This window comes from Onishia taeanensis (genome assembly GCF_003268885.1).
GTDB lineage: Bacteria > Pseudomonadota > Gammaproteobacteria > Pseudomonadales > Halomonadaceae > Onishia > Onishia taeanensis_A.
In genome coordinates this window covers 169,437-225,813 of sequence record NZ_QLSX01000007.1, presented here as the reverse complement: position 1 = coordinate 225,813, position 56,377 = coordinate 169,437, and the positions used below count along the sequence as shown (strand labels likewise).

The following is a 56,377-nucleotide window of genomic DNA, read 5'->3' as shown; positions in this document are numbered from 1 at the left end:
CTCCTGAACTTCCTATCCGCTCAGGGAATTCTAGTGTTCTTCTTGATTTGCATGTTTGCATTCTCGTTGACTTCCGAACAGTTTCTTTCTCAGTCAAACATCATGACCGTGGTCCGGCAGGCGTCGATCATCGGTATCATCGCAGTTGGTGTCACCGTGGTGATTATCGGCGGCAACCTCGACCTATCGGTGGGATCGATGCTGTCGTTCTCCACCGTCCTGGTGGTGGATCTTCATGACAAGATCGGTCCGATCGGCGCCATTCTGATGATGTTCGCGCTGACCCTGATGCTCGGGGCCTTGAATGGTTTCCTGGTGGGGTTCATGCGGCTCAATTCGCTCATCGTGACTCTGGCGATGCTATCGGCGATCCAAGGCCTGGTGCTGATCTACAGCGGTGGTCAGAACGTCGACATCGCCAATCAGAGCGAGACATGGTTCGGCGTGTTTGGGCAGGGTTACCTGCTGGGTATTGCCGTACCGATCATCATCTTTTCCGTGCTGGCCATCATCGTCCAAGTCGTTATGTCCTTCACCGGCTTCGGCCGGCGCATCTTCGCCATTGGTGGCAATCCCATGGCAGCCGTCTATTCCGGTATTCGCAAAAACTGGTGTGTGTTCAGCACCTACCTGATCTCGGCCTTTTGTGTTGCCTGCGCCGCCCTGGTGCTCGGGTCGCGTGTAATGGGCTCCCAGAACAACGTGGGGCAGGGCTACGAGTTGCTCGTGCTGGCCGGGATTATCCTCGGCGGCACCAGCCTGCTGGGTGGTGCCGGCAGTATCTGGAAGACGGTAATCGGGGTGCTGATACTTGGCTTCATCCAGAACGGCCTGCTGCTGATGGGCTACCCCTACTACACCCAGTGGCTCGTGACCTGGGTCATCATCATCCTCGCGGTATGGCTGGACCTTGCCAATAAGCGCAAGCGTCTGCTGACCCGCCACTCCTGACAGGGTGAATACCATGATTGATATGAAGCGTTTCATGAGCGGCAGCTCGTTCATCCAGCCGATTTGGGTCTTCGTCGTCGCCATCACCATCTTTTTCAGCGTCATGTCCGACTATTTCCTGTCGGTGGGCAACCTGGCAAACATCCTCGTCCAGACCTCCACCATCGGGCTGATCGCCCTGGGCATGACCTACGTGATGATCAACGGCAACATTGATCTCTCCGTGGGGGCCACCCTGGGGTTGGCGGCGTCACTTTCGGTGGGGCTGCAGGACTACGGTCTGACCGTGGCGGTGCTGGCCGCCATTGCCACAGGCGTGGCGTTGGGGGCCCTCAATGGTCTGCTCGTCTGGAAGACGGGCGTCAACGCCTTCATCGTAACCCTCGGCGCGATGATCGGGGTGCGACGGCTGATCTTTGTCTATACCGAGGAACAGTCCTTCTACGCCAGCAACTTCGCCTTTTCTGACTTCGGGGCCAGCACCATCGGCCCCATCCCCGTGCTGGCCATCATCTTCCTGCTTTGCACCCTGGTGATGCACCTGGTGCTCCGGAAGACTGGCCATGGCCGCAACACCTTCGCCGTGGGGGGCAATCCCGAGGCGGCCCTGGATGCCGGCATCCGGATCGGCCGCAACATGATGATCAACTTTATGATTGTCGGCTTCTTCGCTGCTCTGGCCGGGGTCCTGCTGGCCACTCAGATGGGGGCTTCGACGCCCAACCTTGGCCGGGACTACGAGCTCTGGACCATCACAGCTGTTGTGCTCGGCGGCACCAAGCTGACCGGCGGTTACGGCAGCATTACGGGCACCCTGGGGGGCGTGCTGGCCATCGGCGTCTTGCGCAACTGTGACACACACCTCAGGGGCGCTTGTGCGGGAAGAAGCTCCCATCCTCTCGCTGGTGGACATCACCAAGAAGTTTCCAGGGGTGATCGCGCTCAACAAGGTCAGCTTCGATGTTCGGGCCGGTGAGGTCCATGCATTGCTTGGTGAAAACGGTGCGGGAAAGTCCACGCTGATGAAAGTGCTGGCCGGCAAGCACAAACCCAATGGTGGCCAGATCCTGCTCGAGGGGGAAGAGAAGGTCTTCGATAATCCCAAGCGCGCCAAGAAGAGCGGCATCGTGCTGATTCATCAGGAGCAGTCGCTGGTGCCGGAGATGTCGGTGGCCGAAAACATTTTCCTGGGAAGTCTGCCCAAGAAGTGGGGCAACTTGGTCGATTGGAAGACCCTGCATCGGGAGAGCACGGAAATCCTCAACCGTCTGAAGTGCTCCTTCAGCTCGAAGGACTTGGTGAGTGATCTCTCTATCGCCAAGAAGCAGATGGTCGAAATCGCACGAGCCCTTGTGTTCACACCCAAAGTAGTGGTCTTCGATGAGCCGACGGCGTCGCTTACCGACCACGAAAAGCCCGTGCTCTACGACATCATCAATACCCTGCGAGAGCAGGGAGTAGGCATCGTCTACATCTCCCACCGCATGGACGAGATCTTCCATCTTTCGCAGCGTATCTCGGTGCTTAGGGATGGTGAGTACAACGGCACAGTGAACACTGCTGATACCAACGAGGACGAGGTCACAAAGCTGATGATCGGCCGCAGCCTCGAACTGGATCATGACAGCAAGCCGAAGGAGTTCGGCAAGAACATGCTCGAGTTGCGAGGCCTTACGGTCGACGGAGTGTTCAAGGACGTCAGCTTCAATGTCCGCAAGGGCGAGATTGTCGGCATGTACGGCCTGGTCGGGGCCGGGCGCTCGGAGGTGGCGGAAACCATCTTTGGCCTACGCAAGCCCTCGGGTGGCGAGATCCTGCTCGATGGCCAGGTCGCTCAACTGCGGTCTTCCCATGCTGCAGTCACCCAGGGGATCGCGCTCGTCCCGGAGGATCGCAAAGACCAGGGGTTGATCCTCGGGATGAACTGTCGCGACAACATGACCCTTGCGGGCCTGGAGAGTGTTTCCACGAAAGGGTTCATGAAGGCCGCCGCAGAGAAGCAGGTCTACGACAAGTATCAGCAGGCGATGAAGATCAAGACTCCCAGCTGGCGACAGAAGGTCGGCAACCTCAGCGGCGGCAACCAGCAGAAGATCGTCATCGGCAAGTGGCTCCACACCCACCCCAAATTGCTGATTCTCGATGAGCCGACCCGTGGCATCGATGTCGGTTCCAAGGCGGAGATCCATGCCCTCATCAAGGAACTGGCCAGAACTGGGTATGCGGTCCTGGTGATCTCCTCGGAGATGCCCGAAGTCCTGGGCGTCAGTAATCGCATCATCGCCATGTACGACGGCAAGGTGACCGCCGAATTCGACGGCGATGCGGTTTCCGAAGATTCGCTGGTGCAGGCCATCACCGGGCAGTACGTGACAAGTCCCGGTGCGCCGATCGATCAGCCAGCCGCCTGATGCCCGAGCCGTGGCTCATCCAATCAACAAGGACAAGATCATGATGCCGTTTATCTACAATGGCCTGCCTTCTCGGGTCATCTTCGGTCAGGGCACGCTGGCCCAGGTGGCGGAAGAGGTCCAGGCGCTGGGTTGCCACCGGGTGCTGGTACTTTCCACACCCCAGCAGGAAGGCCAGGCACGCCAGGTGCTGGAACAGCTCGGTGAGCTAGGGGCAGGCGTCTTCGCCGGGGCCCGCATGCACACCCCGGTGGAGACCACCGAGAAAGCAATGCAGGAGTTGGCCTCGTTTGGCGCCGATGGCGTCGTGGCCATCGGCGGCGGTTCCACCATCGGGCTTGGCAAGGCGATTGCCCTGCGCACCGATCTACCCCAGGTCGTCATTCCCACCACTTATGCCGGTTCCGAGATGACGCCGATCCTCGGTGAGACGAAGGACGGCCTCAAGACCACCCAACGGACCTTGAAGGTACTGCCCGAGACGGTCATCTACGACGTCGACCTGACGCTCGGGCTACCCGTGGGTATGTCGGGCACCAGCGGTATCAATGCCATCGCCCATGCCGTGGAAGCCCTCTATGCCAAGGATCGCAACCCGATCGTCTCGATGATGGCGGAGGAGGGCATAGCGGCCTTGGCACGCAGCCTGCCGACGATTGCCGGCACCCCCGACGACGCCACCGCGCGCTCCGATGCCCTCTATGGCGCCTGGCTGTGCGGCGCCTGTCTCGGCTCGGTGGGCATGTCACTGCATCACAAGCTCTGCCACACCCTGGGCGGCTCCTTTAATCTCCCGCATGCCGAGACCCACACCATTGTGCTGCCCCATGCCGTGGCCTACAACGCCGCAGCCGCCCCGGAAGCGATGGTGCGCATCGCCCGGGCGCTGGGCACAACGGATGCCGCTGCGGGGCTCTACGACTTGGCGCGATCCGTGGGGGCCCCCCTCGCCCTGCGGGACATTGGCCTGGAGGGGGGCGACATCGAACGTGCCACGCAGATTGCCACCGCTAACCCCTACTGGAATCCCCGTGAGATCGAGGCCAATGGCATCCATCGGCTGCTGGATGATGCCTATGCCGGTCGTCGCCCCGAAACCCTGGAGGCTACCGACGCATGAAGATATTGCTGACCAATGCCACCGTACTGACCCTTGATCCGGCCATCGGCGATCTGACCCAGGGCCAGGTCCTGGTGGAAAACGACCGCATTTTAGCCGTGGGGCACGATTTGTCCGCCGAGGATGCCGAGGTCGTCGACTGTCGCGGCGGCATCCTGATTCCGGGGCTGGTCAATGCCCATATGCATACCTGGCAGACGGCCCTGCGCGGCGTCGCCGCCAACTGGACGCTGCTCGAGTATTTCGGCCATGTGCACCGTGGCCTGGCGACACTGTTTACCCCAGATGACATCCATGTCGCAACGCGGTTGGGTGCGCTGAATCAGCTCAACTGCGGGGCCACCACCCTAGGAGACTGGTGTCACAACAACCCCACGCCTGAGCATACCGATGCCGCCGTCAGAGGGTTGCAGGAGTCGGGTATCCGCGCCGTCTTCTTTCACGGCTCGCCCAAGCCGGATCCCAAGCCCGGCCAGCCCCACTTCAGCGAGATTCCTCATCCCCGCAGTGAGGTGGAGCGGCTGCTGGCTGGGCCGCTGGGGGATCCGCAGGGGCGGGTGACCCTGGGCCTCGCGATCCTGGGGCCGCACTATTCGACCCTGGATGTCTCGCTGCACGACTTCGAACTCGCCAAGGAGTTCGGGCTGGTGGCCTCCATGCATCAGGGCGGCGGTGAGGCCGTGAGCCCCGGTGGCTGGGATGTTATCGAGGAGCGTGGACTGCTGGGGCCGGACATCAACATCGTGCACGGCCAGAGCCTGGATGATGGCCAACTGGCCCGCTTCTGCGAGCAGGGTGTGACCTTCTCCATTGCCCCTGAGAACGAGATGACCCAGGGACACGGCTTCCCGATCACTGGCCATGTTCGCCGCCATGGCGGCGTCGTGTCGCTGGGGGTGGATCTCGAATCGGTGATCTCTGGCGACATGTTCGCCGTGGCGCGTGCAGCACTGGGGATGCAGCGCTCGCTGGACAACGACGCCTCGCGCCGGGAACAGGGCAGCATCCCCGCCACTTCTACCGTGCGCACCCGCGAGGCATTGGAGTGGATCACCCTCCACGGCGCGCGGGCTCTGGGCCTCGATGACCGCATCGGCAGTCTCACCCCCGGCAAGCAAGCCGACATCGTGCTGCTGGACAGCAACCTGCTCAACATGCAGCCGGTTAGCGACCCGGTGTCCAGCGTCGTCATGCAGGCGAGTCTCGCCAATGTCGACAGCGTCATGGTCGCGGGGGAATTTCACAAGCGACACGGCCGGTTGGTGGCCGATGTCGAGGACGGTCTGCGTGAACTTGAGGCGTCCGGCCATCGCATCTACGCCGAACTGCAGGCACGGCAACAACACGAGGAGACAGCCCAATGACAACCACACACAAGGTGGCCTGGGTGGGCCTGGGCAAGCTCGGTCTGCCCATGGCGGCCCGTATCGCTGCCGCAGGACATGAGGTTCATGGCTTCGACCTCAGCACCGAACGCATGGCGCTGGCCGAGCAGGCCGGCATCACACCTCATCCTGACCTGGCCAGCGCCATCGACGGCTGTTCCCTGGTGCTGGTCTCGATTCCCGATGACCGGGCTTTGCTGGGGCTTTGCCTCGAGGCTGGGGATCTGATCGGCAAGATGGCTCCGGGGGCCACGCTGATCGAGACCAGTACCGTGAGTATCGAGGCCTCCGCTAAGGTGGCGCGCGCTGCAGAAGCCCGCGGTATCGCCTATCTGCGCAGCCCGGTGTCGGGCAATCCGGTGGCGGCCGAAGCCGGCACCCTGTCGGCCATGGTCTCCGGTCCCCGCGAGGCGCTGGATGAGGCCGTTGTGGTGATGCAGAGCTTCACCAAGGCCCAGTACTGGCTGGGTGAGGAGGAGCAGGGTCGCTATGCCAAGTTGGCGATCAATCTGATGATCGCGGTCAGCGCCGGGATGCTGGGTGAGTCCTTGACCCTGGCCCGCAAGGGCAATATCGGCTGGGACGATATGCTCGAGCTGGTCGCCGATAGCGCCGTGGGCTCGCCGATGGTGCAGTACAAGGTGCCGCCTCTGAGTCAGCGAGACTTCACCTCTACCTTTTCGGCCGCCCAGATGGCCAAGGATCTCGACCTGATTCTCGGCTGTGCTCATAGCGCCGGCGTGCCGGTGCCTCTCGCTGCCCAGATGCGCGAGGCTTATACCTCCTTGATCGGCACGGGGTATGGCGAAGACGACTATATCGCCACGGTGCATCATACCGAGCGCCTCGCCGGACTGCCGGCCATCGAGCCCGCCGCTGACACAAGGAGAGGGTAATGCCATGCGCAACCTGAACGCAGATAACATCACAGAGGCGGTGATCGAGGAGTTCTCCGGCTGTCAGGATGAGCGATTGAAGACGATCCTGAATAGCCTGGTAACGCACCTGCACGCCTTTCTGCGTGAGGTGGAGCCCACGGAGAAGGAGTGGACCCAGGCCATCGACTTCCTGACCCGGACCGGCCAGATGTGCGACGACAAGCGCCAGGAGTTCATTCTGCTCTCCGATACCCTTGGAGTGACGATGCTGGTCGATGCCATCAACCACCAGACCTCGGACCCGATGGTCTCGGAAAGCACCGTGCTGGGGCCTTTCTATGTCGCTGACCCGCCCGAGGTCGCCCGAGGCGAATCCATCGACTGGAACGTCGAAGGCGAGCCCTTTTTCGTTGAGGGGCGGGTTCATGATGAGCGCGGCGAGCCACTGGCCAATGTTGTCATCGACGTTTGGCAGTCGGACAGCGAAGGCTTCTATGACGTCCAGAAAGAGCTCGAGAGTGCGTCACTGCGGGCCCGGTTTACCACCGACGATCAGGGGCAATATGCCTTCTGGACGGTAACGCCTTCTCCTTATCCCATCCCTACGGATGGCCCCGTCGGCAAGATGCTGGAGGTCACCGGTCGACATCCCTATCGGCCCGCCCATGTGCACTTCATGCTGATGGCAGGGGGGTTCGAGACCCTGGTCACTCAGGTGTTCGCCGAGAACGACCCCTACCTCAATTCTGATGCCGTTTTCGGCGTCAAGGATTCTCTGGTTACGGAGTATGAGCTGTTTCCGCCAGGCAAGGCACCGGATGGACGCTCGATGGACGTTCCCTTCCGCCATCTGAAATATGATTTCGGCTTGAAGGCAAGCTGAGAGTGCGACACACAATAACCCACTGTTCTACCAGAGGTATGTCATATGACCGCCATTGACCAGAATGCTATCGAGACCCTGTTTACCGCTGCCCGGACACATAACGTCTGGCTGGATAAGGACGTGAGCGACGATAAGCTTCGCGAGCTCTATGAAGTGATGCACTTCGGCCCGACCTCGATGAATTGCCAGCCTCTTCGGATACTGTTCCTGAGAAGCCAGGAAGCCAAGGAAAGGCTCAAGCCGGCCCTGATGCCCGGAAACCAGGAAAAGACCATGAAGGCGCCAGTGGTGGCCTTGCTGGGCTACGACACGAAATTCTACGAGCATCTGCCGCGCATGTTTTCCCACAATAAGGATGCCAAGTCGCTGTTCGAGGGCAAGACCGATTTCATCAACACCACGGCCTTTCGCAACAGCTCCATTCAGGGGGGGTACTTCATCCTGGCCGCTCGCGCGCTGGGGCTGAATGCGGGGCCGATGTCCGGATTCAACAATGCGGCCGTGGATGAAGAGTTCTTCCCCGATGGCCAGGTGAAGAGCAACTTCCTCTGCAACCTGGGGTACGGCGATGCCTCTGCGCTCTTCCCGCGCCAGGATCGGTTTGAGTTCGATGAGGTTTGCCAGGTCCTCTGACAGGGCGGACAGGCTGCCATCTTGAAGCCTTAAGTGGCAGCCGAGCACAGCAAGTTCCTCCGATTTGGGCCGTGTTTGCACGGCCCTTTTTTCATTCCGTTCCGGTAAGCACGAGGCGTTAAATGGTGTATGACTGGCAATTCATTGCCCTGATGGTGGTGGCGGTGCTGATCACCGGCATCTCGAAGTCGGGGTTCGCTGGGGGCGTCGGGGTGGTGGCCGTGCCCCTGATCTCGCTGAAGGCGAGTCCGGCCTATGCCGTGGCCGTCATGCTGCCGCTGTTGATCGTCATGGATGTCTTCAGCCTGCGTGCCTGGTGGCGATACCGTGTCGGTTCGCTACTGTGGCTGATGTTCCCTCCAGCTGTGCTGGGCGTCGCCATCGGCTATCTGACCTATGGGCTCTTCGATGACGACCTGCTCAAGGTGCTGCTGGGAGTCTTCTCGATCCTGTTCGGCCTGTGGGGGTTGTTCAAGCCCTTCCGTGGTCGCGTGATGCCATCCTGGATAGGTGGGCTCTGCGGGGGGATCGCCGGTTTCACCAGCTTCATCGCCCATGCTGGTGGTCCGCCGCTGAACTTCTACCTGCTTCAGTCCAGGCTATCCAAGGAAGCGTTTCTGGGCACGGCCGTGGTCTTTCTGGCCGCTGCCAATCTCGTCAAGCTGGTGCCATACAGCTTGCTCGGTTTTCTCAACGTCGAGAATCTGACGCTGGCCCTGCTGATGATCCCCGTCGCCTGGCTGGGGGTACGACTGGGGCTTGTCATTCAGAAGCGTCTGAGTGGGGAGCTATTCTTCCGGATCATTCTCACGCTGCTTATCCTGCTGGGCATTCGGCTGATCGTCGATGGTGCAGGATGATGATTGCCGGCAGGGGAGGTGAGAGGTACTTTCGATACAGAGTCCATTGATATGCTTGAGGTGAGAATGATCGATGAATCGGTCGCGGGGCATCCGGAGGGGCCCTACGACACACTGCCCCAGATACCCATGTCGAAGCTCTCGAATACGGAGCTTGCGAGGTTCATCGACTTCATCGAACAGCTCGAGGAGGAAACCGAGCAGTCACTCTCCATCAACCATGGCTACCGGGAGATGCGCATGATGACCCATATCATGCGCAACCACCTGGTGGGGCGGCTCACGACGCCCACTTCTCTGGCCGATGCCTCTGGTCTGTCCTACGGCACTGCCAAACGAGGTATCGAGAGTATACTCAAGCGCGGCCTGATCGTGTCGCGTCCCCGGACGAAGTCGGGCAAGACGGTGTCACTCCATCCGTCTGCGGCACTGATCGACGAATGGGAAGCCTATGCCATTCGGATCAAATCCTTACTGGGAACAACCTTTGGCGTGGATGCTGGCTCTGGCCAGGACAGACGTATCTTGCTGGGAAAGGCCGACGAGACCTCCGCCGTCATACCGCCGCCCGCCGTTCTCTCTCAGCGCCTCGAGCTGAAAGGGGGGCTGCGTGTATTGGTTCATGCCGATCCGACGTTCATGGCCATGCACAACCTCAAGCGGCAACTGGAGGCGGTGTTTGGGGTGGGTATCAAGAACAAGGCGAAGTCGATCGATGGTCTACGGTCGGAAATCCTTTCCAACGCGCGCCTGGGAAAGTCCCGGTACGATGTCATCGCCTGTGACCTCCCCTGGTTCGGTGAGTTGGCGTCTCAGGATATGCTGCTGCCCCTAGACCCCTTGCTGGGGCGGGATGGCCATGACCTGTCCGACTTCCACCCCATGGCCATTCAGAGTTCGCAGTATGCCGGCAAGCAGTACGGTATTCCGGTCCAGACGACGCCAGAGCTTCTGTGTTATCGAAAGGATATCTTCGAGCGAGAACATCTGGATCCCCCGACCACCACCGAAGAACTGATCAAGGTCGCCAGGCGCTTGCACGATCCCGGTAAGGGGCGCTACGGCATCGCCTGGAACGCTGCGCGGGGTACGCCGCTGGGCCATACGTTCGCCTTCCTGATGGCGAAATATGGCCAGCCGATCATCAACCTTCGAAGCACCCGGGACGGTTATGACTTCCAGCACGTGTCCGGCGAAGAGTATCGGCCGATGTTCCAGTCGGATGAGGCCTTTCGCGCCTGTGAATACATGCTGGATATCCTGAAATATTCGCCACCGAACATCCTCAACATGACCTGGTACGAGCGTGCCAAGTCCTATGCGTCGGGCGAGTCCTGCATGGCCTACAATTACACGTTGCTTGCTCCCCTTTTCGAGCTCAATCAGGCGTCGCCTGCTTGGGGGAATACCGGATATCTTCCCCACCCGGTCGGTAACCATGGCGCTCCTATCACCCCGATCGGCGGCTATGCACTGGCCATTCCGTCCAACCTGTCCGAGGAGCGCGTGGAAGCGGCCTGGAGCGCCCTGAAAACGTTGACTTCTGCCGGCCTGTCGAAGCTCTACATCATGAACGGTAGCCTTGTCACACCGCGCTTCAGTGTCAGTCGCGACCCTGAGGTTTCATCATTGTCACCGCTCATCGATGTGGTAGATGGGATGGCACGAAAGGACATTCTCCAGGCCTGGCCGCGTCCCCCGGTGCCAGGAATAACCGATCTGATCGGCATTGCCGGGCATGAGCTATTCGAAATGCTCGACGGGCGCCGCTCCATCAAGAAGGCCCTGTCCATGGCACAGGACAGGGCCGATCGATTGATGCGCGACAGGGGGTATTACTGAGCCACCCGCCGGGTTGCCGGTGGCATCACTGCATGATCATGCCACCGTCGATCATCAGCAGTTGGCCGGTCATGTAGTCCGACTCCGGGCTAGCCAGGAAGGAAGCGGTGCCTACTACATCTTCCGGGTAGGAGTAGCGTTTCATCAGAATCATCTTCTCGGCAAGCTCGTCCATGGACTGGCCCTGCTTGTCGAACTTGCCGATGCTGACCAGATCCTTGTCCAGCTGCTCCCACAGTTCAGTACGCACGACCCCGGGGCCATAGCCATTCACGGTGATATTGTGATCCACCAGCGCTTTGGCGCCGCCGTTGATCATCGCCAGCACGGCATGCTTGCTGCAAGCATACGGCACCACATCGTCGAACGCTTGACGGGAGAGAATGGAGCCGACATTGATGATCTTGTAGGGGCCGTTCTCCTTGCCCTGCTCGATCATCTGCTTGCCGGCCTCCTGCATGCCGATCAGGCAACCCAGGGCATTGACGTCCATGATCTGATGCCAGTTTTCTTCTGTGATGTCCAAGAACATCAGCGGCTTGTTGATGCCGGCATTGTTGACCATGACGTTGAGGCTGCCAAAGGCATCGACGGTGGCCTTGACGGCGGCCTGCATCTGGTCACGCTCGGTCACGTTAAGCTTCACGGCGATGGCTTTGCCACCCTTCTCCTTGATGCGTGCCACGACCTCGTTGCATCCGTCGATGTTGAGGTCTGCCACGCACACATTGGCGCCCTGTTCAGCATAATGTTCAGCAACGGCGGCCCCCATGCCACGCGCAGCACCTGTGATCAGGCAATTTTTTCCTTCAAGTCGAGTCTTGTCCATGGTGTCACCTTGGAAGTCTTGTTGTGGGTCTCTCCATATCACCGGTGGCCCTTTTCTCGTGGCGCATGGAGCCTTTGTCTACAAGGAGTTCTGATAACGCGAGCTGTAGCGTGAGCGATACGTTTTGTTTCCTTGCTGACTCGTATTGTCAGCAGGCCAGCCTGGCAATGACAGCTGCCCCCACGGCCAATTTGACCAGATTGGATTTTTCTGAAGGCGACACGAGGTGTGCGGTCGATCTTGTGAACAGAAAGGTGCTGACTTGCAGTGAGAAACGGCCAATGACGGCCAGTAAGCCGCCTTATCACCAAGCAAGCCGTGGTGGCGTCGCCTGGGTTAAATGGCTTACCGAGCAAAAGTCCTGCTAGATACTGATTGATGCGTTGATGGCAGCAAGCGTCAACTGACGCTGGCGCTTATCTGTCGGGCCTTTTCCTGCAGCAGTGGCAGGTACTGGCGGATCAGAGTGTCATAGTCGATGCGGGCTGCATTGGTACTGATGTTGATTGCGCCCAGCAGTCTGTCGTTGGCATCGAAGGCCGGCACGGCCACCGAGCGCAACCCGGAGTCGAGTTCCTGGTCGGCGATCGCGTAACCCTGCTTGCGCACGTCGAGGATGCGGCGCTTGAGTTCGGCCTTATCGGTGATCGACTTGTCGGTGTGCGGTTCGAGAGCCACCTGCATCAGAAAGGCGTCAAGATCGGCATCCGGCAACTGGGCCAGTAGCACCCGTCCCATGGAGGTATGGGCCGCGGGCAGGCGCGTGCCCACCGAGAGCGTGATGGCCATGAGCCGGTGCCTTGACGAGGAGCGGGCCACATAGGTGACATCTTCGCCGTCCAGCACGCCCAGCGATGAGGATTCGCCGCACTCGGTGGTGATGTCCTCGAGAATCTGCTGGATCACGCTGCGATAGTTGTTGGCGGAAAGAAACGCATAGCCGAGGTTCAGTACCTTGGGGGCTAGCTCGAAGTGGCGCTGCTGCTTGCGGACATAGCCCAATGCATGGAGCGTCAAAAGAAAGCGCCGGGCCCGAGCCCGGTTCATTCCCGTCTTGCTGGCCACCTCGCTCAGGGTCATGCGAGGGGTGGTGTCATCGAAGGCCAGGATCACCTCCATTCCGCTAGCCAGTGCCGTGACGAAGTCGCGGTCATCCGGACTTATCATGTCTTCCTGCATTCAGTTTCCCTCTGCCTGATGGTGGTGTCTGCGGATACTGACCTTCGCTCGAATCTAGCACATATGTTCGCCTAGCGAACATTTTTGGCCCCTTCCTTGTCAGGCCGTTCTTCCCGTCGAGCCTATACTTTGGTCGCGTTTCGACAGATCTGTTCAGAGTAAAAAACATTCTGCTGGCAGTGGGTTATCACACGCTATCCCGTCATAAGGGGGATGGGCGATGTCTCCCTGCGTTTGACGCTTGCCGGCGTTGGCGCTAGATTTGTTCGCAAAGCAAACATATGTACGTATAGAGAACTTTAGTTGGCTGCTTCTTAGGAACGGTCTTCGAGTCCACCACCAGAGAGGTGCATCCCCATGGCCGAGTTTCTCAGCCTGCATGACGCGGTCGCGCAATACGTCGAGGACGGCGCTACCGTGGCCATGGAAGGCTTTACCCATCTGATTCCCTTTGCCGCGGGTCACGAGGTGATCCGTCAGAAGAAACGTGACCTGATCCTGATACGGATGACTCCTGACCTGATCTACGATCAGTTGATCGGCGCGGGGTGCGCGCGGAAGGTGATCTTCTCCTGGGGGGGCAATCCCGGCGTGGGTTCACTGCACCGCCTGCGTGATGCAGTGGAGAACGGCTGGCCTCACCGGATAGAGATCCTCGAGCACAGCCATGCGGCCATGGCTTGTGCTTTCGAGGCCGGCGCCGCCGGCCTGCCGCTGGCGGTGCTGCGCGGCTATGTGGGCAGCGAGCTGCCCAACGTCAACGATCAGATCAAGTTCATCGACTGTCCGTTTACCGGCGAGCGCCTGGCGGCGGTGCCGGCGGTGCGTCCGGATGTCTCCATCGTCCACGCTCAGAAGGCCGACCGGAAGGGCAACGTGCTGGTGGAGGGCATCGTCGGTGTGCAGAAGGAGGCCGTGCTGGCAGCGAAGAAGAGCATCGTCACCGTCGAGGAGATCGTCGAGGACCTGACCGCTGAATCGGGCTACCACCCCAACACCTGCATCATCCCGGGCTGGGCCATCGATGCCATTGCCGTAGCCGAGAAGGGCGCGCTGCCTTCCTATGCCCACGGCTACTACCCGCGCCACAACCGCTTCTACAAGGAGTGGGACGCCATCGCCCGCGACCGCGACACCTTCACGAAGTGGCTCGACGAGAACGTCTTCAACGCAGCAGGGGTATCCTCATGAGCATCGAATACACCTCGGCCGAGATGATGAGCGTCACCGCCGCCCGGGCACTCGAAAACGGCATGACCTGCTTCGTCGGCATCGGCCTGCCCTCCGAGGCAGCCAACCTGGCCCGGCTGACCCATGCCCCCGACGTGGTGCTGATCTACGAGTCCGGCACCCTGCAAACCAAGCCCGACGTGCTGCCGCTCTCGATCGGTGACGGCGAACTGTGCGAGTCGGCCCTGACCACCGTCGCGGTGCCGGAGATGTTCCGCTACTGGTTGCAGGGCGGCAAGGTCGACGTGGGCTTCCTGGGTACCGCGCAGATCGACCGCTTCGCCAACCTTAATACCACCCTGATCGGCGACTACCAGGCACCCAAGGTGCGCCTGCCGGGCGGCGGCGGGGCGCCGGAGATCGCCACCAACGCGGGCGAGGTCTTCATCACCCTGAAGCACTCCAAGCGAGCCTTCGTGAAGGACGTGGACTTCGTCACTACCCTGGGCTTCGGTCGCGACGGCAAGGGCCGCGACGGCGTGCCGAACATCGGCAAGGGGCCCACTCGCGTCATTACCGATCTCTGCGTGATGAAACCCGATCCTGAGACTAAGGAGCTCACGGTGGTGTCGCTGCATCCAGGCGTGAGCCGCGAGGATGTGATTGAGGCCACCGGCTGGGAGATTCGCTTCACCGGCGATCTTGAGAGCACCCCAGAGCCCTCCGAGCTTGAGCTTAAGATCCTGCGCGAGCTGAAGGACAGAACCGAACGCCAGCATGCCGGCGACTAACAGGAGCCCCTCCATGAGCGACGTATTCCTTTGTCATCCGCGGCGCAGCGCCGTGGGTCGCTTCGGCGGCACGCTGGCAAGCGTACGCCCCGACGATCTCGCCGCCAGCATCTTCAAGGCGGTACTGGCCGAGGCCCCCGGTCTCGATCCAGCGGCCATCGATGATGTCTTCATGGGCTGCGCCAACCAGGCCGGCGAGGACAATCGCAGCGTGGCGCGTATGTCGCTGTTGCTGGCTGGCCTGCCAACTTCCGTGCCCGGCACCACCCTGAATCGCCTGTGCGGCTCCGGCATGGATGCGGTGGGCACCGCCTTCCGTGCCATCAAGGCCGGCGAGATGGAGCTGGCGCTGGCCGGCGGCGTGGAGTCGATGTCCCGGGCGCCCTACGTAATGGGCAAGGCCGACGGCGCCTTCTCACGCGGCCAGCAGATCGAGGACACCACCATCGGTTGGCGCTTCATCAACCCGCTGATGAAGCAGGCCTATGGCGTTGACTCGATGCCCGAGACCGCCGAGAACGTGGCCGAGCAGTTCGCCATTGCACGCGCGGACCAGGACGCCTTCGCCCTGCGCTCCCAGCAGAAGGCCGCCGCTGCCCAGCAGGCGGGGCGCTTTGCCGAGGAGATCACCGCCATCGAGATCCCGCGCCGCAGGCAGACGCCGCTGATCTTCGACCAGGACGAGCACCTGCGCGAAACCAGCCTCGAGAAGCTGGCGAGCCTGTCCACACCGTTTCGCGACGGCGGCAGCGTGACCGCCGGCAATGCCTCCGGCGTCAATGACGGCGCCGCCGCCATGCTGGTGGCAAGCGCCGCTGCGGTGGAGCAGCACGGCCTCACGCCGATGGCGAAGATCCTTGGCATGGCCACCGCCGGCGTCGAGCCGCGGATCATGGGCTATGGCCCGGTGCCCGCGGTGAAAAAGCTGCTCGAGCGTACCGGCGTGTCGCTCGACGAGATCGACGTGATCGAGTTGAACGAGGCGTTCGCCGCCCAGGCGCTCGCCTGCATGCGCGACCTGGGGCTCAAGGACGACGACCCGCGGGTCAACCCCAACGGCGGCGCCATTGCGCTTGGCCATCCGCTGGGCATGTCCGGTGCGCGCCTGCTGCTGACCGCCGCCCATGAGCTGCAGAAGACCGGCAAGCGCTATGCCCTGTGCACTATGTGCGTGGGCGTGGGGCAGGGTATCGCTACGCTGGTCGAGCGGGCCTAAGAGAGCCCGAAGGGCGATACGGAAGCCGACATCAGGATTTGTCGGTTAGTCCCGTGGCAACGAACGGAGAGATTGATATGGCATTTCTAAACATCCACGGCCGCAGCGTGGCTTATCGGCTGTTAGGTTCTGAGGCCAATCCCCTAGTGATGTTGGCCCATCCTCTGGGCATGAGCCAGGCGGTGTGGGACGACATCCTACCGGTGTTGCTGCCACGCTACCGGGTGCTGACCTGGGACTTGCCTGGCCATGGTGCCAGTCAGGCTTGGGGCGAGGGGCCGATTACTCCGGGCGACCTGGCGGGCGAGGCATTGGCACTGGCTGAGCATGCCGGTGCCGATCGCTTCCACTTCGCCGGGACTTCCATCGGTGGTGTGGTGGGCCAGTCCCTGATAGAGCACCACGCCCAGCGCTTGCTTTCGGCGACGTTGACCAATACTGGTGCGGTGATTGGTAACGCCGAGCTGTGGAATACCCGTGCCAGTCGCGTGCGTCAGGAAGGCTTGGCGGCAATGTCCGAGGAAATCGTACCGCGTTGGTTCGCCCCGGCCTGCTTCGAGTCCGAGCCGGCACTCAAGGACGGCTGGTGCACCCAGATGGGCCGCGGCGACGACGATTCCTACGCCAAGCTTTGCGAGATGCTGGGGCGCGACGTCTTCACCGGCAAGCTATCTGGGAAGGGTGTGAAGGTTCAGCTATTCGGCGGCAGCGAGGACATGGCGACCCCGCCGGCGACCCTCAAGGCCCTGGCCGTCGAGCTCGACGGCGCGCTGTTGGAAATCCTCGAGGGAGTGGGCCATGTGCCTTCCGTAGAGGTGCCGGCGCAGTTTGCCGAGAGGCTGATTGCGGTGATCCAGGCGGCGTAGGTGCTCTGCCGACGCTATATTTCTCTAACCATCACATCATTATCTCGCACCTTAAATGCGTTGCGGGGTAAGTGAGGTCACATGTCCAATCCCTGTATCATCTGCGTTGCCATCACCGGCAGCCTGCCGCGCAAGGAAAACAATCCTGCCGTTCCTGTCACCATCGAGGAGCAGATCGAGAGCACCCAGGCGGCCTTCGAGGCTGGGGCCAGCATCGTCCATTGCCATGTGCGCAATGACGACCAATCGCCGACCTCAGCCCCCGAGAAGTTCGCCAGATTGATGGAAGGCCTCAAGAAGCACTGCCCGGGGATGATCATCCAGCTCTCCACCGGCGGGCGCTCTGGGGCTGGCGAGGAGCGTGGCGCCATGCTGCCACTGAAGCCTGACATGGCAAGCCTCGCAGTGGGTTCCAATAATTTCCCCACCCGGGTCTACGAGAATTCCCCGCAGTTGGTGGAGTGGCTTGCCGGCGAGATGCTGAAGTACGACATCAAACCCGAGATCGAGGCATTCGACCTGTCGCATATCCATCAGGCGGTGAGCCTCTCCAAGCAGGGCAAGCTCAAGGCCCCGCTCTATGTCCAGTTTGTGATGGGGGTCAAGAACGCCATGCCAGTGGACAAGCCGACCTTTGATTTCTATGTGGAAACGTTGCACCGGCTCGCTCCGGACGCTCACTGGTGTGGTGCCGGCATCGGCGCCAACCAGCTGCTGCTCAACGAGTGGTCGATCGCTGCGGGCGGGCACACTCGCACGGGTCTCGAGGACAACATGCGTCTTGATCGTGACTCCCTGGCACCCTCCAATGCAGCGCTGGTCGAGCGTACTGTGGCACTTTGCGAGCAATATGAGCGTCCTGTGGCCACCTGGCAGCAGGCCCGAGAGATCCTCGGTCTTAGAATGGCCTGATGGGGCAAACGTCCGGTGACAGCTAAACGATCCTGACTAGGGGCTGGCATCCATTAGGTGCCGGCCTCTTTCTTTCCGCGGGGCGTCGGTACCCGGCTGACACTAGTTCAGGTAGGCGAGCGCCACGGCCGCTTCGGTGTTGATGGCAAGGTGTCATCCAGATGTGAACGGCAGTTCGGCTCATTCAAGGATAATGCCACGAGCCATCCCCCGCGTTTGGTCCGCTGATGATTATGGGGTATACCGGACAGATGAGCCGCACAGACTGCAATCTCGAGTAGAAAAAGCCAAAGACCTAATCATGGTATGCCGAGCTCGAATTAGGTAGCCGCGGAATGGGTTGCATTAGTAACTCTGGCTTTCCAACTCAAATCGTAGGTAACGTTTTATCTCATGTTGAATCAGCGCGCATTGGCGTATCTATGTGAAGTAGTGCGTAGAGGGTCATTTCGACGAGCAGCAGATCATCTGAATATAGATGTGTCTGTGGTCAGTCGTCAGGTAAAAGCACTTGAAGAATCTCTGGACGTGGCCTTGCTTCATCGCCACTCATCTGGTGTCCAGGTGACAGAATCAGGTCAGTTTCTGGTTGATCATTTTCAAGGCCAAGTGTCTGCCGAGAAGGTAGTGCTATCGAAACTTCAGGAGCTACAGGGTTTAGTCAGTGGGCAGGTCAGCATCGCGGTGGGAGAAGGCTTCATCGCTGACCTGGTTTCCGAGCCGTTGGAGTCCTTCATGACGGCTTATCCAGGTATTGAACTCGACGTCACCATGGCGGGAATGGATGAGGCCATAGACCTGGTCATCCAGGGGCATGTGGATTTTGCCTTGCTTTACGCCCCGCCCGTTGACGCACAACTGATATGCCACGTTGAAACCAGGCATCCCCTTGACCTGATCGTTCCCGCTGGCCATCCGCTGATGGCATTGAAACGGCAAGTATTACTGCAAGACATTGAAAGATATCCGCTGGGGCTGATGAACAACCCGTTTGGTATGCGTCATCTTGTCAATGCGGTTGCTCATCAAGAGCGCATTCCCTTACAGGCGCGGCTTCACACCAATTCGGTGGCGGTACTCAGGAATTTTGTGGTGTCAGGGATCGGTGTCACCTTCATGCCGCAGCTTACCGTCATTGACGCACTCGATAATGCAGAGATCGGCATTCTGGAAATGGCGCACCCGGCTCTTAATGGTGCTACGGCTCAGATTGTCAGCCGCCAGGGCCGCGAGCTAACGGTATCGGCGGAAGCATGTCTTCAGCATTTGCAGCGAGGTATGCGCTTTTTTAACAGCGATGCACCGCGGCTGTTGTCGTAATCGCAACACCTAGTGTATTGCAAAGGCAACAGAGGTGCTCATAGCCTGACATGCAAGGCCACATGGGTGAGCCGATGACATAACTATACAAGATCCTTCACAGAGGAGTCCGACATGGACCTGTCTCGGAAATTTGCGCTTACCACTCTTGCCTCAGCCTGCGTCATGGCATCCCTAGCCACGAGTGCCCAAGCCGCAACCACGGTAAATCTGAGCTATAACGGTGCTCCTGACGCTGATAAGAATGCCGTCCATGCTTTCGCCACCAATCTCAAACAGCTGGTCGCCGAGAAAACCGACGGCGAAATCGAGCTAAAGCTGTACCCCAATAGCATGCTGGGTGAAGAGCAGGAGCGCATGGAGCAGGTGATGAACTCGCCTAGCCTCAACATCGCCTCTTTTGCGGGCATGTCGCCGGTAGTGCCGGAGATTTTCGTCAGCGCCATTCCCTTCTTGTTCGATGACTTTGCCTCAGCGCGTACCTTCTTTGACGAAGGCCAGTATTGGAACAATGTTGAGGCGGCGCTGCGCGAGCGCACTGGTGCAGAGTTATTGGCCGTGGTCGAAGAGGGCGGTTTCCTGGCATTCACCAACGATGAGAAGCCTATCTCTTCGCCCGCTGACTTCGATGGCCTGCGTTTCCGTGCGATGGACCCAAGCCAGGTCGCGCTGTATGAAGCCTTTGGGGCGTCCGGTACCCCGATCCCCTGGACCGAAGTCTACATGGCCCTCAAAACCGGTGTCGCAGACGGTCAGATGAATCCGCCGATGTATATCATCCTCGGCAGCCTGTACGAAGTGCAGGATTACTTGACCCTGGCGAACATCCAATATTCCGACCAGTTTTTGGTAGGCAATGGCGCCATGATCGACGGTTGGGATGAGGAAATGCGAGCGAACTTCATGGAGGCCGTGGCCGAAGCCAACACCATGGCGCGTGAGCAAAATGAAGCTAAAGTCGATGGTCGTATCGCTTATCTCGAAGAGCAGGGAATGGAGGTGATCCGCCCGACAGAGGAAGAACTCAATGCCTTCCGAGAACAGGGTCAGCCAGCGTACCTAGAGTGGCTCTCCGAGCAGGGTATCGAACAGAAGTGGATCGATATGGCGCTTGAAGATGCCGGCATGACCACTCTCGGCAAGTAAGCAGTGTTGCGCCGCTCCTTGGGCGGTGCAGTTTGGCATAGCACTCGCGGGCAGAGAGAGGAATTCTCTGCCCGTTGCAGTTGGGACTCTTACTTCTATGTTATCTCTACGCTCTCGGAGCCTTCTGGTGAGCCAGAAGGCCACTCTGTGGCTTGCCAGTAGCTTGTTGCTCATCGACTTGCTGGCCATTCTCTACGGCGTCTTCATGCGCTACATCGCGGGCGGCGCACCGATATGGACTGATGAGCTTGCACGGTATCTCATTATCGCCAGTGTGTTGCTGGCAGCGGGTGCTGTCTGGGTCGAAGGCGGGCACATGCGTGTGGCGCTTATAGAGCGCCTTCTTCCATCAGGGCTATGCCGGCTTCTGAACGTATACCAATGGCTGCTGACACTCAGTTTGGCCATTGGTGGTGCAGTGGTGAGCTACCACTACGCGATGTCAGTGTCGATGTTTACCAGCTCTGGGCTGGGGATCAGCCGCACCATTCCGATGCTGTCTGTTCCAGTTGGCTTTGCCCTGCTTGCCTGGCAGGCATTGCTCTATGGCCCCGCACCGCTCAAGACACTCGCGGAGGAAGTCGAATGACACTCACCATGTTGGGGGTCTTCCTGGCCCATGTTTTGCTTGGGCTGCCTCTTTTCATTGCCTTGCTGACGACCGCTTTGGTCGGCTTCCTATTCGTTGATTTCAGCATGGTACCTCGCATGATGCCGCAGCAATTCTTTAGCGGTATCAACGTGTTCTCCCTGATGGCGATTCCGTTATTCATCCTTGCGGGTAATCTGATGAATGCCAGTCGCCTGACCGATCGGCTGATGGGGCTGGCGCGGCTACTGGTTGGCCATTTCCGCGGGGGGATGGGGCACGTCAATGTCGTATCGAGTGTGTTTTTCGCCGGTGTGAACGGCTCTGCGGTCGCCGATACCTCTGCACTCGGTTCGTTGCTTGTGCCCGCGATGCGCAAGGACGGCTATTCGACTGCGTTCGCGGCCGGCTTGACGGCCGGTAGCTCGCTGATCGGGCCAATAATTCCGCCCAGTATCTTCATGATTCTCTACGCCTCCCTCACCAACACGTCTGTGGGTGACCTGTTTCTGGCGGGGGTGATACCCGGACTGATTCTGGGCGTTGCCTTCATGGGGATGAACGCCTGGTATGCCTGGCGACACGGGATGCCCAAGCAAGGCGGTTTGCCATCAGTACGAGAGCTTGGGGTGGCTGCACTGGGCGCTCTGCCGGCGTTGGTCGCGCCCTTCATCATCGTGGCGGGTATCGTCATGGGGTTTGTCACGCCGACGGAGTCTGGCGCACTCACTGCACTCTATGTGGCGCTCTGCGGCATGGTGCTGGGGAATCTGACGCTGCGCGATTTCTGGCAGGCGATTGTCGAAACCACGCGCCTCACCTCGGCGATATTTTTGATCATGGCGGCATCGGCGACGATAAGCTGGCTGCTGTCATACGCTCAGGTGCCGACCCAGTTTGTCGAGTTGCTCACGCCCTACATCGCAGACCCCATCGTTATTCTGCTGATGCTCAGTGGCATCACCTTCGTGACCGGTATGTTCATGGAAGAGGTGTCGGCCTTGATGCTTTTGACGCCGATCTTCTCCCCGGTCGCCATGATGGCAGGTATCGACCCGGTGCACCTAGGCATCATCATCACGCTCAACATCACCATCGCGTTGATTACTCCGCCGATGGGGGCGTGTGTGTACGTTGCCGCCGCCGTGAGCCGGCTTGAAATCGTGTCGCTGTTTCGGACGATCTGGCCGTTTGTGCTCATGGCTATTGGGGTTCTTCTGATTTTAATTGTGTTCCCGTCGCTGACGCTCTGGTTGCCGACGGTCTTGGGGTAAAGAACGATGCCAACATTGAAAGAAAGGGCAAATAAGTCCTTTGCGACACCTATTCCCCACATGGGCGAGCCTGACTGGTCCAAAGTGAGCCAGATTCCGATCAATGAGAGTGATGAGCCATTGGTGCCTCTCGGTCTGGCACCTCTGCCCATCAAGGTGTTTCCGGTATATGCCAAGCAAGGGGTGCCCGGCGCTGTCGATGAGTGCTACGTCAGGGAGACCACCTATCGCCGTCTTCTCCAGGTGGCACGTTCACTTCCCGACGGCATAGGGCTGGTGGTACTGGATGGCTGGCGTCCCTGGCGGGTGCAGCAATACTTATTCGATACTCTCTACGAGTCATTGCGAGCACATCACAGCGATTTGAGCGAGGCAGAACTGACGGTACGTACTCGCGAGTTTGTGTCGGTACCTAGCCGCAGCCAGCAAGCCCCCAGCCCTCACCTGACCGGTGGGGCGGTGGATGTCACGCTATGTGATGCTGATGGGATCACGCTCGACATGGGGACGTTGTTTGATGAGGCGGTGAGCGAATCACATACCGTGTCGCTGGAAGAGGTCGAGGCCCCGACCGAGCGACAGCGTGTCGCCAGAGACAATCGACGCTTGTTGTATAACGCGATGGCAGCCCAAGGCTTCACCAACCTCCCAAGCGAATGGTGGCATTACGATTGCGGTGACCAGCTCTGGGCCTATCATAGTGACCAACCTGCTGCTCGTTACGGACCGGCTGAGCTAGAGACCGTCGAGGACCGTTGGCGGAAACAGCTATAGGGTGAAAGTTGCCAGCGCTTTTTCCGTCAATGAAAAAGGGCGCGAGGCCAGAATGTGGCGCCCGCGCCCTGTGCCGGGTTTCAGGTTCCAATGTCGGAAGATTAAAGATCCTGGCTGGTAGGCCGGAAGAGAATCTCGTTGATGTCCACGTCTTCAGGCTGGCTCATGGCGAACTCTACCGCGCGTGCGAAGGAGTCGGCAGGAATTGCGTGCTGCTTGTAGAAGTCGTGGACCGTATCGGACACATCCTGCTCCGAGATGCTGTCGGGAAGCTCGGTCGCGACGGCGCCGGGGGAGAGAATGGTCGAGCGGATGTTGTAAGGCTTGACCTCCTGGCGAAGCCCCTCCGAGATGATGCGAACGGCATGCTTGGTCGCTGAGTACACAGTGCTGCCCGGTCTTACCTTATGCCCGGCTACCGAGGAGACGTTGATGATCTGCCCGCTCTTCTGAGTCTGCATATGCGGTAGCACTGCGGCAACGCCGTAGAGTACGCCTTTCATGTTCACGTCGATCATCCGTTCCCACTCATCTACCTTGAGGCGATCAAGGGGCGAGTGGGGCATCACGCCGGCGTTATTGAGCATGACGTCGACCCGGCCGTGCAGCTCGATGGCACGGTTGACCAGCGCCTCTACCTGCTCGCGGTCGGTTACGTCGGTGCGCACGATAGCGTCATCGCCCAGCGAGAGCTCGTCGGCGATGGCCTGCAGCCGCTCCATGCGGCGCGCACCCAGCACCAGCTTGGCGCCTCCCTGAGCCAACCGGCGTGCCGTGGCCTCTCCCAGACCGCTGCTCGCGCCAGTGATGACGACGACCTTATCCTGAATACCTTGCATGCTATGTATCCTCTGGCGGTTATGGATGAGTAGTGTCGATCAGCGATTTTCTCGCCGTTGCAGATGCTTTCTTGCAGCTTTCCTCATGAATGGACAGTGTCGGCCGCTCCCAAGTTCTCGTCTAAGCGCTGCGTTGTCAGGGGGGAGAGGTGAGCACCCGGGGTACAAGAGTGACAGGGCGATGAATCAGTAGACGTCCTCACGGTAGCGCCCCTGGGCCTTGAGCGTTGCGACATCCATTCCAAGCGGTGCGATGACCTCGTTCAGCGCCGCCATCACGCTGGCCGCCATCTCCCGGCCGCCGCAGACCAGAAACTGTGCGCCCCTCTGGATCAATTTGCGCAGTTCTGCACCATCAACTGAGATCTTGTCCTGCACATAGGAGCCATCGCTGACGCGGGAGAAGACGGCGTTCAACTCTGTCAGGCGCTTGTCCTTCAGGAAGACTTTTAATTCCGATTCATAGAGGAAGTCGGACGTTGGGCAACGTCCACCCCAATACAGGTGCATGGGGTGGTGCGCCCTGTTGTGGCGAATGAAACCGACCAGTGGTCCGATGCCGGTCCCCGCACCGATCAGCACGATAGGCGCTTTGCCGGCGGCGGGGCGGAAATTCGGATTGGGGTGGATAAAGGCGTTGATGCTGCCCCCTACCGGCAGCGCCAGGAGGAAGTTCGAACATATGCCTCCGGGATGTTGACGCACGCAGATCTCAAGCGAGCTGTCTTTCGAGGTGGAGGCCAGTGAATAGAAGCGCGGCACGTGACTGTCCGGGGGCAGGATGCCGACCAGGTCGCCGGCCTCGAAAGAAGGCAGGCCGTTTCGACCGAATAAGCCCTTCAGTAGGCCTTCCTGGTTGCTACTTTCGGGCGCCCTGAAGCGCAGCACGGCGGTCCGAGCCTGGACTTCGGCGCCATAATCCGCCCGTTCGGCGAGCTCCAGTATGGTGGCGCGGGGATGTTTGGGGGTGTGGGCCAACGTCAGCTCGGTGTTGATCGCCTTGCCTACTGCATGGCCCCAGCGGGTGAACGCCTGGGGCGACTGCCGGTTGATGGTGTCGAACGGCAGCAGCAGTGGCCAGCCCTTGGCGGCGAACGTCGCGTCGACCTCTTTGGCGAACCCGCAGAAGTGAGGGAACTGCCTATCACCGAAGCCCAGTACGGCCACCGGCAGTTCAGGCGTCTTGGATAACTTCTGAAGCCTTGCCAGGAACCGGGTGGCGGATGCCGGCGCATCGCCATCTCCGTAGGTCGCGGTGAGGATGAACAGCTGTTTCGCGTCGCGATAGTGGCTGGCCATTTGGTTCATGGGAGCGGTATGCACGCGGTGGCCAGCTTGCACAAGGTTGTCGTGCAGGTTCCTGGCGAATCCCCAGGTCGTGTTGCCTTCGCTACCGACAAGAATCACGCTATCCGCGGCGTTTGGTCCGCTGTTGGCGACGAGTTTGGGTTTTGACTGCTGGCGCTTCCACCAGATGATCGGTCCCGTAATGGCCATCACCGGGACCGTCAGGGCGGCAAGGCCGAGGAGCATGCCCAGCCACCAAAGCCCTTCACCGGTGTGAAGCATATAGATGAATTCATAGAGTTTGTGAGTCGAGTCATGGGCCTGGTAAGAGAGCCACTCACCGCTTGCCTGGTCGATATAGCCTGCGCCTTGTCGGGTTCCCAGGGAGTACATGCCTGTCGGATCGTCTCGGTATGGGTAGACAAGCTCTCGCAGGTCGCTGAGGTCCGTGGCCTTCAGGGCCGCTAAGGTATCGATAGGCGCAGGGGGACCGCCGTTGACCTCCATCGGTATGTCGGGCTCGGCCGCCGTGCCCGCGGGGGCCAGGCTAAAGGTGGTTGCAGACAGGTAGGAACCGGTCAGGCCCGACAGAAACAGGCCGATAACCGCCGCCCGGCCGAGTTCTATATGCAGTCGCTGGCTCAGGGTGCCGCGCACCGGGCGGAGCAATTGGCGCCATCCGCCCAGACGAGTGGCCAATAGCATGGCGCCGGAGATCGCTAGCACGACCATCGCCAGCGCGGTGATGCCCGCCACTGCGCGACCGGGCGTGTCGAGCAACAGGGAGCGATGCAGGTTCTTGACCCAGCGTGTGAAAGACGACGGCTCATAGGCCGCAATGGCCTCTCCCGTGCGTGGGTCCACGCGATCGGCCCCCATCTGGCCATCTCGGCTGTAATAAACGATGAGGGTGCCCGAGGGCGTGCGCTCGAGCTGTTCGGCGCCGGGGTAATGCGTTGCAACCTTGCCTGCCAGCTCGGCGACGCTCATCTGCCCCGCGGCGGGCACCACGGCGCCCACCCGATCGAGGACCGGGTTGAGCGACAGAATCGCACCGGTTATCGAAAGAGCGATCACGAACAGCGCGGCGATCAGGCCCGGTAACGAATGAAGCTGGCGTAACATGATGGCGGTGTCTCTTGTTCGGTCAGAAGGTGTAGCCCAACGACTGCACGTAACCGCGGCCAGCCACCGGTTTGCCTGCGCCCTCGGTGGTCAGCGGCATGACAACGTCGGCGCGATTCTCGCGCATGTCCTCGACGGCGGTATCTACCCGTACCTCATACCCCGCGTCGATCAGCTCATCGGCGATGTCGGCCGTGAATTGCAAGGTGTGCCCGCTACTGATGCTGGCCCCGGTTAGGCCGTCGTATTCACTGCTGCTCATGCCGCTGCCCCGAGCCCAGTCACGCAGATGTTTGAAATATTTCGATTTTTGACCGGCAACCCAGAGGGTCTCCTGGTACTGGCCCTTGGCATCGGTGAGGTAGAAGGCCGCATAGGCGCCATCTCCGCGGTAGCTTTTCAGTTCAGCGGTGAAGGTCACTTCGCGTGCCTGGGCGAGGGCTGGCAGCGTGATGGCGGTGAGGGCAAGAGCAAGGGTGAGCGTTTTCATCGTCTGTTCTCTTTGTCATGTCGATAAGAGGTCGGTCGTAAAGGGTCTTGATCTACAGGGCTCTGAAGCTTGGGACTGAGATTGAAGGGCTATGGCTCAAGGGCTATGGCGAGAAGAAGATGGTGCATACGGCCAATCTATCCTCGGTGTCTGAAAGCTGCCTTAAGGCCAGCAGATAAAGTCTTCAGGTCTTCGCCTACCTGATCTTGCGATGCCTTAGCTGAGGCAGGGCCCAGAGGTGCTGGCACGGCGTGGCGAGTTACTCGTTGCGAGGGGATGGGGAGCCGCTGACGATGCCGTTGTTGGGAGCGGTGCGGGCATGAGTGCGCAGGCGCCTGTCTTTTCTGTCGTGATCGTCGTCGCGATCGTGATGCTCGTCGTCATCTTCATCGTTATCGTCGTCGTTCTCGATTTCCAGCTCGCGCAGCCGTAGCGATGCCGGTGAATATTTCGCTTCGACCCTGTTGCCATGTTGATCGAAGCCTCTGACCTCGTAGCAGCCGTCATCGATCCTGATGCGGCGTACCTTCCAGCCTTCCGCCTTGAGGGCCTGTCGAAGCACATCCCGGGGCTGCCACTCGGCGATCGGATCACGACAGTCGTTGTCGGCGAAGCTCGTTCCGGCCGCGAGGCTGGCGGTAAACGCCGCGGCTAGGGTCGTGGTAACCCGCAGTAGCATGTTCATGATCATCTCCGGATATGGCTTGCGGTCACGATAGGCGGACTTCCTGACGGCAACCTGAAGACACAACACTGTTCCTGCCGGGAGCAGACATCCCCGGCAGCTTTCAGCTCATGTAGATATCGTCGCGGACGGAAGGGGAGGGAGAAGTGAACCGTGCGAATACTGCTGATCGAGAGTGAGCGCCATGGGTTGCACCAGTCGCTCACTCGACGGTCAGCAGCATCTTGATGGCCTGTTCCTTTGCCGCTTCGCCAAAGATATCGTAGGCCTTCTCGATCTCGTCGAGCTTGAAGCGATGGGTCACCAGCCCTGCGGGCTCGACGCCGCCGCTCTCGACGACCCGCATTAGCACCGGAATGGTGTCGGTGTTGACCAGGCCCGTGCGCAGGGTGATGTTCTTGATCCACAGGTCCTGCAGCCGGAGGTCGACGCTCTTGCCATGCACGCCGATATTGGCGATATGGCCGCCTGCACGAACGATGCGCTGGCAGATATCAAACGTCTCGGGGATGCCCACCGCTTCCATGGCCACGTCCACGCCTTCGCCGCCGGTAAGCTTTTCAATGGCCTCGATCGGGTCATGGGCAATGGTGTCGGTGGCGCCGAGCTGCTTCGCCATGGCCAGGCGATTCTCATCGGGGTCGATCATGATGATTCGCGCTGGAGAGTAGAATTGCGAGGTCATCAGCGCTGCCAGGCCAATAGGGCCAGCGCCGACGATGGCGACGGTATCGCCGAGCGTGACCTCGCCGTTCAGCGCGCCAATCTCGTGCCCGGTGGGCAGGATGTCGCTGAGCATCACCGCCGCCGCGCGATCCATCTCCTTGGGTAGCGGATAGAGGCTGTTATCCGCGTGCGGGATACGCACGTACTCAGCCTGGGTGCCATCGATCAAGTGTCCGAGGATCCAGCCGCCGTCGCGGCAGTGGGAGTAGACGCCGCGCTTGCAATAGTCGCAGCGCCCGCAGGAGGTGATGCAGGAGATCAGCACCTCGTCGCCAACCTGGATATTGCTCACGCCTTCACCGACTTCTTCGACCACCCCCACGCCTTCGTGACCCAGGATGCGCCCGTCCGTCACCGCAGGGACATCGCCCTTCAGGATATGCAGGTCGGTGCCGCAGATGGTGGTATGGGTGATGCGCACCACAGCGTCCGTAGGCTTGTTGATCGCCGGACGCGGCTTGTCTTCCCAGCGGCGTTTGCCGGGACCATGGAATACCAATGCCTTCATGACGCTTCCTCCTTGGATGAAAAGCAACCGGTGCAGCGGTTGCCAACGACCACCCACTTAGCATGGTACGAGGCGTCCATGGCCGCCTTGATACACATCAAGGCAAGCCCCTGAGTAAAGTGACTCTGCAAACGTGCACCCATGCATGCTCGCCGCCGTCCAGTCTCTCTCTGAGCTCGTATCTCGCTGACCGCGTTGCATGGGGCGGCAACGGACCCTTGGCAGAGGGTCCTTGATGACGAGGAACCCTCTCGCTTGAGCCAGTGCCAGCGCCCATCGAGCCTTGGCGATACCCATGCCTGATGCGCACTTTTGTCCCAGCGCGGGAACCCGCAATAGGCTGTATCATCACTGCATGATATGCCGGCTCGATGGGGGCCCTGTGTTCAAGCGATTCATTCCCTTGCTGATCGTGGCCTTGGGTGGGTTGGTATTCGTCTACCTGAAGATGACGGCGCCGGCCCCGGCTGAGGTGACGGCCGAGGAGCGGAGCTGGCGCGTGACGTCGATGCCGGTCGAGTTGGCGTCGCATCGGCCGGTGGTGCCGCTGTATGGCAGCGTGGTGGCGCCGGACCTGATCACCGTGACCGCGCCTCTGGCGGCGCGAGTGGCGATGCGGCCGGTACATGATGGCCAGCGTGTGGCCGAGGGCGAGCTGTTGGTGGCGCTTGACGAAGCCGATGTACAGCCGCCGCTGACCCAGGCGCGTGCCGAGGTCGCTGATCTCGAAGCGCAGATAGAGAGCGAACAGATCGGCTATGCCAATGATCAGCAGGCACTGCGTCGGGAGCAGGCGATTCTCGATAATGCGCTGCGCCGTCTTGAGCGGGCTCAATCACTGGCCTCGCGCAATCTCCTTTCCCAGTCTGAGCTCGATGACGCCCGTGACGGCGAAGACCAGGCGAAGCTGACCGTGGCCAATCGTCAGCGCCTGCTCGACGAGCATCCGACCCGCCTCAGACGACTTCAGGCCCAGCTCGAGCGTGCCCGTGCAGGCCTTGAAATCGCCGAGCGAGATGCCGCGCGCAGTCACGTCATGGCACCCTTCGATGGCGTGGTTACGCGTATTGAAGCCGCTCCCGGCGATCGTGTCGCCAGCGGTGCGGCCTTGCTGAGCATCTATCCGGTGACAGGGCTTGAGTTGCGGGCTCGGGTGCCCAACCGCTATCAGGACGACATTCTTACCGCGCTGCGCGAGGGTCTGCCGCTTCGGGCCAGGGTCTCCGAGCGAGACATCGAGTTGCGCCTGGAGCGGCTGGCCGGGGAGGGCGATCCTGCCGGCACCGAGGCGATACTGTCAGTCGCAAGCTCTCTCAAAAACCCTCTCACGACTTCTCTCGCGACCACCGTCGAACGCGGCTTGCTGCGCCCCGGTAGCATGCTCTCCGTGCTGCTCGAACTGCCGCCGGTGGCCAACACCCTGGCCGTGCCCTACAGCACCCTCTACGGCAATGACACCCTCTATCTGGTGAATGATGACGACCGCCTCGAGCGGCTGAGCGTGACCGTGCTGGGTGAGACTGTGCTGGGGGAGACGGTCCCGGGGGCGGCTGAGCAGGATGACGCTGAAAAGGATGAAACTGTAACAGATGACACAACGATGTCCTCTGGAGAGCGCTGGCTGCTAGTGGCAAGCGGAGCGCTTGCCTCTGGGCAGCGTGTGGTGACGACTCACCTGCCCAACGCCGTGGACGGTCTGCTGGTCGATGACGGCAACTCGACGGCGGCGAGCAGCGGCGAGGAGTCGACGCCTTGAGTCGGCGCCGCGGCATCATCGGTTTCTTCGTCCACCATAAGGTGGCCGCCAACCTGATCATGCTGATGATGCTGCTGGGCGGGACCCTGGCGTTATTGCGCATGAACATCCAGTTCTTCCCGACATTCGCGCTGGATGTGGTCAGCGTGCAGGTGGTCTGGAGCGGTGCCTCGGCGGAAGACGTCGAGGAAGGTATTACCGTGCCCCTTGAGCAGCGCCTTAAGAGCGTGGAGGGACTCAAGCGCATGAGCTCTACCTCCGCCCAGGGCGTGTCGAGTCTGACGCTGGAGTTCAACGAGGGCACCGATCCGGTCATTGCGCTGGATGACGTTCGCCAGCAGGTCGATGAGTTCACCAATCTACCCGCCGATGCCGAGCGACCTCAGGTGATTCGGGTCGCCCGCTATGATCCGATCGCCAGGCTGTTGATACATGGCGACCTGGCCCCCGCAGAACTGCGCCGGCTGGCGCACCGCTTCGAGAATGAACTGTTGCAGGCCGGTATCGACCGGGTGGAGATCAGTGGCCTGCCGGAGCAGCAGATCAGCATCGAGGTGCCTGCCGAGCGGCTGATGGCGCTTGAACTCAGCCTCGATCAGATCGCTGAACGGGTGCAGGGCATGTCCCGGGATCTGCCGGCGGGGCTGATGGGACAGCAAGACAGCACCCGCGAGCTACGCTCGGTAGAGCAGCGTCGCGATCCCCAGGCCTTCGCCGAGCTGCCTGTTATTGCCGATCAACGGGCACAGCTGCGCCTGGGCGATATTGCCACCCTGCGCCAGGAGCCTCAGGACGGCCAGACCACTCTGTCTCGCTCCGGGGTCCCGGCGGTTGAGCTGCTGCTGCAGCGTGCCGAGGACGGCAACTCCCTCGATGCAGCCCGGGTGCTTGAGCAGTGGCTGGCCGATACCCGTCCGACCTTGCCGCCGTCGGTGACCATCGAAGCCTATGACGAGAGCTGGCAGCTGATTGATGATCGTATTTCACTGCTGGTCGGCAATGGTCTGGGAGGGCTGTTGCTGGTCATGGTGCTGCTGTATCTGTTCCTGCCGGGAAGGGTAGCCTTCTGGGTGGCGGTGGGGATTCCCACTGCCTTTTTGGCGGCGTTGGCGGTGCTGTGGGGCATCGGCGGGTCAATCAACATGATCTCGCTGTTCGCGCTGATCATGGCGCTGGGGGTCATCGTCGATGACGCCATCGTGGTCGGCGAGGATGCCGATGCCCACTACCGCCTCGGCGAAGCCTCGCATCTCGCCTCGGAAGGGGCGGCCAAGCGCATGGTATGGCCGGTACTGGCTTCGTCGTTGACCACCGTGGCGGCCTTTATGCCGCTGCTGGTGGTAGGCGGGGTGATCGGTAACATCCTCGTCGATATCCCTCTAGTGATGATCTGTGTGCTGGCGGCGTCTTTGCTCGAGTGCTTTATCGTGCTGCCGGCGCATCTGCGTCATGCCTTCCCGCCGGCACCGGTGGGCCGCCGCCCACACTTGATCACGCGGCTGCGCGAGCGCTTTGATAAGGGCTTCGAGCGCTTTCGAGAGGGGCCTTTTCGGGCCTTTTCTGTGTTCACGCTGCGCCATCGCGCCAGCACCATTGCCTCCGGCTTGGCTGTGATGCTTGTCACCATTGGGCTCTTGGCCGGTGGGCGGATCAGCTTCGAGTTCTTCCCGACGCCTGAATCAAGCATCCTCTACGCCAATGCCAGCTTCGTCTCCGGCACCGACCGTGAACGGGTGGATCGTTTCCTTGGTCATCTGGAAGACACCTTGGCTGAGACCGAGCAGGCCTTCGACGTTCCGCTGGTGGTGCACGCCGTGACACTGCACGGCAGAAGCCTCGATGATGGCGGAGGCAGTCGAAGCGGCGACCAGGTCGGCGCGATGCGGCTGGAGCTGGTCTCTCCGGATGCCCGCGAGGTGCGCAATGCCGAGTTCATTGCCGCCTGGCGTAAGCGAATTCGCCTCCCGGCGGGACTTGATAATCTGAGCATCAGCGAGCGTCGCGCGGGGCCCCCGGGAGAGGACGTCAATATCCGCCTGAGCGGTGGTGACCCGGCGGTTCTCAAGCAGGCAGCGACGTCGCTAGCCGCCTCGCTGTCCAACCTGCCCGGGGTGCTGAATACCAATGACGATATGCCCTGGGGGCGAGAGCAGCTCATCTATTCCTTGAGCCCCCGGGGCGAGGCGCTGGGTCTGACCACGGAATCGCTAGGCAGGCAACTGCGTTCGGCCTTCGACGGGCGCCTGGTTCAGAAGTATCAAAATGGTGCCGATGAGATCGAGGTGAAAGTCCTGCTGCCTCGAGAACAGCGTGAGCGGCTGAGTACCCTGTCGCGTCTGCCGATTCGCCTCGAGGATGGACGCTTCGTGCCGCTCGATCAGGTGATGGATATCTCCTATCGCCAGGGTTTCGAGGCGCTGCGGCATGCCGACGGACAGCTCGCTGTCGAAGTGACTGCTGTCCTCAATCAGGCCGTTACCTCCGCTGACCAGGTGCTGGCCAGCCTGGAGGCCCAGGTACTGCCGCAGCTGGCTCAGGAGCACCGCCTGCGCTACAGCTTCGAGGGCCGCTCGGCGGATCAGCGCGACACGCTGGGCGATATGCGCACCGGCCTGATCATGGGGCTGGCGCTGATGTTCGTGGTGCTGGCCTGGGTCTTTGCCTCTTGGAGCCTGCCGCTGATCGTGATGGCGATCATTCCGTTTGCGCTGGTGGGAGCGCTGCTGGGCCACTGGGCGTTGGGCATCAACCTCACGATTCTCTCGCTGTTCGGGCTGTTTGGGCTCTCTGGCATCGTGGTCAATAACGCCATCATCCTGGTGAGCTTCTACCGCCAGCAGCGGGATAAGGGCCTCGACATTGATACGGCGCTGGTGGAAGCCGCGGTACAGCGGGTAAGGGCCGTGCTGCTGACCTCGCTGACCACCATTGGCGGCCTTATGCCGCTGCTGTTCGAGACTTCGCTTCAGGCGCAGTTCCTGATTCCGATGGCGGTCTCCATCGCCTTCGGCCTGGGCTTTTCGACGCTGCTGGTGCTGGCCGTGATTCCGGCGCTGCTCTCGTATCTGGAACAGTGGCGGGCCTCGCGGGCTCCCTCGTCGCCGCAGTCATCCACCTTGCCTCAGTCAACGTCCAGCGAATAAGGCGTCGCCTCCCACCTTGGTCGGGGGTGTCTTGTCGTGGGCTAGACGACTGGTCTAAATTATTTCTCATGACTGACATCACCACCATTCGCCGCCGTGGCAGGCCGCCCAGAGTGCCGCGAGGCAATCCGAATACCCGTGAGGCGTTGATTCGCAGCGGGTTGGAAGTGCTTACCGAGCAGGGCTTCCGGGCAGCCGGCATCGACGGCATCCTCAAGCGCGTCGGTGTGCCCAAGGGCTCCTTCTATCACTACTTCCCCAGCAAGGAGGTATTCGGGCGTGCCGTGCTTGAGCAGTATGCGACCTTTTTTGCGCGCAAACTCGACCGTCACTTGCGTGATGAGTCCTTGCCGCCGCTGTCACGCATCAATGCTTTTGCCGAAGATGCCAAGAAGGGCATGGCCCGACATGGTTTTCGGCGCGGTTGCCTGGTGGGCAACCTGGGACAGGAAGTCGGCCTGTTGCCGGACAGCTATCGTGCCGCGCTCGAGCAGGTCCTCGGCGACTGGCAGCAGCGCCTGGCGGAGTGCCTTGTCGAGGCACGCAAGAGTGGTGCGCTGGCGCCCGATGCGGATTGCGATGCCCTGGCGGACTACTTCTGGATCGGTTGGGAAGGAGCCGTCATGCGTGCAAAGCTGAAGGAATCGCCGGACCCGCTGGACACCTTCGTGACCGCCTATATGTCGGGATTACCCCGCCGACGTGACTGACGCCGGTACTCGATCGACGTGTCGAGTTTTTTTACCCACGATTAGACGATCAGTCTAAAAGGAGGAGTGATGTTCAAGGCCATCCTGATCGAGAAGGACGATGCCGGCTATCGCGCCGGACTGACGGAGTTGGATGACGCTCAGCTACCCGAGGGCGAGGTGACCGTGCGGGTGGAGTACAGCACGCTTAACTACAAGGATGCCCTAGCCATTACCGGCAAGGGGCCGGTGGTGCGTCGCTTTCCCATGGTGCCGGGGATCGACCTGGCGGGGACCGTCGAGGCAAGCGACTCAGCAAGCTTCAAGCCGGGTGATCCTGTGCTGCTCAATGGCTGGGGCGTCGGTGAGGGCCACTGGGGCGGGCTTGCCCAGAAGGCGCGCCTCAAGGCCGACTGGCTGATCCCGTTGCCCGAGGCCTTTTCGACCAAGCAGGCCATGGCGATTGGTACGGCGGGCTATACCGCCATGCTCTCGGTGATGGCACTCGAGCGCCACGGGCTGACCCCCGCTTCAGGGCCGGTGCTGGTCACTGGGGCCAATGGCGGGGTGGGCAGCTTCTCGATCGCCTTGTTGGCAGCGCTTGGCTATGAGGTCATGGCCTCGACCGGGCGACCGGAGGAGGCGGACTATCTCAAGCGCCTGGGGGCCACGGATGTCATCGATCGGGCTGATCTCGCTGAGGCAGGCAAGCCACTGGCCAAGGAGCGCTGGGCTGGCGCCATCGATTCGGCGGGCAGCCACACCTTGGCCAACGTCTGTGCCGGCACTCGCTATGGCGGAGTAGTGGCGGCCTGTGGGTTGGCTCAGGGCATGGACTTTCCGTCGACCGTGGCGCCGTTCATCCTGCGTGGCGTGACCCTTGCCGGCATCGATAGCGTAATGCGCACCCGCGAGGATCGTCTGGCCGCCTGGAACCGGTTGGGGGAGACCCTGGATACTGCGATTCTTGATGAAATAGCCCACGAGATCGATCTCGGGGAAGCCATCGAAACGGCGGCTCAACTGATCGAGGGTAAGGTACGTGGGCGCATCGTGGTGGATGTGAACCGCTAAGGCGGGTTCGCGAACCTGAAACCGAAGCCCTTTAGACGAGGCCTCCAGGCTATCCCTTCAAGACAGCCCGTTAAAAAACAGCGCGCGGCAGATGCCGCGCGTGTTGCGTGCCTTTCGAAAAGGCAAAGCATAAAGGGCACGCTGAATGCATCGCCTTGAGAGGTGCGCCTGCTCATTCACTCCGAATTGAGCCTGGCCGCCTGGTGTTCGGCTTCTTCCTGAGTCTCGAAGCGATCCACGACCAGTCGAGCGGCATGCTGGCTCGGTGCCCGATTGTCGACGACCCACCATTCGGCCGGCGTGTCGGGAGGATCGGATACGCTGATGGCCTTGAAGACCTTGTAGTTCGGCATCTCGGTAGCTCCTGCATCATCGATAAGGGTTCGCTGCGCAGCGCTTGAAGTATAGGCCCGCCCGGTAGCGACATGGCCGGCTTGGCGTGCTCTGGGTCAAGGTTTATGCAAATTGAGCAACGCAGGCTCGCGAGACAGTGGCAACAGGTGGGGGCCGAGCTAAGCCCCGAGAATGGCAGGTGTCGCATGAGTGCCGCTTGCGCCGAGAGGGGGCTGGCAACCTTATTGCCAGACATCGGCGCCCCCCCAGCATTATCGCTTGAGGGTGACCGAGACCGTCTGGCCGCTTCGTACGCTGACCTGGTGAATGATCGGGCGGCCGTTCAGGGCGCCGACCCGGCCGGCGACGTAGTAGTCACCCGCCGGCAGGCCGTTGGCCACGAAATTGCCGTCGGCATCGGTGCGAGCATAGTGCGTGTATTCCCGGGCGCGCGGGTCGGCCGGGGCGATAGCGCGCCCGGAGAGTACGACCTCGGCAGCTTCTGCCGAGTAGGTGGTGATGGGCGCGATGGAGACCGTTTCGCCGGCCCCGGGGACCAGGTTTCCTCGAGAATCGTGTTGATAGAGCCGGCCGCGAATGCTGGCATTGCCGGTTTTCTCGAGGGCGGCATATTCACCCTCGGGAAAACGTACTTGCCGGGGGATGCGGCCATCCTGTGGAGGTTCTTCGGGCGCTGGCAGTTCCTCGATACTGGGCTCACCACTGGGCGTCGTAGGCCATTGCGGGGCGATCTGGCAGCCCGCAAGCATCAGGGCAAGCATTACCACCAAGCTCCATCGCATCATGTCCCTTCCTCCTGAGTGTCTGAAACCGCAGTATATCCATCGCTGCCGGGTGTCACGAGGTGTCGTTGAATGGCGTCAGTGGCCGGCTGCTAGGGTGTTTGACGCCTGCACGCCTGTTGTTCGAACATCGAAGACGCTTGAAAAATAACCGCTTGGCGATCAGCCAGTGGCGTTGAATCCTGATGCGCGAATCAACCTTATGTTCTTGCGTCGCGAACTCTGACGCGGCATCCTTGGTCGAATGTATGATTATCAACAAAGGGAGCATCGACAGATGGCCTATCAAGACACTCATGTAACACAACGCCAGGAGAGTGCCGTCAGCGCCAACAAGGTGCTGCGTAACACTTACGCGCTGTTGGCCATGACGCTGCTGTTCTCTGCTCTGACCGCCGGCGCTGCCGTGGCCATGGGCGTTCAGCAGATGAATATCCTGGTCTTCTTCATCGGCGCCTACGGGCTGATGTTCCTGGTGCACAAGACCGCCAATTCGGCCATGGGCCTGCTGGCGACCTTCGCCTTCACCGGCTTCATGGGCTTTACCCTGGGGCCGATCCTTAGCGCCTACCTGACGCTGCCCAATGGCGCGGCCCTGATCATGAATGCGCTTGCCATGACGGGCGCGACCTTCGTTGGCCTGTCAGCAGTGGCGCTGATTACTAAGAAAGATTTCGGCTTCCTGGCCAACTTCCTGACGGCCGGTGCCATCGTGCTAATTCTGGCCATGGTGGCGGGTATCTTCTTCCAGATTCCGGCGCTGTCACTGGCGGTGTCTGCAGGCTTCGTGCTGTTTTCGTCAGCCGCCATCCTGTTCCAGACCAGCGAGATCGTGCATCGCGGTGGCGAAACCAACTACATCCTCGCGACCATTACTCTGTACGTCTCTATCTACAACTTGTTCATCAGCCTGCTGTCGATTCTCGGCATCATGAGCAACGACTGAGTTCGGCAGGTGATTCGTTCTTGGCCCCGCCGATTCGGCGGGGCCAAGTCGTTTCTGGATGCGTCGTTTTAGTTGAGTGGTTCCCGGCCAAGCCTTTTCTGGCATGGTGGGTACCAGAGCATGTCGTTTTCGGGAGGGCATTCCTGAGCGTCTGCTCAGCAAAACAGATCCTTTAGAGCCTATTATACGTTGGCCTTTTCAAGCGCCATTTGCTGCGAGGAAACCATGCGCTATGCATTGCTGGTTCAGGGGGCGCCCTACAGTTCACAGGCATCCCATTCGGCCCTGCGGTTTGCCCGGGCAGTGGTCGAGCGTGGCCACAGCCTGGATACGGTGTTCTTCTATCACGACGGTGTCTACAATGCGGCTCGCCTGGCGGCGCCGCCACAGGATGAGCCCCACCTGGGTGATGCCTGGCGCGCGCTGCATGACGAGTACGGTACCGAATTGCTGGTATGCATCGCCGCCGCTCTTCGCCGTGGCCTGCTCGACGAACGAGAAGCGGCACGACACGGCAAGTCCGGGCATAGCCTTGAGCCTCCCTTCGAGTTGACCGGGCTTGGCCAGTTGGTGGAAGCGGGATTTAGCCATGATCGCTTGGTCACTTTTTCACCGTGAATATAGCCGAGCGATGAATGGGTCTGAGATAACGGCTGACGGAACAGATGCAGCGCTCAAGGGGGGGGCATGAACGAGACAGAGAGCTCGATAGACGAGAGCGTAGTTGAAGGCGTAGTTGAAGGCGTAGCCGAGGGCGACCTGCTGGTCATTCTGCGCCATTCGCCACACGGCTCCAGTTGGCTACGGGAAGGCCTCGATACTGCGCTGGTGGCCGCCGCCTTCGGGCAGCGGGTGTCGCTGCTGTTTTCAGGTGATGGCGTGTTGGCGCTGTTGACCGGCCAGCAGGCGGGAGCGCTTGGCCAGAAGGGCACCCATGGCGTGATCGATATGCTGGCCATGTATGATATCGAGACGCTGCTGGTCGATGCTCGTGCCCTGACAAGCCGAGGCCTGGGCACTGACGACCTGATGTTGCCGGTATCAGTGGTGGAGGGCGATGCCTTGCCAACGCTGCTCGGTCGCCACCGCTTGGTGCTGAATTTCTGAGCGCGTCGCCATGCCTGTATGGCGGTTCCTTTCGGTTATTTGAATCCAGCCACTGTCTCCCGGTTACGAAAAAACTGCCACTGGGTACCGGCTACAAGGAGAGCCTTTCGCATGATCCTGCACCTTCTCAATCGCTCGCCTGCGACCGGTGGAACCGTCGATGACGCCCTGGCGGCGATGGGCCCCGATGATCGGCTGCTGCTAATCGAAGATGGCGTATTGGGCGCTCTGCCTGCCCAGGCGTCGCTTTTCACGGGCCTTGCAGGGCGGCTCTTTGCCCTGCGGGAGGATCTTTCTGCCCGCGGCTTGCTAGACCGCTGCGCTGATCAGGTGAATATCGTTGACGTTGGGGGCTTCGTGACCCTGACCGAAGAAGCCGACAAGACAGTGAGCTGGTACTGATGGCCTCTAGTGAAATATACCGTTATCTTCCGGTGCTTGATAAGGAAGTTGCCCTGGATCCTGAAGGGTTTCTGGTCGACATGGGGGACTGGTCGCCGGCGGTAGCCGAGGCGCTGGCGGCAGAGGAGGAGCGCACCCTCACTGCTGAGCACTGGGAGGTAATCGAGGTGCTGCGCGATTTCTATGCGCGCTACGAAATGGCGCCGGCCATGCGCCCGCTGGTCAAGGCCGTGGGGCTGGCGCTAGGCGTCGAGAAAGGCAAGTCGCTACACCTGATGCGATTGTTCCCGGATAGCCCGGCCAAGGTCGGGGCTCGGCTTGCCGGGCTGCCCAAGCCAGCCAACTGCCTGTGAAGGTGTCCGAGACACGTCGTGGGCGAGCAGGTGACAAAGAGGCGGCGGAAACAGACGTCGGCGTCAAGGAGTCAGCGCCATGAACTTTCTCGCCCACGCTTGGCTGTCTCACCACGGCAGCGATGACTTTCTGTATGGCAACCTGATCGCCGATGGCGTCAAGGGCAGTGACCTGAGCGCTTGGCCAGCGTCGGTGGCCGATGGAATTCGCCATCATCGCCGTGCCGATGCCCTCGTTGATCGCCATCCTTGCACGAGAGCCGCGCGGGGCAGGGCACCCGAGGGTCGTAGCCGATACGCGGGTATCGCCCTCGATCTGGTCTGGGATCACTTCCTATCGCGTCTGCTGGCCGACGACCCTGCCCAGCAGGCGCTGATTCTGCGCTGCTATCGGCTGCTCGATGCCCAGCAGGCGCCTGATCGACTGGCGTCGATGGTGCCGGTGCTGGTCGAGCAGGACTGGTTGACCCGCTACGCGGACTTTACCTTCACCTGTCGCGCCATCGCGGGCATTGGTCAACGTCTGAGCGGTCCCAATCGCTTGGCCGAGTTGCGCCCCTGGCTGGAAGCCGACTACTCGCAGCTGGAGGCCGACTTCCGTTCGCTTTGGCCGGACATGGAGCACGCGTTGAGGGCGCCTGGTGTCAGGCTTCCGTCAGCCACAGGCAGTCGATGAGATCGCCCGGGGTTACGTTTGAATGGGCGGGTATCACGGCCAGCGCGTTGGCCGTCACGCAGGAAGACAGCACTGCCGAATTCTGATCGGCAAAGGCGCTGGCAACGATTCCCTCGGGCAGGAAGCGCAGGTCGACGCGCATGTAATGTCGCCGTGCCTTGGTGTGGGTCGTGAAGTCGGCGCTGACCCTAAGCCTTGGCAGCTCGGACAAGTCCGGACAGCCCAGCAGGGCGCCGAGCAGCGGACGCAGGTAGATCCAGGCACCCACGAAGCTCGACACCGGATTGCCGGGCAGGCCGACCAGCCGGGCCTCGCCGTTGGCATTCGGCAGGCGTCCCAGTGCCAGCGGTTTGCCGGGGCGCATGGCCAGGCGCCACAGATCGAGCTGACCCAACTGCTCAAGGGCTGCCTTGACGTGATCCTCTTCCCCGACGCTGACGCCGCCGGTGGTGATCACCACATCGGCCTGCTCGGCGGCTTCGCCAAGCAGTTGGCAGGTGGTAGCAAAATCATCGGCGACACGCCTGGCCATGACCACCTCGCCACCGAAGCGCTCGATCAGCCGCTTCAGCATGGGGCGGTTGGAATTGTAGATCTGACCGGGGGCCAACGGCTCGCCGGGGTCGATGATCTCATCGCCGGTAGACAGCAGGGCGATCCTCGGCCGGCGGCGAACGGTGACCTCGGTGATGCCCTGACCTGCCAGCTGGCCAAGAGCCGCGGCCTCGAGTCGTGTACCGGCGGCAAGCAGCTTGGCGCCAGTGCTGACGTCGCGCCCGCGACGGCGGACGTTATCACCAGCCGGAATGTCGTCGGGTATCCAGGCCCGGTCGCCGTCGCGTTCGACGCGCTCCTGCATGACCACACAATCGGCGCCGGGTGGAAGCTCGCTGCCGGTGAAGATGCGTGCGCAGGTGCCAGGTTCCAGCGGTGCGGCCTGGGAGCCGGCGGCAATCCGCTGGCTGACAGACAGCCAATGGCCTGCGTCGGCGGCTCGCAGGGCATAGCCATCCATGGCGCTGTTGTCGAAGGCCGGCACGTCCAGGCGCGCCGCGACGTCATCCGCCAGTACGCGTCCGGCTGCTGCCGTGCAGGCCAGTGGCTCACTGGCCACTGGCACCACGCCCTCGAGCAGTGCGGACAGCGCGTCTTCGACGCTCTGTAGCTCGCTTGTCGGGTCAGCCATGGGTGCCGCGCTCCGGAATCACGAGGTTGGCCTGGGGTGATAGATCGCTGCACGACTTCTGTTGGATACGTGCTTTAACCATGGGTGCTTCGCTCCGGAATCACGAGATTGGCCTGGGGTGATAGATCGCTGCATGGTTTGTGCTGGATGCATGTTTTAGCCATGAGTGCCTCGCTCTGGGATCACGAGATTGGCGTAATTGCATGGCTTATGACTGCCGTCCAGCTGCTCGTTGAGAATGCGGTCCCAGGCAGTCCGGCAGGCTCCAGTGGACCCGGGCAGGCAGAACACCACGGTGGCATTGGCGAGCCCGCCGAGACAGCGGCTCTGGATGGTCGAGCTGCCAATTTCCTGCCAGGACAGGTGGCGGAAGAGCTCACCGAACCCTTCGATGCGTTTATCCAGCAGCACGTCGACCGCTTCTGGAGTTGAGTCGCGGCCGGTGAAGCCCGTGCCTCCGGTGGTCAACACCACCTGTACGTCGGGCGCGGCAATCCAGGCGGCGATCTGGGCGCGGATCACGTAGACGTCGTCTGGTAGAATGCGCTTTTCGACCAGCTCATGGCCGGCCGCTGTCAGGCGCTCGACCAGTGCCTGGCCGCTGCGGTCAGTGTCTTCGCTACGGGTATCGGAAACGGTGAGTACCGCGATGCGCAGGGGTTCGAAGCCGGGGCGACGCTCGCTCATGCCTTATCCTTCTTGTCCTGATTGCGGGCTTCCAGAGCGGCCAGCTGCTCGGGGCTTGCCGGCGCCTGATGGTGCGCTTTCCATTCGCTGTAGGGCATGCCGTAGACATACTCACGGGCTGCTTCGTAGTCGAGTTCGGCGCCGTGTTCGTTGGCGGCGGTCACTAGCCATTTGGACAGGCAGTTGCGGCAGAAATCGGCAAGAATCATCAGGTCGATGTTCTGCACGTCCTTGTTGTCATCTAGGTGCTTGAGCAGGCGGCGAAAGGCGGCCGCTTCGAGTTCGGTGCGGGTCGCGTCGTCGAGATGTTGCATGGTCATGACTCCTGCTGGGGGGCGCCGCTGGGCGCTAGATCGGTGATATCTCAAGCATAACAAAAGACACCGCCGGTGGGCGGTGTCTGTTGGTGGCGGTAAGGGTCGCTGCCGGGGTTTCTAGCTGGGGGTGCCGGGCGGCTGAGTGGCTTGACCGTTCTGGTTAGCTTCTGTCGAAGGGTCAGGGGTGACGGCTTGATCCTTGACCTCTTCGTACCACAGGTTGTGGTGCTCCTTGGCCCAGGTTTCGTCGACGTAGCCGGTGGTCATGCCTTCCAGAGCGCCTTCGGTACCGATGGTGCCGATATAGATATGCCCAAGGGAAACTGCCGTCAGCGCCAGGGCGCCCAGGGAATGGATGACGTTGGCCCACTGCATGGTGTCCCGGCCTTGCCCATAGTTCGGGAAGTCCATTACCAGGCCACTGGCGATCACCAGAACGCCCGCTGTGGCCAGCAACCAGAACCAGGCTTTCTCACCGCCGTTAGCGAATTGGGCGTCGACGTGCTCCTTGCCGATCATGCCACCGCCCTTCTTGAACCACTCCCAGTCAGTCTTGTTGGGAATGTTCATTTTCAGGAACTTGGCCAGGATGACGATCAGCAGGAAGCCGAATATCGGTCCCAGGTAGTTATGCAGCAGCTTGGTACCCGACATCATGGCGGCCCAGACGGCGTCGCCAAACAGAGGGTTGAACACGAATTTGCCATACAGCAGGTTGAGCCCGGTCAGCGCCAGGACGACGAACAGCGTCGCGACTGTCCAGTGCAAGGCGCGCGACAGTGTTGACCAGCGCAGCAGCTTGCGCCCGCTGCGCGGTTCCTGGAGGTCCTTGCGACCGACGATCAGGTAGAACACCAGGATCAGAGCGGCCATTCCGCCGACGGCGATCAGGCCGAAGGGCGAGACCCAACGGTTGCGAATCTGCCGCCAGGTCTCGCCGCTCGGGTTGACCAGGCTGTAGGTGGAATCGTGGCGCGTGTCGATGAAGTTTTCGCCGCTCTTCACCTGTCGCCAGATCTCGGCATCGACCGGTGGCACGGCGGTGGCCAGTTCGCCCTCGGTATCGGCGCCCTGAGCCAACGCCTGGCCGGCAAGCAACAGGCTTGTCACCAGCAGCAGGAGCAGGGTCAGCCGCCGGCCAAGGGCCAGGCATGCGTTGTGGGTGTGCATAGGGCCTCCTTACTCCTGACGGGTCGCGTCAACGGCGAGGTTATCCATCGAGGTTTGCGGGCCGACTCGCTGGGTTGATGACCAGGCGCCATCTTCGTGTCCGCGCTGAACCACCCGCTGACGGAAGATGTCCGCTACTGTCTGAGCATCACCGGCGATCAGTGCCTTGGTGGAGCACATCTCGGCGCACAGTGGCAGTTTGCCTTCATCAATGCGGTTGGCACCGTACTTCTCGTACTCCTCTTCCTTGGAGTCAGCTGGTCCACCGGCGCAGAAGGTGCACTTGTCCATCTTGCCGCGCTCGCCGAAGGCTTCGGTGCCCGGGAACTGCGGGGCGCCGAAGGGGCAGGCGTAGAGGCAGTAGCCGCAGCCAATGCACAGGTCCTTGTCATGCAGCACGATGCCGTCGTCACGTTTGAAGAGGGTTTCGGTCGGGCACACCGCGATGCAAGGAGCGTCGTCGCAGTGCATGCAGGCCACCGAGATCGAGACTTCGGTGGGCTCGCCGTCGTTCAGCGTCACCACGCGCCGGCGCTGGATACCCCATTCCACTTCGTTGGCGTTCTTGCAGGCGGTCACGCAGCCGTTGCATTCGATGCAGCGTTCTGCGTCACACATGAATTTCATCGTCGCCATGGTTATCTCCTCACCCCCGGGCCCGGTCATGCCCGGGGGGATGTCTTATAGGTATTCGGGTCTCAGCTGGCCCGTTCGATGCGGCACAGGGTGCACTTGGTTTCCTGCATCTGCGTCACGCTGTCGTAGCCATAGGTGGTCGCGGTATTGGCGGCCTCGCCCAGTACATAGGGCGCCGATCCTTCCGGGTAGCGATCATGCAGGTTCTCGCCCTGGAACATGCCACCGAAGTGGAAAGGCATGAACACCACTTCTCGGGCAACGCGCGGGGTGACCATGGCCTTGACCTTGACGCGTCCACCTTCGGCACCTTCCACCCAGACCATCTCGCCGTCCTTGACCGCGAGATCATTGGCCAAGGCCGGATTGATCTCTACGAACATCTCCTGCTGTAGCTCGGCCAGCCAGGACATAGAGCGAGTCTCCTCGCCACCGCCCTCGTACTCCACCAGGCGACCCGAGGTCAGAATGATCGGGTAGCGGCCGGTAACATCTTTCTGCTGAATGCTCTTGTAGAGCGTCGGCAGCCGGTAGTGAGAGGCGACGTCGTCCCAGGTCGGATAGTCTGTCACCAGATCGCGCCGGCTGGTATAGAGCGGCTCGCGATGCTTGGGAATGGGATCCGGGAAGGTCCAGACGTTGCAGCGCGCCTTGGCATTGCCGAAGGGCGCGCACTCATGGGCAATGGCCACGCGCTGGATGCCACCAGACAGGTCGGTTTTCCAGTTCCGGCCCTCGGCAGCTTGCTTTTCGGCAGGCGTCAGATCATCCCACCAGCCCAAGTCCTTGAGCATGTCGGCGGTAAATTCCGGGTAGCCATCATCGAGCTCTGAGCTTTGGCTGAAGGAGTTGTCTGCCAGCAGCGAGACCCCGTCGCGCTCTATGCCGAAACGGGCGCGGAACGTCAAACCGCCCTTCGAGACCGGTTTTGAGGTGTCATAGAGGATCGGCGTGCCGGGATGGCGCATCTCGGCGGTGCCCCAGCAGGGCCACGGCATGCCGTAGTAATCGCCATCGGCAGGGCCACCCTCGGCCTTAAGGTCGTTGAAGCTGAAAGTGTGCCAGTTCTGCTGATGCTGCTTGATGCGCTCAGGGCTCTGGCCGGTATAACCGACTGTCCACATGCCGCGGTTAAACTCGCGGGTGATGTCTTCGATCAGCGGTTCGGTGCCGTTTACTTCGATGTTCTTGAACAACTCGTCGGCAAAGCCCAGCTTACGAGCCATCAGGTACATGATCTCGTGGTCAGGCTTGGACTCGAAGCTCGGCTCGATGACCCGATCGCGCCACTGAATGGAGCGATTGGTGGCGGTCACGCTACCGTAAGTCTCGAACTGCGTACTGGCCGGCAGCAGGTAGACACCGTCGGTGCGACCGTTCATGACCGCTGCCACGGTCGGGTAGGGGTCGACGATGACCATCATCTCGAGTTGCTGCATGGCCTTCTGCATTTCCGGCCCGCGAGTCTGCGAGTTGACCGCGTGGCCCCAGTAGAACATCGCTTTGAGCTTGGAGCGCTGGGAGATCTGGTCTTCTTTCTCGAGTACGCCGTCGATCCAACGAGAGACGGTGATGCCGCTTGAGTACATCGGCTTGCCATCGGTGTAGTCGGACTGATCGAAGCGGCTCTTGAGCCACTCGTAGTCCAGGCCCCACACATCGGCCCAATGCTTCCAGGCACCTTCCGCGAGGCCGTAGTAGCCCGGCAGCGAGTGTGACATCAGACCGAGGTCCGTAGCGCCCTGAACGTTGTCGTGGCCACGGAAGATGTTGGCCCCGCCGCCAGACTTGCCAATGTTGCCAAGCGCCAGTTCGAGGATGCAGTAGGCACGCGTATTGTTGTTGCCGGTGGTGTGCTGGGTGCCACCCATGCACCAGACCACGCAGCCGGGGCGGTTATCGGCGATGGTTTTGGCGGTGTCATACATGGCCGCCTCGGGGACACCGGTGATGTTTTCGACGACATCAGGTGAATAGGCCGCGACTTCGGCACGCACTTCGTCCATGGCATAGACGCGCTGGTTGATGTATTCGCTATCTTCCCAGCCGTTCTCGAAGATGTGCCACAGAAGGCCCCAGATGAAGGCGACGTCTGAACCCGGGCGCAGGCGCACATACTTGTTTGCCTTGGCGGCGGTGCGAGTGAAGCGCGGATCGACGACGATGATCTGCGCCTTGCTGCGCTCCTTGGCCAGCAGGATGTGCTGCATGGCGACCGGGTGGGCTTCGCTGGGGTTCGAGCCGATGAACAGGATCGACTTGCTGTTCTGGAGGTCATTGAGCGAGTTGGTCATCGCTCCGTAGCCCCAGGTGTTGGCGACCCCGGCAACGGTGGTCGAGTGACAGATGCGCGCCTGGTGGTCGGTGTTGTTGGTCCCGGCCAGGGCAGCGAACTTGCGCATCAAGTAGGCTTGTTCGTTGTTGAATTTGGCCGAACCCAGCCAATAGATGCTGTCTGGGCTGTAGGTCTGGCTGAGCTCGAGGACCTTGTTGCCGATTTCTTCGATGGCATCGTCCCAGGAAAGCCGCTGCCATTCGCCGTCGACCAGCTTCATCGGATACTTGAGGCGACGGGTGGAGTGACCATGCTCGCGCAGCGAGGCGCCCTTGGCGCAGTGGGCCCCGCGGTTGATCGGGTGGTCGAAGGCCGGCTCCTGGTGCGTCCAGATGCCTTCCTGAACCTCGGCATAGACGCCACAGCCGACCGAGCAGTGCGAGCAGATGGTGCGTTTGGTTTCCACCGGTGAATCAAGGACCGGTGTCTCGTCGGCGGCATCCGCCGAGCGGACCATCGAATGGCCCATGAAGCCAGCGCTGGCGATGCCACCGGTGGCGAGGGCACTGCGCTGCATAAACTGCCGGCGGGAAATGCCCAGCCCATTGCTGGCCTTGGCGGTGTTGGAAGTACGCGTCAATCGCATGGTGTCGATCCTCTTGGCCGAAAGGGCGGTCCGGGTTAGTCGCGCAAGGTGGCGTAATAACGGCGGATGTGGTCGGTCTCTCGATAGCCGCGAGGCGCGTCAGGAGCAGTCGACGGCGTAGTCTTTGCCTGAACCAGGGGCGCTTGTCCGATCGCGTAAAAGGCGCCTGCTGCCGCGGTGCCAGTGCCGATCGTTCTCAGGAAGAGGCGACGCTGTGGGTTGTGATGTTGTGCCATGGTTCACTCCTCTGCGATCCGGATCGGTTTGCCCGGCATCGTTATAATCAGGTTAGCTAGCTTAGTTATCGGTCATGTCAGGTGTCGGTTGAGCGGAATTTGCATCGGGCGTCACGATGCGAACGGGCTGGCGAGCCGCTTCATCTGCCTGATGACGATGCTCCTCGCTCATGAAGGCGCTGCCTAGCGCTCCCAGGTGCGCGTAGAACGTGGTGTCCACCGCCGCCAGGTCATCGAAGCAGCGCGTCGCCCAGGGAGCGAGGTGTGCCATGAAGAAGGGGGCGGCTTCGTCTTGTTGGCCGTCGTCCAGCAGCATGGCCATGGTCTCGCAAACGGCGGCGAGATGGTCCTCGGGGTCGTGGCACTCTTCCGCTCGGCTGATGCCGAGACGACGCAGATCTCGGCGCAGTGCCAGCAGCGCCTCATCCATCAGGTTGCCTTGCCGGTACCAAGAGGCGTAGGGGGTGATCTCTCCCTGGACCACGCCCACCAGGTGGCGAAAGTGCGCCGTCGAGAGCGTCTTGGCGAGCTCTTCCTGAGACATTCCTTGTGCGCCCGCGGACTGGATCAGCGCTGTCCAGCGCCTCGCCAGCGTGCTGCCATCGGCGTCGGCGTCGAGCTCTGAAAGCCACGTCAGAAGCGCCGCCGAAGGCGGTTCACGCACCAGCCTCGCCAATAGCCGATAGATGTCGGCGCGCAGGGCGTCGGTGTCTTCATGAGAGCCTTCATGAGAGCCTTCATGCGAGCCGTCCTGCGCATCAGGCTGGGTCGTCGCTGAGGTATCGGTCATGGCGGTTACCTTGTCATCAACATCGTCGTCCAGAGCGTTACTGAGACTGTCATCTTCACGGATGGTGTCCCGTCGCGCTTCAACTAGATCTTCAACTGTGATTCGGGATCATTGGCCAGGCCCTGCCAGACATCCTTGACCCGACAGTCTTCACACATTTCCAGGCGCGCCATGGCGTCACCGGCAAAGTAGGGGTGATCGGCGAGCTTGGACTTGATGCTGGCGATAGCACTGGCGCTGGCGAAAGGCTTGCCGCAACGAATGCAGGGGAATGCATCTTCCTGCTTGCGAATCTGGCGCTCTTCGCGTTTTGGCGCTGCCAGGAAGCCCGGCATCAGGCGGATCGCATCTTCCGGGCAGGTCTCTTCGCAGAGGCCGCACTGTACGCAGTCTGCCTCTCGGAAACTCAGCTCGGGTGAGGTGCGCCCTCCGGCGAGCGCCGGTGTTGGGCATACCGCGACACAGCCCAAGCAGAGTGTGCAGGCATCGTTGTCTACGATCACATCACCGAAGGGCGCGCCCGATGGCATGGCATGACGCTCTCCACTGGGCTGCCCCGTGGTGGCGAGGTGGGTGAGCGTGGCATTGAGACGATCTCGCTTACCGGGCTCTCGCTTACCGGACTCTCTGGCTCCAAGCTCGCTGGCCATATCGAAGCTGGGCGAGTCCGCGCTGTCCGGTACGGCAAGCGCCGCCAGCGACGGCAGGGCGTCTCGGCTCTCGCTGTCGCCTGGTGCGACCAGGTTTAGCCGGCGAGTGTCATGGCCTAGCGCCTCGAGCAGGGTGGCGGCCTGGCGATACTGGTCGTCGATCAGTGTTTTCAGGCTTGGCGGCAGGGTCTCGGTCAGCTGAATGCGGACCTCGGCAGCCCCGGCGGCGAGGGCTGCCAGCCAGTGATCCTGTCCCGCTGCGCCGAGTTCCTCGAGGGGAACATCCAGTACATGACCGGCCGGTGCCGGCGACTCAGTCGAGAGGAAGCTGGCCTCGGCGAACCGCACCACCGGTGCCTGTCCGCCGGCAGCGCGATACGCGTCCAGCAGGCGCTCGACATAGGCTTGCTGGTCGACAGGGGGCGGCAGCCGATACTGGATGGCCCCGGTCGGGCAGGCGCTGGTGCAACTGCCGGCGCCATGACAGCGCATCGGATCGATTTCGATCCAGGATTCGATTCGTCCCGACTGGCGTGACAGGGCGTCTGCGGGGCAGACCTCAAGGCAACGGGTACAGCCTGTTTTGCCGCGGCCATCATGAGCGCAGATGTCATGATCGATGTGAAAATAACGCGGCTTGGCAAATTCGCCGACCTGCTCAGGGAGGTCGTTGATGATCTGCCGACACTCTTCGGTGCCCCAGTGAGCGGCGCTGTAACCCGGGGGTGGCAGCTCCAGGGTGAGGGTTGGCGGCGTGCCCAGATCAAGCACCAGATCGAAGTGAGCGCGGCCAAGGCTCGCCTTGGCAAGATCGATCTCTCCATCATCGTGGGGCAGGGTGAGGGTGAATTTGCCGAGATAGCCGGCGAGGTGCCAGCTGTGGGCCTGATGCATCGACAAGAATGCGGTGTCTTCTAGCAGTGTCTCGATGTTGACGCTGTCTTCGGCGACCTCTCCGCGACTTGCTCCCTCTTCGGGATTTTCTTCGTGGCCTACGGCGTTGGCGTAGGCCGAATGTGCGGTTACCAGTAGTGTGATCGAGGCGAGGCCACGATCCTTCAGTTCACGGGCAGCACGCCGGCCTGTTAGTTCGTCGGCAATGATCAATAAATGACCATCGCTTGAATAGGTAACGCTCTCAGGCGTGAGATTGGCGGGCCATGAAATACGGGAATGCGCGGTATCTCGGGCTGCCAGGTTCTGATCGGCATCCAGCAGGGTCAGGTCGATGCGCTGATTCATGTAGCCTCAACGGTCAGGGGCAAATTTTTACTTAATCTTCATCGATTAACTCAGTCAGCGCCAATCCTCATTGGTCTAAACCTAGCGCTAATATAACTATCGACTTGATAGCATCCATCTATTCTTTTAGGTTTGGTCTTTTTCTTTAAACGTCCGGTTCTCCTCGGCCCCTTGGCTGCTCTCGGGCTGGGTATCTAGCTGGGCGTCTCGTTTGGGTTGGTCGGAGTCAATCTTGTTTTTCACCCTATCGGCTTGAGTCTGGTCGTCTGAGAATGAAGCATCATCGGCCTCAGAAGTGTCCTCGAGCTTGGCTTCCGCCGCATCTGCCGGTTCCTTGATGTCACGTTCTGATTGCGCCGGCTCCCGCTGGATGCCTTCCCCCTGATCATCAGGCTGACGCGTCCATTCTCGCAGACGGTCGGCAACTTCCTGCGAGAGGTTCTTGAGCTGACGATAATCGTCATCGTAGTCGTTGAGCCCGTCTCGATGGTGATAGTGGTCTGCAGCAAACATGCGCTTTAGCGCACGGCGGCGGACCTCTCGACTGACACCATTGGCCAGATAGGCGGTAAGGTCGCTGCCAGGGGGCAGGGTAGCCGGGTCGGGTAACTCCTCGACGGCCTCTTGAGATGGCGTTGCTTCACTGTCCGCTGTCGGCCCACTGTCGGTGACGCTGTCATCTTGGATAGCTCCATCGTTGACAGAGCCTTCCTCGCCTGGTGTGTGGGAGCGTTCTGACGTCTGCTCGTCGGTTGGCTCAAGGCCACGCTTGCGCTGTGACCAGCGAGAAAATCGCGTCATGTCTGGTTCTCCTGAGCACGTCCGGCGCCCTTGCGCTTTTTCTTGCGGCCTTCGACAGGTGCTTCGCCATGATGCGCGAGATAGGCTTCCAGCCACAGCTGGATGGCGACCGGCATGGCCACCTCGAGCACCTGCTGCTCGCCATCCATCCAGCCGGCCGCCACCTCCTGACTGGCCGTCAGGGCGGTGGGTTCAGGGGTTTGCCCCGAGAACCCGGCACGAACGAACAGTCGCGGGCTAGGCGAGCCCAGGTTGAATCGGTAGGCCGCGCGTTCGGTCATGTAGAGTTGCAGCGCCAGAACATGGGGGCCGGTATCGCCCGGTGCGAGGTCATGGATATGCCACTGGGTCGCGGTGAACCCTTTGATGCGCTTTTGTTCGGGAACAAGGCTGAAGCTTAGGTGCTTGCGACTGATGGGGCCGGTCGTGTCAGGGGAGCTCATGGCGTGGCGACTCACTTCAGGACTTCTTGGAAACGTCTGTTGGAAATTATCAAGGCGCAGTGCCTATGCAGGGGCGCCTTATCTCAGGTCGCCAAAGGCGGCGGTCAGATAAAGACAGTAGGCGCCTCGAATGCAATGATGGTCAATATGGTGCAGTTAACGCTGGATTGAATCGTTATTCGCGCGGTGCTGCTCGACCGGTTTGCCGCGCTTGTCGCCAAGGAGCGATGCATGTGTTCGTTACGTCTTAGTCACGCCCGCCTGCCGGCGACACTAGAAATAGACATCCATGACGAGTTTGGTGACGTGCGTCGGCAGGCCATCTCTGCCGAGCGCGCGCTGACTGTCTATCTGAACAAGCGGGAAATCGTCACCCTGATGACGCTGGGCGCCGACCCAGAGGCCCTGGTAGTGGGCTATCTTCGCAATCAGGGGTTGGTGCCGGCGCGCGACGATCTGGAAGCGGTTCATGTCGATTGGGACGTCGAGGCAGCGGTAGTGGTCAGTCGTCGGGCGCCTGACGACCTGGAAGAACGCCTCGGCCAGCGCACCGTGACGACCGGCTGCGGCCAGGGCACCGTCTTCGGCCGCCTGCTCGATGCCGTCGGCATTGAGCCTGTACCAAGCACCTCTCTAGCACAGTCCACGCTCTATGCATTGCTCGAGAATCTCGGCGCTTACAACGAAACCTACAAGAGTGCCGGCGCGGTGCACGGCTGTGCGCTTTGCCGTCAGGACGAGGTGCTGGATTTCGTCGAGGACGTGGGGCGTCACAATGCCGTTGATACCTTAGCCGGTCGGCAATGGCTCGACGAGGACAGCGCGGCCATGTCCGCTGACATCTTCTATACCACGGGTCGACTGACCTCTGAGATGGTTCTCAAGGTTGCGCAGATGCGTATCGGCATTCTGGTCTCGCGCTCTGGTGTCACCCAGAAGGGCGTTGAGCTGGCTGAGCGTTTCGGGGTGATGTTGATCGCGCGTGCCAAAGGCCGGCATTTCCAGGCCGTCCACTCGGAGCAGCGTCTGGTCTACGATGCGATTCCGGCACGACGTGCGGGAGACCGTGGTCTCTAACTTCTCTTTCTGATTGTCCTTGCTTAATGAGCGTTAAATATAACTGACGCCTGCATTGCGCCTCCGGTTGGGTCTTGGTGCGCACACTCCATACTCAGCACGCCATTTTATGGACCTTTGGGCCGCCATTTTCCTGCTTGCGTTCGCGAAGGTCGACTTGCGGCCGGCGAAAACGTCAATTACCTTGCACATGCAGAGGGTTTGTTGTCGATAAAAATATAAAGCATCGACATTAATATCCTGGGCCAATCGCAAATAACAAGGCACAAGCAGCGAGGTATCGTGATGACGGCAAGTACACTGGGCGGAGAAGGCTTCAGCCGCGTGCTGGCACGCAAGGACGTGCTGGCACTCGCCTTCGGGGCCATGATTGGTTGGGGTTGGGTTGTCTTGACCGGCAACTGGATTCAGTCCGCTGGAAGCCTGGGAGCGATCACAGCCTTCATCTTTGGCGGTTTCGCTATCGTGCTTGTGGGGTTGACCTATGCGGAGCTGGCCTCGGCGATGCCGCAGGTCGGCGGCGAGCACGTCTATAGCTATCGTGCTCTGGGGCATTTCGCCTCTTTTCTGTGTACCTGGGCCATTACGCTCGGCTATGTCAGCGTGGTTGCCTTCGAGGCGGTGGCGTTGCCCACAGTCGTCGAGCAGCTCTTCCCTGGCTATGCCGTGGGCGACCTGTGGACGATTGCCGGCTGGGACGTCAAGGCGACCTGGGTAGCCGTTGGCGTTGCCGGTTCGGTAGTGATGATGGCCGTCAACTACTTTGGCGTGCGCACCGCAGCTCTGGTGCAGAAAGTGGTCACGGTGCTGATTCTGGCCGTAGGTGTAATGTTCATTACCGGAGCCCTTTTCGAGGGCAATACTGCCACCATGGACCCGCTGTTCAGTGTCGAAGAGGGGGTGATGGGCGGCATCATGATGGTGTTGATCATGGTGCCCTTCATGTTCGTGGGCTTCGATGTCATCCCCCAGGCGGCTGAAGAAATCAACCTGCCGTTTCGTGAAATAGGTCGCGTGCTGATGATCTCGGTCATTCTAGCCGTGTTCTGGTACGCCCTGATTATTCTTGGCACTTCCTTGATGCTGGATGGCGAAGCGCTCGGTAGCAGTTCACTGGCGGTACCCGATGCCATGCAGGCTGTCTTTCAGGCGCCTTGGGCGGGCAACCTGATGGTCTTGGCCGGTATCGCCGGTATCATTACCAGCTGGAACGCCTTCTATGTCGGTGGCTCCCGCGCGATTTATGCACTGGCACATTCCGGCATGCTGCCAGCTTTCCTCGCTAAGCTGCATCCGCGCTACAAGACGCCGACCAACGCCATCTTGCTGATGGGCCTCTTGTCCTGCCTGGCACCGTTCCTGGGTCGCCAGGCACTTGTGTGGCTGGTCGTCGCGGGTGGTTTGGGTATCGTCATCGCCTACCTCTTTGTGGCGCTGTCTTTCCTGGTGCTGCGCCAGCGCGAGCCGGAGATGGAGCGTCCGTTCAAGGTCAAGCATGGCAAGCTGGTGGGCATCGTGGCCGTGGTGCTTTCGCTGGGCATGACCGCCCTGTACATGCCGGGCAGCCCCTCGGCACTGTCAGCCCTCGAATGGGCGCTGTTTGCGGGATGGATGCTGATCGGGCTGGCGCTCTACGTCTGGTCTCGCCTCAAGTACGGTACGGCGTATAGCGACAAGATGATGCAACGCGAGCTGTCCGGCGGGGATCCCTACCCGGGACATTGAACGTTCCTGGCACTCTGAGCACAGTAAAACGCCCCGGCGCATGATGCGCCGGGGCGTTTTGTTTGTGCAGGTGTCGTGACTTGTACCGTATGGCGCTCGATGTGAACCGGAAGTGTACCGGAAGAGCGATGGCTCAGCTGGTTTGGCCGCGGCTACACACAGACAGGACAACCGCGTCCTCGTCGCTGATGGACACCAGGGCATGTCCCATGTCGCTATCGAAATAGATGCTGTCACCGCGCTCCAGGCGTAGCGGTTCGTAGAACTCGGTGTAGAGCAGGATCGCGCCTTCCAGCACGATCAGAAACTCTTCGCCGTCATGGCGCACCCATTCGCTGAACTCACTGAAGCTCCGGGCCCGCACGATGGTCTTGAAGGGCGTCATGTGCTTCTGGGCCAGCTGCCAGGACAGTAGCTCGTGCTCGTAGGTGGGGGTCGGATGTTGTTGCCCCTCACCGGCGCGTGTCAGGTCGCGACGTCCCATGGTGCGGCTCTGTGGCTTGGGCTGCTTGAGCAGCTGGGGCAGGTCGATGTCGAGCCCATTGATCAGCTTCTGCACGGCGGTGAAGGTCGGTGAGATGTGATCGTTTTCAATCTTGGACAGGGTCGAGCGAGCCAGGCCGGTCCGCTTGCTGACGTCTTCCAGGGTCCAGTGGTTGGACAGCCGGATCTCCTTGAGGCGCTCCCCGAGCTGTAGCGGCTCGACGAACGCCTTGCGGCCAGCGGCAATCTGGAGGGCGGCGGTTTGATCGTTGTTGGCGCTCATCGGCTTTTCACTATCGGAAACTTAGTTTCCGCTAGGCTATCACATCGTGCGGTATTCAGGATGGGGGATGGAAGGGGGCTATCTCACTGGATAGGCCTCGGATGCGCCATGCTTCAAGGCCACTATCGCGAATCGCGGAGGCGTGGGCTGAGTTCGATATTTCCTGAGGGGAGGAAACGAGCACCGTCCATGTACCTTAAGAAGCTGGACCGCCCTCGTGTTGGCTCAGGCCTTGAAGGGTAGGCCCAGCAGCGCGCTGACGTGAGCCTCGGCACAGTGGCCCAGGGCATCGATGTCATAGCCGCCTTCGAGAACGGAAACCAGGCGGTTGTCGGCATAGAGGGCGGCGATCTCCATGGCCAGGTGCGTCACCCAATGGAAATCGGCTGCCTCGAGACACAGATCGGCCATGGGGTCGCTTCGGTGCGCATCAAAACCGGCGGATACCAGCACCATATCCGGCTTGAAGGCATGCAGGGCGGGCAGCCAATCGTCTTCCACTGCGCGCCTGAAAGCCGGGCCGTCTGTGCCTGGCGGCAGCGGTGTGTCGATGATGTTGTGCCACTGACTGCGCAGATAGCGCCACGGATAGAAGGGATACTGAAAGCTCGAGCAGACCAGCACGTTAGGGTGGTCCTTGAAGATGTCCACGGTGCCGTTGCACTGGTGCACGTCGAAGTCGAGGATGGCGACCCGCTCGGCCCCATACCTGGCGATGGCATGGGCGGCGCCCACCGCGATGTTGTTGATAAAGCAGAATCCCATCGCATCGGTGGCTTCAGCGTGGTGGCCAGGTGGGCGCACGGCGCAGAAGACATTGTCGGCCTGGCTCCGGTAGACCTGGTCCACCCCGCGCACTACGGCTCCGGCAGCCACACGGGCGGCGTCCATGCTCGCCGGATTCATCAGGGTATCGCCATCGAGCAGGGTGATGCCCTCTTCGGGTACACAGCGCTCGAGCGATGACAGATGGCGCTGAGGATGTACACGCTCGAGCTGTTCGGCGGTGGCGGGTTTCGCTTCTGACTGCATGGTCTGTTGCAGCACACCGCTCAAGGCAAGCCGGGCGCGAATGGCATCGAGGCGCAGCGGGCTCTCGGGATGATCGGGCCCCATAAAGTGATCATGGCAACGGGGATGGGTGATATATGAGGTGATCATCGACGGCTCCGCGGTTATTGATGCGACCTTAATCGCCTTGCTTCCTTGCATGACAGTGTCAATAAGTCGTACACAAGGAGGCTACACCCACGCGGGAGGACAGGTCTTGGGTACGCGATTTCTTCGTCACTTCTTCGAGCCGCATAGTCTGGTGGTCATTGGCGCCTCGGAAAAGCCTTATTCGATGGGCGGACTGGTGATCCAGAATCTCCAGGAGGGCGGCTTTCCCGGCAAGCTGTGGTCAGTCAATACCAAGGGCTACGAGAGCGTTCATGGCGTCCCCTGTTTCAGTCACGTTGCCGATCTGCCCGAGGTGCCCGAACTGGCGGTGATCTGCGCGCCGGTGGATACGGTGCCCAACTTGATCGCCGAGCTCGGTACAACCGGTGTTCGCGCCGCGATGGTGCTGTCCGGCGGCTCCTACCTGGACGATCGCAGTCATGACGGCGGGTCCATCCGCGAACAGATGCTGCGCGCCGCCAGGCCTTCGGGAATCCGCGTGCTGGGCCCGGAGTGCATGGGCATCCTGGTGCCCGGGCGGCGGCTCAATGCCTCCTATTCCGGCCAGCCGGTCAAGGCCGGGCGCGTCGCTTAT

The 56,377-nt window shown here is 61.0% G+C and carries 55 protein-coding genes (2 of these 55 only partly in view); 33 read left to right on the top strand and 22 right to left on the bottom strand.

The window, feature by feature from the left end; all coding sequences use genetic code 11:
* From BCL93_RS11365 to BCL93_RS11320, 10 genes are all read left to right on the top strand, one after another.
* Window positions 1-951: the 3' portion of an ABC transporter permease gene (locus BCL93_RS11365; RefSeq protein ID WP_258396427.1), read on the top strand. 60 nt of this gene lie to the left of the window's left edge; the window shows 951 of its 1,011 coding nt (coding positions 61-1,011); its start codon lies beyond the left edge, outside the window; it ends in the stop codon at window positions 949-951.
* A gap of 13 nt (window positions 952-964) precedes the next feature.
* Entirely contained in the window at window positions 965-1,927 is a 963-nt protein-coding gene (locus BCL93_RS11360) for an ABC transporter permease (protein WP_112055390.1), read from the top strand.
* Entirely contained in the window at window positions 1,827-3,362 is a 1,536-nt protein-coding gene (locus BCL93_RS11355) for a sugar ABC transporter ATP-binding protein (protein ID WP_112055389.1), read from the top strand. The genes BCL93_RS11360 and BCL93_RS11355 overlap by 101 nt, the downstream gene beginning before the upstream one ends.
* Window positions 3,363-3,402: 40 nt before the next feature.
* A complete protein-coding gene (locus tag BCL93_RS11350; protein ID WP_112055388.1) occupies window positions 3,403-4,482 on the top strand; it encodes a maleylacetate reductase in 1,080 nt (359 codons plus the stop codon).
* On the top strand, window positions 4,479-5,846 hold the full coding sequence (locus BCL93_RS11345; protein ID WP_112055387.1) for an amidohydrolase family protein: 1,368 nt from the start codon (window positions 4,479-4,481) through the stop codon (window positions 5,844-5,846). Before BCL93_RS11350 ends, BCL93_RS11345 begins: the two co-directional genes overlap by 4 nt.
* On the top strand, window positions 5,843-6,763 hold the full coding sequence (locus BCL93_RS11340) for an NAD(P)-dependent oxidoreductase (RefSeq protein WP_112055386.1): 921 nt from the start codon (window positions 5,843-5,845) through the stop codon (window positions 6,761-6,763). Before BCL93_RS11345 ends, BCL93_RS11340 begins: the two co-directional genes overlap by 4 nt.
* A gap of 4 nt (window positions 6,764-6,767) precedes the next feature.
* Complete coding sequence (locus BCL93_RS11335) at window positions 6,768-7,628, top strand: intradiol ring-cleavage dioxygenase (protein ID WP_112055385.1); 861 nt, start codon at window positions 6,768-6,770, stop codon at window positions 7,626-7,628.
* Between the two features lie 45 nt (window positions 7,629-7,673).
* Window positions 7,674-8,264: a malonic semialdehyde reductase gene (locus BCL93_RS11330; protein ID WP_112055384.1), complete on the top strand. Its 591-nt coding sequence runs from the start codon at window positions 7,674-7,676 to the stop codon at window positions 8,262-8,264.
* 122 nt (window positions 8,265-8,386) lie between these two features.
* Window positions 8,387-9,124: a sulfite exporter TauE/SafE family protein gene (locus BCL93_RS11325; RefSeq protein WP_112055383.1), complete on the top strand. Its 738-nt coding sequence runs from the start codon at window positions 8,387-8,389 to the stop codon at window positions 9,122-9,124.
* A 66-nt stretch (window positions 9,125-9,190) separates the two neighbouring features.
* Window positions 9,191-10,966, top strand: a complete 1,776-nt coding sequence (locus tag BCL93_RS11320) for an ABC transporter substrate-binding protein (protein ID WP_258396406.1) — start codon at window positions 9,191-9,193, stop codon at window positions 10,964-10,966.
* Between the two features lie 25 nt (window positions 10,967-10,991).
* Here BCL93_RS11320 and BCL93_RS11315 read toward each other — a convergent pair whose 3' ends face one another.
* On the bottom strand, window positions 10,992-11,795 hold the full coding sequence (locus tag BCL93_RS11315) for an SDR family NAD(P)-dependent oxidoreductase (protein ID WP_092523832.1): 804 nt from the start codon (window positions 11,793-11,795) through the stop codon (window positions 10,992-10,994).
* A gap of 399 nt (window positions 11,796-12,194) precedes the next feature.
* The gene (locus BCL93_RS11310) at window positions 12,195-12,974 is read right to left on the bottom strand and encodes an IclR family transcriptional regulator domain-containing protein (protein ID WP_112055381.1); all 780 of its coding nucleotides are present in this window, start codon (window positions 12,972-12,974) and stop codon (window positions 12,195-12,197) included.
* Window positions 12,975-13,331: 357 nt separating this feature from the next.
* On the opposite strand from BCL93_RS11310, the gene BCL93_RS11305 reads away from it, so the two are divergent.
* From BCL93_RS11305 to BCL93_RS11260, 10 genes are all read left to right on the top strand, one after another.
* Entirely contained in the window at window positions 13,332-14,165 is an 834-nt protein-coding gene (locus BCL93_RS11305; RefSeq protein ID WP_112055380.1) for a CoA transferase subunit A, read from the top strand.
* The gene (locus BCL93_RS11300) at window positions 14,162-14,935 is read left to right on the top strand and encodes a CoA-transferase subunit beta (RefSeq protein WP_112055379.1); all 774 of its coding nucleotides are present in this window, start codon (window positions 14,162-14,164) and stop codon (window positions 14,933-14,935) included. Before BCL93_RS11305 ends, BCL93_RS11300 begins: the two co-directional genes overlap by 4 nt.
* Window positions 14,936-14,948: 13 nt before the next feature.
* The gene (gene pcaF, locus BCL93_RS11295) at window positions 14,949-16,151 is read left to right on the top strand and encodes a 3-oxoadipyl-CoA thiolase (protein WP_112055378.1); all 1,203 of its coding nucleotides are present in this window, start codon (window positions 14,949-14,951) and stop codon (window positions 16,149-16,151) included.
* Between the two features lie 77 nt (window positions 16,152-16,228).
* Window positions 16,229-17,017 (top strand): alpha/beta fold hydrolase, encoded by a 789-nt coding sequence (locus BCL93_RS11290; protein WP_112055377.1) that lies wholly within the window; start codon window positions 16,229-16,231, stop codon window positions 17,015-17,017.
* 81 nt (window positions 17,018-17,098) lie between these two features.
* Window positions 17,099-17,929, top strand: a complete 831-nt coding sequence (locus tag BCL93_RS11285) for a 3-keto-5-aminohexanoate cleavage protein (RefSeq protein ID WP_112055376.1) — start codon at window positions 17,099-17,101, stop codon at window positions 17,927-17,929.
* A gap of 393 nt (window positions 17,930-18,322) precedes the next feature.
* Complete coding sequence (locus tag BCL93_RS11280; protein WP_112055375.1) at window positions 18,323-19,249, top strand: LysR family transcriptional regulator; 927 nt, start codon at window positions 18,323-18,325, stop codon at window positions 19,247-19,249.
* A gap of 114 nt (window positions 19,250-19,363) precedes the next feature.
* A complete protein-coding gene (dctP, locus tag BCL93_RS11275; RefSeq protein ID WP_112055374.1) occupies window positions 19,364-20,395 on the top strand; it encodes a TRAP transporter substrate-binding protein DctP in 1,032 nt (343 codons plus the stop codon).
* A gap of 127 nt (window positions 20,396-20,522) precedes the next feature.
* The gene (locus BCL93_RS11270) at window positions 20,523-20,984 is read left to right on the top strand and encodes a TRAP transporter small permease (protein ID WP_258396399.1); all 462 of its coding nucleotides are present in this window, start codon (window positions 20,523-20,525) and stop codon (window positions 20,982-20,984) included.
* Complete coding sequence (locus BCL93_RS11265) at window positions 20,981-22,258, top strand: TRAP transporter large permease (protein ID WP_112055372.1); 1,278 nt, start codon at window positions 20,981-20,983, stop codon at window positions 22,256-22,258. The genes BCL93_RS11270 and BCL93_RS11265 overlap by 4 nt, the downstream gene beginning before the upstream one ends.
* Window positions 22,259-22,264: 6 nt before the next feature.
* Entirely contained in the window at window positions 22,265-23,032 is a 768-nt protein-coding gene (locus BCL93_RS11260) for a M15 family metallopeptidase (protein ID WP_181463085.1), read from the top strand.
* A 101-nt stretch (window positions 23,033-23,133) separates the two neighbouring features.
* Here BCL93_RS11260 and BCL93_RS11255 read toward each other — a convergent pair whose 3' ends face one another.
* The 5 genes from BCL93_RS11255 to BCL93_RS11235 form a co-directional block, all read right to left on the bottom strand.
* Complete coding sequence (locus BCL93_RS11255) at window positions 23,134-23,871, bottom strand: SDR family oxidoreductase (protein WP_112055371.1); 738 nt, start codon at window positions 23,869-23,871, stop codon at window positions 23,134-23,136.
* A gap of 186 nt (window positions 23,872-24,057) precedes the next feature.
* The gene (locus BCL93_RS11250) at window positions 24,058-26,283 is read right to left on the bottom strand and encodes a PepSY domain-containing protein (protein WP_112055370.1); all 2,226 of its coding nucleotides are present in this window, start codon (window positions 26,281-26,283) and stop codon (window positions 24,058-24,060) included.
* A gap of 22 nt (window positions 26,284-26,305) precedes the next feature.
* The gene (locus BCL93_RS11245; RefSeq protein WP_112055369.1) at window positions 26,306-26,773 is read right to left on the bottom strand and encodes a DUF2271 domain-containing protein; all 468 of its coding nucleotides are present in this window, start codon (window positions 26,771-26,773) and stop codon (window positions 26,306-26,308) included.
* Window positions 26,774-27,032: 259 nt separating this feature from the next.
* Window positions 27,033-27,458, bottom strand: coding sequence for a PepSY domain-containing protein (locus BCL93_RS11240; protein ID WP_258396398.1), 426 nt, complete (start codon window positions 27,456-27,458; stop codon window positions 27,033-27,035).
* 202 nt (window positions 27,459-27,660) lie between these two features.
* Complete coding sequence (locus BCL93_RS11235) at window positions 27,661-28,692, bottom strand: zinc-dependent alcohol dehydrogenase family protein (protein ID WP_112055368.1); 1,032 nt, start codon at window positions 28,690-28,692, stop codon at window positions 27,661-27,663.
* Window positions 28,693-29,074: 382 nt separating this feature from the next.
* Between BCL93_RS11235 and BCL93_RS11230 the strand changes: the two genes are divergently transcribed.
* The 4 genes from BCL93_RS11230 (at window position 29,075) to BCL93_RS11215 (ending at window position 35,354) form a co-directional block, all read left to right on the top strand.
* Window positions 29,075-30,448, top strand: coding sequence for an efflux RND transporter periplasmic adaptor subunit (locus tag BCL93_RS11230; protein WP_112055367.1), 1,374 nt, complete (start codon window positions 29,075-29,077; stop codon window positions 30,446-30,448).
* The gene (locus BCL93_RS11225) at window positions 30,445-33,591 is read left to right on the top strand and encodes an efflux RND transporter permease subunit (RefSeq protein WP_112055366.1); all 3,147 of its coding nucleotides are present in this window, start codon (window positions 30,445-30,447) and stop codon (window positions 33,589-33,591) included. The genes BCL93_RS11230 and BCL93_RS11225 overlap by 4 nt, the downstream gene beginning before the upstream one ends.
* A 68-nt stretch (window positions 33,592-33,659) precedes the next feature.
* Entirely contained in the window at window positions 33,660-34,301 is a 642-nt protein-coding gene (locus tag BCL93_RS11220; RefSeq protein WP_112055365.1) for a TetR/AcrR family transcriptional regulator, read from the top strand.
* 69 nt (window positions 34,302-34,370) lie between these two features.
* Window positions 34,371-35,354 carry an MDR family oxidoreductase gene (locus BCL93_RS11215; RefSeq protein WP_112055364.1) on the top strand — a complete coding sequence of 328 codons (984 nt, stop codon included), beginning with the start codon at window positions 34,371-34,373 and terminating at the stop codon, window positions 35,352-35,354.
* 176 nt (window positions 35,355-35,530) lie between these two features.
* Here BCL93_RS11215 and BCL93_RS17265 read toward each other — a convergent pair whose 3' ends face one another.
* Both BCL93_RS17265 and BCL93_RS11210 read right to left on the bottom strand, forming a co-directional pair.
* Window positions 35,531-35,707 (bottom strand): hypothetical protein, encoded by a 177-nt coding sequence (locus BCL93_RS17265; protein WP_181463084.1) that lies wholly within the window; start codon window positions 35,705-35,707, stop codon window positions 35,531-35,533.
* A 252-nt stretch (window positions 35,708-35,959) separates the two neighbouring features.
* The gene (locus tag BCL93_RS11210; RefSeq protein WP_112055363.1) at window positions 35,960-36,493 is read right to left on the bottom strand and encodes a carboxypeptidase-like regulatory domain-containing protein; all 534 of its coding nucleotides are present in this window, start codon (window positions 36,491-36,493) and stop codon (window positions 35,960-35,962) included.
* Window positions 36,494-36,767: 274 nt separating this feature from the next.
* Here BCL93_RS11210 and BCL93_RS11205 point away from each other — a divergent pair, with 274 nt between their 5' ends.
* The 6 genes from BCL93_RS11205 (at window position 36,768) to BCL93_RS11180 (ending at window position 39,974) form a co-directional block, all read left to right on the top strand.
* Window positions 36,768-37,436, top strand: a complete 669-nt coding sequence (locus BCL93_RS11205) for a Bax inhibitor-1/YccA family protein (RefSeq protein ID WP_112055362.1) — start codon at window positions 36,768-36,770, stop codon at window positions 37,434-37,436.
* Between the two features lie 225 nt (window positions 37,437-37,661).
* Window positions 37,662-38,054, top strand: coding sequence for a sulfurtransferase complex subunit TusD (tusD, locus tag BCL93_RS11200; RefSeq protein WP_112055361.1), 393 nt, complete (start codon window positions 37,662-37,664; stop codon window positions 38,052-38,054).
* A gap of 69 nt (window positions 38,055-38,123) precedes the next feature.
* Window positions 38,124-38,543, top strand: a complete 420-nt coding sequence (gene tusC, locus BCL93_RS11195; protein ID WP_112055360.1) for a sulfurtransferase complex subunit TusC — start codon at window positions 38,124-38,126, stop codon at window positions 38,541-38,543.
* A gap of 111 nt (window positions 38,544-38,654) precedes the next feature.
* Window positions 38,655-38,945, top strand: a complete 291-nt coding sequence (gene tusB / locus BCL93_RS11190) for a sulfurtransferase complex subunit TusB (RefSeq protein WP_112055359.1) — start codon at window positions 38,655-38,657, stop codon at window positions 38,943-38,945.
* Window positions 38,945-39,298, top strand: a complete 354-nt coding sequence (locus BCL93_RS11185) for a TusE/DsrC/DsvC family sulfur relay protein (protein ID WP_112055358.1) — start codon at window positions 38,945-38,947, stop codon at window positions 39,296-39,298. The genes tusB and BCL93_RS11185 overlap by 1 nt, the downstream gene beginning before the upstream one ends.
* A gap of 79 nt (window positions 39,299-39,377) precedes the next feature.
* Complete coding sequence (locus tag BCL93_RS11180) at window positions 39,378-39,974, top strand: ACP phosphodiesterase (RefSeq protein WP_112055357.1); 597 nt, start codon at window positions 39,378-39,380, stop codon at window positions 39,972-39,974.
* Here the strand turns inward: BCL93_RS11180 and glp are convergent.
* From glp to BCL93_RS11125, 11 genes are all read right to left on the bottom strand, one after another.
* Window positions 39,943-41,160: a gephyrin-like molybdotransferase Glp gene (gene glp / locus BCL93_RS11175; RefSeq protein ID WP_112055356.1), complete on the bottom strand. Its 1,218-nt coding sequence runs from the start codon at window positions 41,158-41,160 to the stop codon at window positions 39,943-39,945. The two genes, BCL93_RS11180 and glp, sit on opposite strands and share 32 nt — an antisense overlap.
* 156 nt (window positions 41,161-41,316) lie before the next feature.
* Entirely contained in the window at window positions 41,317-41,847 is a 531-nt protein-coding gene (moaB, locus tag BCL93_RS11170; protein ID WP_112055355.1) for a molybdenum cofactor biosynthesis protein B, read from the bottom strand.
* Window positions 41,844-42,161: a DUF1244 domain-containing protein gene (locus BCL93_RS11165; protein WP_112055354.1), complete on the bottom strand. Its 318-nt coding sequence runs from the start codon at window positions 42,159-42,161 to the stop codon at window positions 41,844-41,846. The genes moaB and BCL93_RS11165 overlap by 4 nt, the downstream gene beginning before the upstream one ends.
* Window positions 42,162-42,281: 120 nt before the next feature.
* Complete coding sequence (locus tag BCL93_RS11160) at window positions 42,282-43,334, bottom strand: formate dehydrogenase subunit gamma (RefSeq protein WP_112055353.1); 1,053 nt, start codon at window positions 43,332-43,334, stop codon at window positions 42,282-42,284.
* A 9-nt stretch (window positions 43,335-43,343) separates the two neighbouring features.
* Window positions 43,344-43,970 (bottom strand): formate dehydrogenase FDH3 subunit beta, encoded by a 627-nt coding sequence (gene fdh3B, locus BCL93_RS11155; RefSeq protein ID WP_112055352.1) that lies wholly within the window; start codon window positions 43,968-43,970, stop codon window positions 43,344-43,346.
* A gap of 62 nt (window positions 43,971-44,032) precedes the next feature.
* Window positions 44,033-46,891 (bottom strand): formate dehydrogenase subunit alpha, encoded by a 2,859-nt coding sequence (locus BCL93_RS11150; protein WP_112055351.1) that lies wholly within the window; start codon window positions 46,889-46,891, stop codon window positions 44,033-44,035.
* Window positions 46,892-46,926: 35 nt separating this feature from the next.
* Window positions 46,927-47,127, bottom strand: a complete 201-nt coding sequence (locus BCL93_RS11145) for a twin-arginine translocation pathway signal (protein ID WP_112055350.1) — start codon at window positions 47,125-47,127, stop codon at window positions 46,927-46,929.
* Window positions 47,128-47,188: 61 nt separating this feature from the next.
* Window positions 47,189-47,917, bottom strand: a complete 729-nt coding sequence (locus BCL93_RS11140) for a TorD/DmsD family molecular chaperone (protein ID WP_112055349.1) — start codon at window positions 47,915-47,917, stop codon at window positions 47,189-47,191.
* Window positions 47,918-48,000: 83 nt separating this feature from the next.
* Entirely contained in the window at window positions 48,001-49,809 is a 1,809-nt protein-coding gene (locus tag BCL93_RS11135; protein WP_112055348.1) for a 4Fe-4S binding protein, read from the bottom strand.
* Window positions 49,810-49,935: 126 nt separating this feature from the next.
* On the bottom strand, window positions 49,936-50,610 hold the full coding sequence (locus tag BCL93_RS11130; RefSeq protein WP_112055347.1) for a DUF3306 domain-containing protein: 675 nt from the start codon (window positions 50,608-50,610) through the stop codon (window positions 49,936-49,938).
* On the bottom strand, window positions 50,607-51,053 hold the full coding sequence (locus tag BCL93_RS11125) for a DUF3305 domain-containing protein (RefSeq protein ID WP_112055346.1): 447 nt from the start codon (window positions 51,051-51,053) through the stop codon (window positions 50,607-50,609). Before BCL93_RS11125 ends, BCL93_RS11130 begins: the two co-directional genes overlap by 4 nt.
* Before the next feature lie 231 nt (window positions 51,054-51,284).
* On the opposite strand from BCL93_RS11125, the gene BCL93_RS11120 reads away from it, so the two are divergent.
* Complete coding sequence (locus BCL93_RS11120) at window positions 51,285-52,130, top strand: formate dehydrogenase accessory sulfurtransferase FdhD (RefSeq protein WP_112055345.1); 846 nt, start codon at window positions 51,285-51,287, stop codon at window positions 52,128-52,130.
* 285 nt (window positions 52,131-52,415) lie between these two features.
* A complete protein-coding gene (locus tag BCL93_RS11115; protein ID WP_112055344.1) occupies window positions 52,416-53,855 on the top strand; it encodes an APC family permease in 1,440 nt (479 codons plus the stop codon).
* A gap of 133 nt (window positions 53,856-53,988) precedes the next feature.
* Here BCL93_RS11115 and BCL93_RS11110 read toward each other — a convergent pair whose 3' ends face one another.
* Window positions 53,989-54,621: a helix-turn-helix domain-containing protein gene (locus tag BCL93_RS11110; protein ID WP_112055343.1), complete on the bottom strand. Its 633-nt coding sequence runs from the start codon at window positions 54,619-54,621 to the stop codon at window positions 53,989-53,991.
* A 225-nt stretch (window positions 54,622-54,846) separates the two neighbouring features.
* Window positions 54,847-55,782, bottom strand: coding sequence for a histone deacetylase family protein (locus BCL93_RS11105; RefSeq protein ID WP_112055342.1), 936 nt, complete (start codon window positions 55,780-55,782; stop codon window positions 54,847-54,849).
* Window positions 55,783-55,888: 106 nt separating this feature from the next.
* On the opposite strand from BCL93_RS11105, the gene BCL93_RS11100 reads away from it, so the two are divergent.
* Window positions 55,889-56,377, top strand: the 5' end (the start) of a protein-coding gene (locus BCL93_RS11100; RefSeq protein WP_112055341.1) for a bifunctional acetate--CoA ligase family protein/GNAT family N-acetyltransferase. Its footprint extends 2,277 nt past the window's final position; only the first 489 of its 2,766 coding nucleotides appear in the window; the start codon lies at window positions 55,889-55,891; its stop codon lies beyond the right edge, outside the window.

Bases quoted from the DNA above. Each gene is read 5' to 3' on its own strand.
- BCL93_RS11350 (WP_112055388.1), top strand. From the start codon at position 3,403: ATGATGCCGTTTATCTACAATGGCCTGCCTTCTCGGGTCATCTTCGGT.
- moaB (WP_112055355.1), bottom strand. From the start codon at position 41,847: ATGAGCGAGCGTCGCCCCGGCTTCGAACCCCTGCGCATCGCGGTACTC.
- BCL93_RS11345 (WP_112055387.1), top strand. From the start codon at position 4,479: ATGAAGATATTGCTGACCAATGCCACCGTACTGACCCTTGATCCGGCC.
- BCL93_RS11280 (WP_112055375.1), top strand. From the start codon at position 18,323: ATGTTGAATCAGCGCGCATTGGCGTATCTATGTGAAGTAGTGCGTAGA.
- BCL93_RS11145 (WP_112055350.1), bottom strand. From the start codon at position 47,127: ATGGCACAACATCACAACCCACAGCGTCGCCTCTTCCTGAGAACGATC.
- BCL93_RS11265 (WP_112055372.1), top strand. From the start codon at position 20,981: ATGACACTCACCATGTTGGGGGTCTTCCTGGCCCATGTTTTGCTTGGG.
- BCL93_RS11150 (WP_112055351.1), bottom strand. From the start codon at position 46,891: ATGCGATTGACGCGTACTTCCAACACCGCCAAGGCCAGCAATGGGCTG.
- BCL93_RS11210 (WP_112055363.1), bottom strand. From the start codon at position 36,493: ATGATGCGATGGAGCTTGGTGGTAATGCTTGCCCTGATGCTTGCGGGC.
- glp (WP_112055356.1), bottom strand. From the start codon at position 41,160: ATGGCTGACCCGACAAGCGAGCTACAGAGCGTCGAAGACGCGCTGTCC.
- BCL93_RS11330 (WP_112055384.1), top strand. From the start codon at position 7,674: ATGACCGCCATTGACCAGAATGCTATCGAGACCCTGTTTACCGCTGCC.
- BCL93_RS11205 (WP_112055362.1), top strand. From the start codon at position 36,768: ATGGCCTATCAAGACACTCATGTAACACAACGCCAGGAGAGTGCCGTC.
- BCL93_RS11235 (WP_112055368.1), bottom strand. From the start codon at position 28,692: ATGAAGGCATTGGTATTCCATGGTCCCGGCAAACGCCGCTGGGAAGAC.
- tusC (WP_112055360.1), top strand. From the start codon at position 38,124: ATGAACGAGACAGAGAGCTCGATAGACGAGAGCGTAGTTGAAGGCGTA.
- BCL93_RS11360 (WP_112055390.1), top strand. From the start codon at position 965: ATGATTGATATGAAGCGTTTCATGAGCGGCAGCTCGTTCATCCAGCCG.
- BCL93_RS11240 (WP_258396398.1), bottom strand. From the start codon at position 27,458: ATGAACATGCTACTGCGGGTTACCACGACCCTAGCCGCGGCGTTTACC.
- BCL93_RS17265 (WP_181463084.1), bottom strand. From the start codon at position 35,707: ATGCCGAACTACAAGGTCTTCAAGGCCATCAGCGTATCCGATCCTCCC.
- BCL93_RS11110 (WP_112055343.1), bottom strand. From the start codon at position 54,621: ATGAGCGCCAACAACGATCAAACCGCCGCCCTCCAGATTGCCGCTGGC.
- BCL93_RS11260 (WP_181463085.1), top strand. From the start codon at position 22,265: ATGCCAACATTGAAAGAAAGGGCAAATAAGTCCTTTGCGACACCTATT.
- BCL93_RS11320 (WP_258396406.1), top strand. From the start codon at position 9,191: ATGATCGATGAATCGGTCGCGGGGCATCCGGAGGGGCCCTACGACACA.
- BCL93_RS11185 (WP_112055358.1), top strand. From the start codon at position 38,945: ATGGCCTCTAGTGAAATATACCGTTATCTTCCGGTGCTTGATAAGGAA.
- BCL93_RS11180 (WP_112055357.1), top strand. From the start codon at position 39,378: ATGAACTTTCTCGCCCACGCTTGGCTGTCTCACCACGGCAGCGATGAC.
- BCL93_RS11105 (WP_112055342.1), bottom strand. From the start codon at position 55,782: ATGATCACCTCATATATCACCCATCCCCGTTGCCATGATCACTTTATG.
- tusB (WP_112055359.1), top strand. From the start codon at position 38,655: ATGATCCTGCACCTTCTCAATCGCTCGCCTGCGACCGGTGGAACCGTC.
- BCL93_RS11125 (WP_112055346.1), bottom strand. From the start codon at position 51,053: ATGAGCTCCCCTGACACGACCGGCCCCATCAGTCGCAAGCACCTAAGC.
- BCL93_RS11115 (WP_112055344.1), top strand. From the start codon at position 52,416: ATGACGGCAAGTACACTGGGCGGAGAAGGCTTCAGCCGCGTGCTGGCA.
- BCL93_RS11120 (WP_112055345.1), top strand. From the start codon at position 51,285: ATGTGTTCGTTACGTCTTAGTCACGCCCGCCTGCCGGCGACACTAGAA.
- BCL93_RS11290 (WP_112055377.1), top strand. From the start codon at position 16,229: ATGGCATTTCTAAACATCCACGGCCGCAGCGTGGCTTATCGGCTGTTA.
- BCL93_RS11215 (WP_112055364.1), top strand. From the start codon at position 34,371: ATGTTCAAGGCCATCCTGATCGAGAAGGACGATGCCGGCTATCGCGCC.
- tusD (WP_112055361.1), top strand. From the start codon at position 37,662: ATGCGCTATGCATTGCTGGTTCAGGGGGCGCCCTACAGTTCACAGGCA.
- BCL93_RS11325 (WP_112055383.1), top strand. From the start codon at position 8,387: ATGGTGTATGACTGGCAATTCATTGCCCTGATGGTGGTGGCGGTGCTG.
- fdh3B (WP_112055352.1), bottom strand. From the start codon at position 43,970: ATGGCGACGATGAAATTCATGTGTGACGCAGAACGCTGCATCGAATGC.
- BCL93_RS11250 (WP_112055370.1), bottom strand. From the start codon at position 26,283: ATGTTACGCCAGCTTCATTCGTTACCGGGCCTGATCGCCGCGCTGTTC.
- dctP (WP_112055374.1), top strand. From the start codon at position 19,364: ATGGACCTGTCTCGGAAATTTGCGCTTACCACTCTTGCCTCAGCCTGC.
- pcaF (WP_112055378.1), top strand. From the start codon at position 14,949: ATGAGCGACGTATTCCTTTGTCATCCGCGGCGCAGCGCCGTGGGTCGC.
- BCL93_RS11255 (WP_112055371.1), bottom strand. From the start codon at position 23,871: ATGCAAGGTATTCAGGATAAGGTCGTCGTCATCACTGGCGCGAGCAGC.
- BCL93_RS11340 (WP_112055386.1), top strand. From the start codon at position 5,843: ATGACAACCACACACAAGGTGGCCTGGGTGGGCCTGGGCAAGCTCGGT.
- BCL93_RS11130 (WP_112055347.1), bottom strand. From the start codon at position 50,610: ATGACGCGATTTTCTCGCTGGTCACAGCGCAAGCGTGGCCTTGAGCCA.
- BCL93_RS11310 (WP_112055381.1), bottom strand. From the start codon at position 12,974: ATGCAGGAAGACATGATAAGTCCGGATGACCGCGACTTCGTCACGGCA.
- BCL93_RS11135 (WP_112055348.1), bottom strand. From the start codon at position 49,809: ATGAATCAGCGCATCGACCTGACCCTGCTGGATGCCGATCAGAACCTG.
- BCL93_RS11285 (WP_112055376.1), top strand. From the start codon at position 17,099: ATGTCCAATCCCTGTATCATCTGCGTTGCCATCACCGGCAGCCTGCCG.
- BCL93_RS11335 (WP_112055385.1), top strand. From the start codon at position 6,768: ATGCGCAACCTGAACGCAGATAACATCACAGAGGCGGTGATCGAGGAG.
- BCL93_RS11220 (WP_112055365.1), top strand. From the start codon at position 33,660: ATGACTGACATCACCACCATTCGCCGCCGTGGCAGGCCGCCCAGAGTG.
- BCL93_RS11245 (WP_112055369.1), bottom strand. From the start codon at position 26,773: ATGAAAACGCTCACCCTTGCTCTTGCCCTCACCGCCATCACGCTGCCA.
- BCL93_RS11140 (WP_112055349.1), bottom strand. From the start codon at position 47,917: ATGACCGATACCTCAGCGACGACCCAGCCTGATGCGCAGGACGGCTCG.
- BCL93_RS11300 (WP_112055379.1), top strand. From the start codon at position 14,162: ATGAGCATCGAATACACCTCGGCCGAGATGATGAGCGTCACCGCCGCC.
- BCL93_RS11160 (WP_112055353.1), bottom strand. From the start codon at position 43,334: ATGCACACCCACAACGCATGCCTGGCCCTTGGCCGGCGGCTGACCCTG.
- BCL93_RS11305 (WP_112055380.1), top strand. From the start codon at position 13,332: ATGGCCGAGTTTCTCAGCCTGCATGACGCGGTCGCGCAATACGTCGAG.
- BCL93_RS11165 (WP_112055354.1), bottom strand. From the start codon at position 42,161: ATGCAACATCTCGACGACGCGACCCGCACCGAACTCGAAGCGGCCGCC.
- BCL93_RS11315 (WP_092523832.1), bottom strand. From the start codon at position 11,795: ATGGACAAGACTCGACTTGAAGGAAAAAATTGCCTGATCACAGGTGCT.